Source organism: Sivoneniella epilithica UHCC 1019 (genome assembly GCF_040830845.1).
Lineage (GTDB): Bacteria > Cyanobacteriota > Cyanobacteriia > Leptolyngbyales > Leptolyngbyaceae > ULC077BIN1.
The window spans coordinates 1-57671 of record NZ_JBFPDP010000024.1 but is presented as its reverse complement, the minus strand read 5'-3'; the positions used below and the strand labels follow the sequence as shown (position 1 = coordinate 57671).

The following is a 57671-nucleotide window of genomic DNA, read 5'->3' as shown; positions in this document are numbered from 1 at the left end:
ATTTCATGATACGGAGTGCCGCCATAGGTGAAGATATTTTCGCTACAACCGAGGTATTGAATATTGGTCAACGCTGCTTGAATTTCCTCTTGAAACTCTCGCTGAAGCGCCTCCAGACTCGTCTCGCCAAACTCAATCCCGCCGCCCAGCGCCCGATGAAACGTCTTTTGTTTGTAGGGATCGTATCCTTCATAGACAAACACGCGATCGCCCCGAAAAATCAACCCCAATGCCACCGCCCGAATCGCCAAACTTCCCATTACCTCTCGCCTCTCGCCTTAGTTGTATTGATTCTCAAACATCAGATCCGAGCGATGGCTCTCACCCGTTTGCCAATCTTCGTTTTCGCCGCCAATGATCACCTGCTCAATCGTGACAAAATCCTGACTAAATTGGCGAAGTGAATTGATCAATATGTCTAGAGCGATCGCGTCACTGGTGCCCAAATCAAACCAGCAGCGCGCCCAACCGCCCTCATATTCTATATCGCCCATATTGTGCATCAACGCCAGCAAGCTAGTTTCAGCCACATCTTCGTCATACTCCATGTAGCCAACTTCTAGCCCAACTTCTTGCACCTGCATATTTTCAGCATTGAAGCCGCCCAGTTTGCCAATAAAAAACCAAGAATTCAACACTTCCTCAACATATTGCTTTTCCATCTCAGATGGAACCGTGCTGAACTCCAGCCAAATCCATACACTGAATGGATTAAATTCACGAAACCGTATCTGCATAGCGATCGCTCCAAACGTTCCTACCTCCAGCATAGGGAAGGACGACGTAAAATGGGCGAGAAATAGGGGGCAGGGAACAGGGAATAGGAAACAGGGAACATAAGCCAGAAAAAAACTCAAAACTCATAATTCAAAACTCCCTCTTCCCTCTTCCCTCTTCCCTCTTCCCTCTTCCCTCTTCCCTCTTCCCTACTTTCCTCCTGCCAATCGCTCTTTGGTCTTACGCTGTGCCCGCTCCATTTCACGGACTAAGCCAACGAGCAACTGATCTTTTTTGCTCAAAGCTTTGTCGAAATAGGCAAGGCTTTCTTGATCTTTCCCTTGTTTTACTAAGATTCTAGCTTTTAGATACTGAATCTCAGGATTGTTGGGCGTGAGGGCGATCGCCCGATCCACAGAAGCCAGCGCTTTGTCATACTGCTTCATTTCCAAATAGCCCATTGCCAAACCGCGCTCTGCCAAATAGCGGGGATTTGCATATTTCTGTAACCGCTCGACCCCTTTTTCAGAGCTACCAAATGGCAAATAAATTCCGGTGTATACATCCATATAGCCCCGCAGCATATTGAGTTCGGGGTCATTAGGCGCGATCGCCTCTGCCGCATTCAAATACTTGATGACCTGCTGCAATTCCTTCAAAACTTGAGGCGTACCTTTAATCGTGCCCTCTTTTGTAAAAGCATACACACCGTCAAGAAAGTGGCTCACTGCCAGATACATATTGCCGCGCAGCGGATCGGTAGACAATAACTTTTCGGCAGCCGTGCGGGTTTGGGTGGCATAGCTGCGAAACTGTTCTAACGAGGCAGCTTGCTTCTCTTTATTATCTCGACCTACCAAAATATCGTTGTAAGCTAAGGTCGCTTTCATCGACAGTGCCAACGGTTCAGTGGATTCCGTTTGGCTCAAATAGGTTGCGGCAGCTTTGTAATCTCCCTGCTTAAAGAACGCCTCAAACGCAGCTTCAGTTTTATCGCTGATTGCTCTCGGATTTGTACTGCGGAAGGGATCTTTAGCAATGGCGGAACTTGTCAATAACCCGATCGCAAGCATTGCAGTACTCACAATCTGAGAAATGTTTTTGAGAGACAATGTTGCGCGGTCTTGGGGTACGGTTAGGCGGTCAGTCATAATTCAGGTCTCAGTGATCGGTTTCTATCCTAGCTTTGGTGCAATTCTCTAGCAACACAACCGAGTTGGGCATAATGAGAAAGCATCCGCTATGCTAGCTTTGCTAGACGGTTTCATAGAAGCTAGGTTCCTGGTTAAATCTGCTGGCTAAATTTTTCTTATCCTGATGGATTGTCGTAAATGTTGAACCTTAGAAATCTTTCTTATCATCCTCCTGCTGCCCATGTGCCGATTTTAAAGCAGATTAATTTGCAGGTTGCACCGCAGCAACTAACGCTGATTGTGGGTCCTAGCGGCTCTGGCAAAAGTACGCTGTTGGAGATTTTATCGGGGCTATCAGAAAAAACACAGGGAACAATCCATTGGCGTGATCAGGAGCTTACCTCGTTGCATTTGCAACAGTTGAGCGGTCTGGTGTTCCAGTTTCCAGAGCGCCATTTTTGCGGCGGCACCATTTTGGAAGAACTGCGGTTGGGTCATCCAGAAATCACCAGCGATCGCATTCAACAGGCGTTAACCGAAGTGGGATTAGAGCAGTTGTCTTTAGGCGCGAAACCCCACGCTCTCAGCGGCGGACAACAGCGGCGGCTAGCCTTGGCAGTGCAACTGATTCGCCAGCCTCATCTGCTGCTATTAGACGAACCAACAGCGGGACTTGACTGGTCTATGCGGCGGCAACTGGTGGGTCTATTGGCAAAACTGAAAAAACACTGGGGTTTGCTGGTAGTCTCTCACGATGTGGGAGATCTGCTTGAAATTGCTGATCAATGTTGGACTTTACAACACGGTGAACTGCTTTCAGTGACACCGGAGCGTTTAAGAGAGCAAGCATCTAAACCTCAGCTAGTCTCGTAAAACAGGTTATGGCATTTCACACAACATCCAATAGTTATCTAGGGCGATCATTAGGTCGGCAAATGCACTGAATGTTACTGGTTTAAGCAGATAGCCAGCAATGTTAAAGTTGTAGGCTTCAATCCGATCTTGATCACGGTTGGAAGTGGTCAGCACAACGACTGGTGTTTTTTGTAAGGCTGGATCGGTGCGGAGCGCGTGCAAAAACTCAATGCCGCCCATCTTAGGCATATTGAGATCTAGCAATATTAAGCGACGGTGTTCTGGAACCGCATCCAATTGATTTGGGCTGCTGCCCCGTAACATGGCGAGTGCTTCGATTCCATTGGTGGCAATGTAAAGCGGGTTAGAGATATTGTTTTTCTTAAATGCCCGTCTTACGTTCATCACATCTACTTCATCATCCTCAACCAAAAGGACATTAATTAATCGCGTTTCCTGCATTGATTTAGTGTTATTTAATGCTGCTCTTAATTATTGCTAATCACTCTTTTACAGTGAATCTATGACTGACCGTTTTGATTAAGCGATCGCATATTTCGCGGGTCAAATGTCAGTCTCAATTATGACATTGATAGCCCTGTCTATCTTTTTCATATCATAGACGGAGATCATTTAATTAAACTGTTGACCTTTAGAGAGAGGCTCTATGTCTATTGGTGGATGTGATTTAAAGTTAAAAACTCTATCTAAATAGTAGGGATTAAATATGATTCAGATTTAAAACTTTTGTCACTTGGTAAGGAATGAGGCAATGAGCGAACTTAATGTTGTACTAATCGAAGACCACGATCTAACTCGAATTGGATTGCGGACTGCATTAAAGCAGCAGGAAGGAATTCGCATTGTGGGCGAGGCTCCCAACGCTTCTCAAGGGTTGAGAGTCTTGGAAAGTACTCAACCCGATGTGGCGATCGTCGATATTGGGTTGCCCGACATGGATGGCATTGAGTTAACCCAAAAGTTTCGGCAGTTTCAAGCTACAAATCACAACGACAAAACGAAGATTTTGATTTTGACGATGCACGATAGTGAAGATGCGGTGCTGGCTGCATTTGCGGCAGGTGCAGATTCCTATTGCATGAAGGATGTGAGTATTGACAAGCTGGTGGAAGCGCTACGGGCGACTCATTCGGGTTGCTCGTGGATTGACCCCGCGATCGCCAATGTGGTATTACACCAAGTTCGTCAAACTCCATCCAATGGTCACAACACGAACCAAGCGAAAACCGTTGCAATTGGTGCAGTTGATCCAGAGATGGAGCAGGTATTAGAAAGCTATCCGCTGACGGAGCGCGAGTTGGAAATTTTGGAACTCATTGTGTCGGGGTGTAGCAATGCAGCGATCGCAGACAAGCTTTATATTACGGTGGGCACGGTCAAAACCCACGTCCGCAATATTTTGAGCAAGCTGTGTGCGGAAGATCGGACGCAAGCTGCGGTGCGGGCGCTGCGATCGGGCTTGGTGGCATAAGCGGCAGATTCAGGGGATCAAGTCTGAGATAATGACCTCGCACATGACTATCTGCGAGGCGCATGGAAACAATCATCGATTCGCGATCGCCCAAAAATCGCTCCATTAGTTTATCCACGCTGATTTTAATAGCGCTTGGCGCGGGAATTTTGTTTGGAATTGGGCTAAATCAGTTTGCTCCAGCCAGCGTTTCAGGGATTGATCACTATGTTTTAGATCCGATTGGGCAGATATTTTTACGCTTAATTCAGTTTGTCGTTATTCCAATTGTTTTTTCTTCCCTAATTTTGGGGTTAACCCGCATTCAAGATGCTAGTCAAGTAGGGCGATACACGCTCAAACTGATGACGAGCTATGCCGTCACCAGCGCGATCGCGGTTGCTTTAGGTATGGTGACATGCACTATCTTGCAGCCTGGGTCTGGCATCACAGGATTAGCTTTACCAGTCGCCACTATTCAGGAACAAAGTCCATCGCTACTCGATTGGCTGATTAGCTTGGTGCCTGTCAATCCGTTAGAAGCACTCAGCACCGGAAATTTACTGCAAACTATTTTTTCGGCAGCCCTGATCGGCATGGGCATTCAGCTTGCGGGGGAGAAAGCAACTAGCTTTTTGGCGGTGGTGGAAAGTGTGTATGCGATTAGTGAAAAAATTTTATCGATCATTCTCTACACCGCGCCCATCGGGGTTTTTGCGTTGATCAGTTCCATTATTGCAACCCAAGGATTGGCAGTGATTGCCAAACTGCTGGTTTACGTGCTAGGTCTGTTGCTCACCAGTTTTCTCATGGCAGGAGTCTATATTTTGGCATTGGCAATTCTTCAGGCAAAGCCCCTGCATCTTTTGCAAAGCCTGTTTCCGGCGCTCTCGCTTGCTTTTGGCACCGCCAGTTCTAATGCTGCCCTGCCGATCGCCCTACAGAATGTCCAGGAGACTTACGGCTTGCGTCCTGATATTGCCAGTTTTGCCATTCCTCTGGGTACTGCCCTAAAGCGAGACGGTGCCGCAATTTTACAAAGTTTCAATGCCTTATTTATTGCCCAGATTTATCACATTCCGATCACCGCAGAGATGGTGTTAGCGATCGCCCTCAGCGCTTTTCTCGTCTCCTTTAGTACTCCCGGTGTACCCGGTGCCGCTATCATCACCATGACTACTGTATTAGCAGCGGCAGGCTTACCGTTAGAAGGAGTCGCGATCGTTGCGGGAGTCGATCGCCTTACCGATGGCTTCAAAACTGTGATTAACGTCATCGGCAATGTCTCCAATGCAGTCATATTGAGCCATTGGGAAAGACAAAAAGAGGCGAGTGGCGAGAGGTAAAGGACGAAGAACAAACTCAAAACTCAAAACTCAAAACTCAAAACTTCCCTCCCTCTTCCCTGTTCCCTCTTCTCTTGCCTTTCCTATGGCAGAATGGCGAACAGTGGCATAGCCATCTTGTTCTATTGGGTGTTGGAGAGGTTGCATGTCAGGTTTTCAAGCGGGTGGTAAGGTGCCGTTTCAATTGGTTGCGGAAGCTGTTGTGGAAGAGCTTCCTTTAGAGTGGTCAACTCGGTTAAAAATTGACTATTTAGGGAATTCCAGCGATTCATCAGAGGAGGATAGTGGCGCGGATGTGGTGCAGGGATTGAGCCGATCGCCCAAAACAGTACCGCCAAAATATTTTTATGACGATCGCGGCTCTCAACTGTTTGAGCAAATTTGTGATCTGCCAGAGTATTACCTAACCCGTACCGAGACGGAGATTTTACAGCAGTATGCAGGGGCGATCGCCCAGCACACCGGAGCCTGTGAACTGGTGGAATTGGGCAGCGGCAGTTCCACGAAAACCCGGCTGTTGCTAGAAGCCTATCAAGCGCAAGATCATCCCTTGTGCTATCGCCCGATTGATGTCAGCGCAGGAATTTTGGAAAGCAGCGCTCAAAGCTTACTGCAAACTTATGATCACCTAAAAATTCATGCGTTAGTGGGCACTTATGAACAAGCGCTGCAAACGCTGTCAGATGGCTATTTGCCCCAACGAATGATTTGCTTTTTGGGGAGCAGTTTGGGCAACCTGAGCCAGGATGAGTGCGATCGCTTTTTTAATCAGGTGAGATTGGCATTGCGATCGGGGGGCTACTTTTTGCTCGGCGTGGATTTACACAAATCTACTGCCCAACTAGAGGCAGCCTATAACGACAGTCAAGGCGTTACTGCCGCTTTCAATCTGAATATGTTGCAGCACCTCAACCAGCGGTTTGACGGCAATTTTGACGTAGCTCAGTTTGAACATTTTGCTTTTTATAATACTGAGTTACAGCAAATTGAAATGCATCTCCGCAGCCTCAAATCTCAAACGATTGATTTGAAAGCCTTGAACCTGACGATTAATATGGCAGCCGGAGAAACGATTCGCAGTGAAATTTCACGCAAGTTTGATGTGGCAACGCTGCGATCGCAGCTTGAATCTAAGGGCATTGATTCAGTGCAAGTCTGGATGGATACCCATCAATGGTTTGGGCTATTGTTAGGGGAATATCGACCATAACTACTGCGGCGATCGCGGTTATAGATCCCATTTGACATCTTTTTTAATATTGCTGAATAAGGCACCTATAACCCTCTGAATCTAGTCGCTATAGCGTATTTGAACAGTCTCGCCGACGCAGGCAGAATGGGAAATTCTTGAGCCGCTATTGCCTCAGAAGAAAAATATAAAAACATTCCAAAAAAAAATTAAAAATTACGTTACCGCATTTTAATGCGGTAACGTAATTTTTTTTAGATCTGAAAAATTCTTTGATCATGAAGTATATCTATTCATTCCTATCTGTAGCCTTGGCGATCGCTTCTGTTGGTGTTACTGCGATCGCCAAAGCAGACACCGTAAATGCCCGCTGTGATGTCTATGCCAAAGGGCAAGACCGCGCCAAGTCTTCCGGTTCCTGTACCTTTTCCCAACGACAGGGTGCAGTTGGCATTCAACTGCAAAATGGCAAACGCTATGACTTGCGCCCAGTGGGTAGTAACCCCGGCAACTACCGTGATCAGAACGGAAAAGCCGCCTATCGCCAAGCTGGATTGGGCGACAAGGGACAGATTTATCGCCTTGCGAATGAATCCATTTTTGTGTATTGGGATGCCGCTCCCTATAGCAATCAGGGTAATACGAGTGGCAATCAGGGTAACACGATGGGCGGAAGTTCTATGGCTGCTAAGTCCCAGCCTGCGGCGGGTACGACCGTCTCTCGCCTGAATGATTTAGTGGGGGCACGGGCAGGGCAAGCAGAAAACGCAATCAAACAACGGGGCTATCGTTTCGTCAAGGCTTCTCCTTCTGGCAATTCTGTTTACAGTCAATGGCTAGAGGGCAAAACCAATTACTGTGTGACCATCCTCACCGAAGAAGGTCGCTACCAGTCGATCGTCTATGCGGGTGGTTCAGCAGATTGTGCGAAATAGTCGCAATGGCTTAGATCTCTGGCTTGTCAAAAAAGTCGAAGATCTCAATTCCTGGGTGCTTTGTTTGTAAACCTTTTTGAGGAGTTGTGATCATGTTGAAACGGAGTTTTCCGTTTGTTCTTGCTGCGATCGCTTTTATATCGGCGGTATCACCTGTTTTGGCACGGGGCATTTCTACTCTGAGAGCCAGTAACCCCAATGCGCGGATTAATGTGCGATCGCAACCTACGGTTAACTCTGGTTCACCGCACTATGGCGTACCGGGTGACCAAGTGCGCGTGATTCAGTGTGTCAAAGATCAAGATCGGCGCGGCAGTGGGTTGAACTGGTGCAAGGTGCAATTCGTCCAGTCGAAAGCGATCGGCTGGATTCGTAGTGACTTCATCATCTTTGCCGATGGCGGCGAGTAATCGCCTAAGTTGGCTGATCAAATAGTGGGTTGACTAATTGAATCTAACGAGGAGTAATCAATGAAACGGAATTTGAAGCAAACAATCACGCTGTTGAGTTGTGTCGGGGTGTCGATTACGGTGAATTTTTTGCCGTTGGCGCAACCCGCTTCAGCAGAAGTGATTTCGAGAATGCACGGGCGCTGCAAACTGACCAATGGTACTTACAATGCGTTTGATGGGCATTGTGTCGTTAAACAAAAGCGGCAAGGCACCACCACCATCATGTCGGTAGAACTGGACAATGGCTCCAAATACAACTTTTTCGGTCCCAGTATGCGGGATCTCCAGGTGCAAACCTACGACGGTTTGCATAATGTGCAGTTTATTGGCAACCCGACCAGTGGGTTCTTGAACTGGCGAGAAGAGGGAACGCGGAACATCTTAGCCGTCAAGGTGGATTCGGAATATCCTGCGTCAACGTCCTATGATGCGCCTGAGCCGCCCAAAGTATCGCGGGGTGCTGCGATCGCTGGTGCTGCGATCGGCGTAGGTGCGGTTTTAGCTGGAATTTTGGGTAACAAGAATCGCTCGACGACCCCAGCGAATCCTGTAGTCGAGAACACTCAAGCCAGCAATGTGCAAGTGGGCGATCCGGTCCCTGGTCTGAATGATTTGGTAGGAGCCAGAGCCGGACAAGCCGAAAATGCTGTGAGACAGCGGGGCTATCGTTTCATCAAGACGATCCCGTCTGGCGAAGCAGTTTTTAGCAATTGGTGGGAAGCCGGAACCAATAGCTGTGTCTCGATCCGCACGGCAGAAGGACGTTACGCCTCGATCGTCTACGCTACTCCAGCAGATTGCGATCGCTAGATTGTCATTGAGTTCTCCCTTTCCTCCCAGAACAGGGGAAAGGGAGCTTTAACCAACGTTTTAATCTGAATTTATGACTTCTACTGATATTTCTAGAATTCTTTACGGTTCTCCATTAGCGAAACCTAAACCCGCTAAGTTTGCGATCGCCGTCCTGCTGGTCTTAGTCCTGATCAGTAGCTACACGTTGTTCACGTCTTTACAATCAAAAATCACCTCACCGGATGGGATGCGCGTCATGGCGATCGCTTTCTTCTGGTCAGCCCTATTTTCGTCAGGCACTGTCGCCATTCTCTGGTTCCTCGATCGACGGGAACACGAATCTCGCTGGCTCTATGCCATTGCCTTTCTGTGGGGTACCTTCATCGCCACGGGCATTGCTCTCCCGTTTAACCAGATCATCATCTCCACCATTGCGGATTGGGTTAACGCCCATCCAACTGTGAAAGACTACTTGGGAGCCAACGCCGGCTTCAAAATTGCTGCCCCGATCGCGGGTCCTCTGGTGGAAGAAATCACCAAGGGCGCTGGAGTGCTGCTGCTGTTTCTCCTGCTGCGATCAGAATTTGACAATGCCCGTGACGGCTTTATCTACGGTGCATTGATCGGGGCAGGATTCAACTTTCTCGAATCGGTGCATTACGTCGTGAGTGAATATGCCAAATGGGGCTATGCTCCTTGGCTAATTCATATTGGCGCACGGCACGCCCTATTTGGCTTTGCCGGACATGCCCTCTATACGGGCATCTTTGGGCTATTTTTGGGCTTATCTCGCCAAACCACTCGCAAATGGTGGCGCTATACGGCTCCCGTGGTGGGCTGGCTGTTGGGCTTCTCGGCGCACTTCTCACAAAATATCAGTATGTTGCTGGTGGTGATGGCTCAACGGTCATCTGGCGCGGCAGTTTCTGCTGTGGAAACTCCACCCCTCGGACTGAATATGCCAGGAGGTCTACCGTTTGTTCTGGGTTGGTTGGCGTTTAGTGGTAGTTATGTGCAGAAGTTTTTGCCGTTCTTGCTGCTGGTCGGGTTCATCCTCTGGCGCAGCGGCGTGTGGGAGCGGCGCGTGATTCGAGACGAGTTAGCCAATGAAGTCGAACCCGTGATCACGCCAGCAGAATACGAGGGAGTGAAGCGCGATCGCATTCTCAGAACCCGCCGCATTCCTGGGTACAATCGCCGCACTGCTGCTGCCTTGGTCAGAGCGCAAGACGAACTGGCATTTCGCAAATGGCGGCTGAAGCAACAGGGACAGGATATAGAAACCGATGTGCTGGTGGCATCCTGGCGCGATCAGTTGATGCGGTTGCGGGAGTCAGTTGAACCTACGGTAGCGTTGGGCGGAACGGTCTAAACCCATGACTCCCTCCACTTCCCTTCCATCCGCTGTTACTGCACTCATGACTCTCTACGGTACTCCCGGTCAGGCGGGATTTGGCAGTGCCGTGTTTTATGACGTGATCAAGCCAGGGGCAGATTTAGAACCCATTGCGGTGCGGTATTACCAACACTTTGTCGGCGATCTTTGGGAACGATTTGGTAAATCAGCCTGGATGAGAACAGGGAGAAACTATTTTGTTATTACGCAAGGGCGGCATTCGAGAAACGGGCGGCAAGTTTAGGGTGGAACATGAAACGGTGTGGCTCTATCCGACCTATGAACATCAGCAGCTAGAGTTGCTCAAGCCAAATTATATGGCTCAGGTGCAGCCTGTGGAGTCGGGCTGGCATCCCAGTCAGGTGAGAATTGGGTCATGGGCGAAGATTACGGACAGTGTTCAGATTATGCAAGCAGATGCGATCGCCCGTTTGTTACCTTTTCACATTTGGAATATGCAGTTTGTTACAGAGCGGCTGAAGTGGAAGCCAACCCAACCGCTACAGGGGCTTTTTCTTCGCGTATACACGCTGCCTGAGCCACAGATCATTCCTTATATTGAGTCCTATGGTAGCTGTAAATCCTGGATTGACCTACAAGCCGCGATCGCGTTGGATGAAGCTTATCCGGTGTTGGGTGAAACGGAGTATCAGCAGCAGGTGAACGCGATTCGAGGAGCAGCGGATGAATCGGTTAGGACGTAGAGATCTTTGAGAACTCAGGAATAACAGATGGTGGTTTTGACCTTTTCGCGTACTGTAGCAGGAATCAGGATGAACTTTCTGCAATCTAGAACCTGAAACCTAACTGTAAACTTTTTTAAAGCTTGCGCTGCATTTAGCAGGAACTAGCGTAAATAGTATCCATCTAGCTCTATATCTGGTGATATACCGTTTGGGCTGGATGAAGGTGCGATCGCTAGTTTTGCTGCATTTTTCTAGCGCCAAGACTCGTGCTAAGACTAGCGCCATTTTCAGAAACCCTCTGCTTACTCCTCAACACCATGCAAAACCCAAAATTTGAGCCTAAAGAGCAGTTTTTGCCTGCCGAAGATTTTTCGGTGGATGTACCGCAACTATTGAGAGTGGGGCTGGTCGGGATGCTGACTGCTGGAACGCTAGCGATCGCGGCGATGCGGGTGCAGGCTGCGGCTTTAACAAATTGGCGTTATGATCCGGCGGCTCGACAGTTGGAAGTGACAGTTAAAGAAGGAGTGACACCCCGCTACTTTTTGATGGCACAACCTGCCCGAATTGTCTTGGATCTGCCGGATACTGAGGTGGGCGAAGTCAGCGTGAAAGAAACCTACTCTGGAGCAATTCGCCAAGTGCGAGTTTCTCAGTTTCAGCCCGGTCTGACACGAATTGTGATGGAACTTTCTACGGACGCGGTTTTTGCTCCAGGGCAAGTAAAGCTAGAGAAGACCAACCAATCCACCTGGGTATTGCGCCCATTAATCGCGAATGCGTCAACGGCTAAAACAGTGGCGGAAACGGTAGGAATGCCTCCCAGCCAAGCTTCAAGTCAGGCGGTGGCAGTCAGCGAAAATGCTAACAAGCCCACCCCAAACCCCGTCTCGGCTCTGCCGCCGCCGCCCTCTTCAGAACTTGATTTGCCAGCTAGTTTTCCTCCGGTGCCGCCAAAATCATCCGCGACTGTGGTAACGGTTCCTCCAACAGCCCCCTCTGCTCAGAAAGACGCGCTTCAGCCAGCTAGCGCTCAGCCAGCGCCGCCTGAAGGGTCGGATGTCAGCCCGATGAACAATACCTTGATGGAGGGCGATGTTTCTTTGCCGCCTGTTGCTTCACGGTCTGTTCAGTCCAACACTCCAAGGTTAACGACCGCTCCGCCTCCCCAAGTGATTCCCGTAGGGATGCCTGTGGAAAGCTTCGCTAACGTTTCACGAATCGCGCAAGTATCTCCCACGGAGAAAACCACGCCACTGCCCCCTAGCGCCGCGCAGTCACCGTCTGATCTATCAGTTGATGTCACGAATGCAGTCAAACTAGAGGTTCCGCCGCCTGTTTTGCTACCCGCCGCTAGTGTGGTCATGCCAACGCCAGCAGCCCCGCGATCGCTTGCCATTCCTGCAACCATAACGGGGCTGTCAATACAAACCCAACCGCTAGCAGTACCGACGATCGCGCCTTTGACTGCTCCGACGGCAATTGAAGCCAGCAAACTGGGCGACGCGATCGAAATTCCATCGACGATACGCATTGCCAGCAATCGTCCGGCACAGGTGACGGTTCCGGCGATCGCAGTCTCGACTCCAACGCAAAATCCAACGCCACAGGCAGCAGTTCCCTCGTCGATCACCTTTGCTGCGCCCCCTGCAACTGCCATGCCGCCGCTTGACTTACCTGTGCTTCCTGCCCCGGTTTCCCCTGTTGTCGTGCAGCCACCCGTTCCCAGCGTGATGCAGCCCACCCTCCCTACAATGCAACCGCAGTTACCGACGCTTCAACCTGCCGCTCTACCAGTTCTACAGCCGCCGATTTCTAGCGTAATGCAGTCAGCCGAACCAATCCAATCGCCACAGATACAATCGTCCCAATTGCAGCCAACTCAACTGCAACCCGTGCGTCCCATTCAGCCACCGATTTCTAGCGTGATGCAGTCGGGTCCGCCCATGATGCCGCTGCCCTCTACGGTGGCTCAACCGCCTGTTTCCAGCGTGATCCAAATGCCAGCGATGCAGTCGCCCATGCCGTCATCTGGGTATAACCCTCCTGCGATCGCGGCAACCGTGTTTCCGTCAACCATGGTTCAGCCTACTAGTTTGCCTCAACCCACCTTTTTAGAGGGAGGCAGCAGCCAAACAGCCATGGTTTCGGTGCTGCCTCTACAAACCCCAGCACTCACACCCCAAGCTCCAGCCGTGTCTGTGCCGCCCTTACAGCCTATGGATCTCCCGACTGCAACTGTGACACCCATTCAGATGTCTCCAACAGTGCCTTCTGGAGATGCGTTTCCCCCTCCCTCTACCATTGAGTTTGGTAAATCCTTGCCCGTTGGCGGGGCAAATGGGTTAAACACGGCTCCCGCGACACTGCCCAATTATTCAGCTACAACTTCAGCCACAGCAATCCCCATGATGCCATCGGTGACATCACCCCTCACCAGACCAATGATGTATCAATCAACGGTGCCAGGGTTGATTTTGCCTGCGGGAGCAATGCTGATGTTGAGCTATCCCGGCACTGTTGATCTTAGCCTGACTGCGGGAATGCCCCGGCAGGAGGTGCTAATTTTGCAAACCGAGGTGCGCGATTCTGTGGGGAATATCGTGTTTCCACGAGGCAGTTTTGTCACCGGACAATTTGATACCAACCGCGAGGGCAGTCGATTTATCGCGATGGCAATTACCCAAAGCGATCGCGCAATTCCCTTTGCTGCCGAATCCGACGCGATCACTGGCAATCGAGAAATATCTGGATCATCCCTAGCGCTCTTTTCAGGAGCCGGCGCATTGGCAGGTGGATTAGTCAGCAACTTCTCAGGCTTGGGGGTTTTATTAGGTGGGGCTGCTGGGGCTGCGACCAACCTCTTCACCTCACCCAAACCTGCCACCATCCAGCCAGGGCAAATCATTCAGGTTCGCATGACCCGTGAAGTGCGCTAACTAGACTTGGAGTTAAAACTGCTTGTTATCCGGTTCAGCTACGGGCTTACCATCAGGACCGTTTTGATCTAAAAACAAATTTTTGGCAAGATCATTCTGATAAATACAGCTAATATCCGGAGAGCTTTCTAGCGCTCCTGTAAAGCCAAAAGTGTTCATGCGTCGCTTACATTCACGCACCTGCTCGGCATCAACCAAGTTCCGCTGTTCTAAAATTGACCAGTTGTTGGTTCGTAAAACGCATCCTGGACGGGATGTTGGCTGAGACACATAAAAATTCAGCGGGTTTAGCGTCACAAAAACTCTTAAATCGGTGACGATCGCGCTTGCCCCAAACTGAACACATATTTCCGGATTCGGCGCTTTGTTATCTAAATCGCTTTGGGTGACAATTTTGGTGCCCGTACTGCTGTTATTGCCACCCACAGAGCTAAAGCCCATGCCGATCCCAATTCCTAGAATCAAAACCCCCGCCAATATTGCCAGAGATGTGGCATTGAGAATAATGGATTTTTCGGGCTTGCGGGGTGGCTTATTGCTCGGTTCTGGAGTGGAGTAATCATCATACTCCCGCTCAAATTCGCGATCGCGTTCGTAGTTATCTATAGAGGAACGGGGACGACGCTTTGCCATGGGTTTGTCTATACACTATGCAGCATGTTTCTGTTTGAGTTTAGCAGTTGGGGCAAGAGATGACAGGCGTTGCTCTATCGATCGAGGCGAAGTTTGGGATTGATTTAGCCTAAAAGGTAAGCACATGTTGAACTTGCCCTAAGATGAGGAAGACCAGTAGCAGGTGATAACGTCAAGCATCGTGGCACAAGTCGTTTTAGAAACTATTTACAAAAGCTTTCAGCCTGGAACGCGGCAAGCGGACATAGCACTTCCAGAACAGACCTCGCTTCGCCATCCGGCTGCGGTTCTGCGAAACATTAATCTCACGGTCAACGATCGCGAGTTTATGGTGTTAGTCGGTCCATCGGGCTGTGGTAAAAGTACGCTGCTGCGGCTGATTGCCGGACTAGAAGATCTCACAGGCGGCAACATTTACGTCGGCGATCGCCTAGTCAATCACCTGCCTCCCAAAGAGCGCGATATTGCCATGGTGTTCCAAAATTACGCCCTCTATCCGCACATGACCGTATACGACAACCTCGCGTTTGGGCTACGAAGAGCAGGGAGAGGGAACAGGGAACAGGGAACAGGGAACAGGGAACAGGGAATAGAGCATGAAATTCAAAACTCAAAACTCAAAACTCAAAACTCCTCCTCCATCCCTCTTTGGCTAGAAAATTTGCTGATTGAAACGACTCGCAAGTTGCCTAAGGGGTTGCGCTATCAGCCCCAGCGTGAAAAGGATATTGATCAACAGGTGCAGCGGATTGCTCAAATTTTGCAAATTGATGGATTGTTGAATCGGTTGCCCAAGCAGCTATCGGGTGGACAAAAGCAACGAGTGGCGTTGGGCAGAGCGATGGCGCGAGATCCACAAGTATTTTTGATGGATGAGCCGCTATCCAACCTGGATGCAAAATTGCGGGCAGAAACGCGATCGCAAATTGTTAAGCTTCAGCGCCAACTGGGTACAACCACCATTTATGTGACCCATGACCAAACTGAAGCAATGACCATGGGCGATCGCATTGCGGTCATGAATGCCGGACAAATCCAGCAAATTGCTTCTCCCTTAGAACTTTATAATTATCCAGCAAATCGATTTGTGGCGGAATTCATCGGTTCACCGCCCATGAACTTCCTGCCCATTCAGGTAAAAGCGCCGCTGTTAACTAGTCAAGATCCGTTTCGACTCACGCTTCCAGCCCTATGGGAATCGGCGCTCAAGCCTTACGACGGACAAGAAGTTTTGCTAGGAATTCGCCCAGAGCATTTGAGCGTGGGGATGCCAGCGCCCAAAAACTTGCAGGTGCGGGTGGAATTGGTGGAAGCCTTGGGCAGCGAAACCTATCTGACTGTGCGCTGGCTGGATGCACCAACCACGCGCCCGATGCTGTTACAAGCCCGGATTGAACCCGATCACTCGGTGCGGGTGGGAGATGATGTGTGGTTGGCGATCGCTCAAGATAAAATTCACCTGTTTGATCCCAATACTGGCTTGGCGATCGCTCCTTAACTTAACTTAACTTTAGTTGGTTTGTCCTGTGACGTTAACCTGAACGCCTGTGACCGTTTCCGTGCGATCGTTATAGTTAAACGCAACCCGGTAAGACTTGACAAGGTAAGCAACCTGCATCCGACGATCTTCCGAAGGGCGATATCCCTGATGGCTCATTGCCTGTTTGACCGTTTGAATGTTCCAATTCATATATCGAGAATATTGGCGCTGGAGTTGCAATCGTTGCGCTTCAATGTCAGAGATGGGAGCTTTTGCGGCTGACACATTCACAAAATCGCCGCGAATCCAGCCTTCTGCACCCGATTGATTAAATTTCACATAGCGCCAAGTGTAGTTATCGCGTCCTTGGGTTGACCACAGCACTTGTACGCGATCGCCCGCGAACCCATAGTGAGGCGCACTGGCTTGAGTAGTTGGCTCAGACCGAACCCGAATCCGTGAACCAGCGGTGTTAGAGGTGAGTACGGCAGCTTGGGCAAAAGCCGCTACTGCTGTGCCTAAAGAAAGAGAGACTGTGGCGATCGCGGTCAAAAGGGCAAATTTGGGTTTCATGATAGCGTCCTTTGAAAGTACAGGAATGATGGGGAACTTAATTCAAGCATCAAGTCTCCCCCAATCCATTTCGGCTAGGATGCAATAAATCACTCACAGGGGTTAGTTGCTGAGCGGCTGGATAACTTTAGCGATCGCCCAAAAACCATAGCGCATTTCGCGAAACCTCATCCACCCCTCCACCCATCACCGTTCAATCGGCACCAAAGTAGGCTGCTCTGTGCTTACCAATCCACCCAAGCTCAGACAATCATTTCTCTTTGTTGGGTGAAATGAGTGATTTGTTCCATCGAGTCAACGAAGCCAAACAAAAATATAGATTTTTTGTTGAACTTTTTTAGGTAAATTTGCTAGCAATAGGTGGGCAAATGAATTACGCATCGTGTACAAATGGCAGTAGGTAGAGTTCTCTTAGAAATCAGAAATCTCTTAATCATTGCCGCTATACCGTATCATTTGCACAGTGTTTTAATTAATTTACGGTTTGCTACAAAGCTGCTATGACTGCAACTATCGCCCTGATCGCTCACGACTCTAGAAAAGACGATATCGTCAGTTTTGCTACAACTTATGCTCCTGTATTGGCGCGCCATCGCCTGATTGCGACGGGTGCTACAGGTCAGCGGATTCAAGCTGCAACAGGGTTACCCATCGAACTCAAACTAGCAGGACCTTCAGGAGGTGACACTCAGATTGCCGCTGAAATCTGCGATGGAGATGTGATCGCCGTTATTTTTCTGGTCGATCCGCTGTATGCTCAGCCCCACGAGCCAGACATTCAAGCATTGCTGCGCGTTTGCAATGTTCATAATGTGCCGCTTGCAACCAATCTCAGTACGGCTGAGGTCATTATTCACCGTTTGGCAAAACAACAAGTTGCCCATCTGATTTACAATCCCGTTGCAGGACAGGGAACCGGTGAACAAGATTTAGAGTTAATTCGGCAACTGCTGCAACCTCACATGAGTTTGCATATTCACCTAACGACGGCAGAAATAGATCCCGAAGAATTGGTGAATGAGGCGATCGCAGCCAATGCCGATATAGTGATTGCGTCAGGTGGCGATGGCACCGTTTCCGCTGTTGCTGGAGCCTTAATTGGCACTGGTATTTCATTGGGTGTGATTCCCCGTGGGACTGCCAATGCGTTTGCGGCTGCCTTAGGTATCCCTCGCCTTTTACCCATTCGGGCGGCTTGCCAGGTGATTTTAGCAGGGAATACTCTCACGATTGATGCGGCTCGCTGTAATGGATTGCCGATGATCTTGCTAGCAGGCGTAGGCTACGAAGCAGAAGCCGTGGACTTGGCTAGCCGCGAATTAAAAAACCAATGGGGCGCGATGGCATATTTGATGGCAGGTTGGCAAATGTTAGGCGTTCAGGAACCCTTTGAAGCAGAAATTGAAGCGGAGGGAGAAACCTATCACATTCAAGCCTCTGCAATTACGGTTGCGAATGCTGCGCCGCCGACCTCTGTTTTGGCACAGGGAGCCGGACAGGTAATTTATGATGATGGACTGCTAGACATTACTATTGCCACCAGCGAAACAAAGATGCAAGCGGTCACCACGATGGTGAAAATGCTGGGATCGGCACTGGTGGGAGCCGATGCTCAACAGCAAAATGTTTTACATGGGCGCGCTAAGGACATTAAAATCACAACGACCCCACCGCAAAAAGTGGTGGTGGATGGCGAGGTGATTGGCATGACCCCGATTTATCTGGAGTGCATTCCCAACGGATTAAGCGTGTTAGCACCGATCGCTGGAGGACTTTTAAGCTAGTGATTTGCTAATCCGTATCCTGCTACTCGCCATTCTCCTAAGATAAATAGCCTAAATAGCCATGCCGCAGATTGTCACCCCTGTTTGGAGTTTCTGTGCCGCGATCGCGTCTCTGATTATCCCTCTGATTGCGCCTTCAGCCAGTGCCCAAGTCATTCCCGATCTCACCCTTCCAGTGAACTCGCAAGTGATCCCTGGATGCACAGTTTGCACGATTGACGGCGGCACTGTGCGGGGTGTGAATCTGTTTCATAGCTTTCGTGAGTTTTCCATTCCCACAGGCGGTTCTGCCAGGTTCAATAATTCAGCGCAAATCCAAAATATTTTGACGCGGGTCACTGGGAATTCTATTTCCACTATTGATGGATTACTTCACGCCAATGGCACTGCTAATTTATTCCTGCTGAATCCCAATGGCATTGTATTTGGGCAAAATGCTCGTCTACAAATAGGCGGTTCTTTTTTTGCCAGTACTGCCAGTAGCTTCAAGTTTCCGGACGGTAGCGAGTTTAGTGCGATCAATCCCCAAGCACCGCCATTGCTCACGGTTAATGTGCCGCTGGGATTGCAATCCGGTAGTCTTGCCTCCGGTACGATTATTAACCGAGCAACCTTGAGCGCGGGGCAAGACTTGATCTTGGAAGCGACCCAATTGGATTTACAAGGGCAGCTAATCGCAGGCAGAGATTTGACGTTGAGCGCACAGGATACGGTGCAAGTTCGAGATACGATCGCAACTCCCTTTTTGGCACAGGCTGGCAGAGATTTGACCATTCGGGGCGATCGCGGCATAAATATTCTGGCGCTCAGTCATCCGGGTCACGTGCCGTTTCAAAGTGGTGGCACTCTTAGCTTAATGAGTGACGGGATCGTTTCTGGCGATGCCAAGTTTGCCACAGGAGGGCGGTTTCAGGTCAACAGTGTATCGGGTCAACCCGCGCAATTCGTTAGTCTTTATGATCCGATTATTAGTGCCGTTGGGGATGTGGAGATTGGTGGCAATTACAATGGTGTAGCGTTGTTGGTCGAGTCTTTGGGCAGCGTCCGCTTTAACGGCTCCGTGACGATTAATGGCAATGATATCACCTTTAATCCGGCTGATCCTGATCCCGATTTAGCCGCGCTGGGCGGCTCGAATGCGTTCATTGTCCGAGCCGGACGACCCGCATTAGCCTATGCACCTACGGGGTTGCCCTTAATCAGCGGTGGCGCAACTTTTCAAGCCGCAGCAGGGCTTCCGGCAAGCATTACTATCGCTGGCGACGTGCTAACCAATGGTGGACCGATCATCTTGGATACGCCCAACGGCACCATTAATACTCAAACATTATTGTCGGCTCAGTTCCCCACGGGCAATGCGGGGGCAATCAGCGTTTCTACGGGCAATGGAGACATCACCATCGGCGGTCCCGTTATTCCGTTTTCCTTAGGTGCTGGGAATGCGGGGGCGGTCAACATTATTTCAGGCAATGGCAATATTCGCTTGGCAGGAACGTTGTTAGCATTTTCTCTAGACGGCAATGGCGGCGGCGTGAATATTCGCACTCAAAATGGAGATATTCAGGTTGCCGATGAATTGAATACTTTTTCAACGGCGGGTGGCGTGGCAGGGGCGATCGCGCTTTCTACTCCCAACGGCTCAATTACTACTAATAAACTCAATGCTTTTACTATCGCCCCTGGCAATGGGGGCACGATTCAGATTATCGCAGGTGACACTCGCAACGCTCCTCTCAGCGGCAATATTGCGATCGGGGAAGTGAACACATTTGCAGTGAATGGCTCTGCTGGTGCAGTCACTTTTGCCAGCAGCAACGGCACTATTGAGGCAAATAAGATTATTGCCAACTCCTTCGGCGGCGGTGCAGGCGGGACGGTCACCCTGGCGACGACTAACGGTAACATTGCGATCTCGCCCAATAACGATATTCAAACGATTGGCTTTGGCGGCAATGGCGGCAATATCAATGTTTCCACAACGAACGGCACGATCGCTACGGGGAAGCTCTTTTCTTACTCCGTTCCTGGAAACGGCGGCACCGTAGCAATTAGCAATAATGGCGGTGACATCAACCTCAACGGGATTTTGTCTGACTCGCAGGGGGCAGGGCGGGGCGGCAACATCAAGATCGCCAATCAAGATGGCAACGTTACAACCACATTTGTAGTCGCAAAATCGCAGTCGGGGCAAGGCGGGGAGATTACCATTACCGCCGATCGCGGTGGTTTGAACCGGGCAAGCACCATTAGTTCTAATGGCGCGATCGCTTTTTCCGAAGAAGGGCAAGGCGGCACGATTTTCCTGAGGGCAGCGGATGACATTGACTTTAACAACATCAATACCAGCGGTAAATTAGGCTCTGGCACCATTACTGCGATCGCGGGCGGCACCTTTTTTTCGCGGATTCGCAATACGGATCTGCTGACTCAACCAGTTAGCCCGATTATTGCCACTGATACCTTCGGGGCGGGGCGGGGCGGGGATATTCGGATTGATGCGCGATCGGTGCGGATTCAAGATGGCGCTCAAATCTCGGCATCCACCCATGGCAGCGGCGATGGCGGCAATATCACGATTCGCACCACCGACAGCGTTGAGGTGAGCGGAGTTTTGCCCCTAGGCGTGAATCCTGGCGTAGAAGAGAACCCGGCAGGGGTTGTCAGCATTCCTCCGGGGGGAGATGTGGGCAGCTATTTACCTACGGGCATCACCAAGAATGGGGTCAATTTGAATGATATTTTCCCCACCGGAATTTTTACTCAAACGGATGATGCTTCAACGGGAAACGCTGGCACCATTTCCATTGAAACCCCCCGGTTGACTGTGCAAGATGGAGCCGCGATCGCTGCCACCACCTTTGGGCAGGGCAATGGTGGCACGATTCGTTTGAATACCGGCAGCACTTCAGTGACCAATGGAGCCTCCATTCTCAGCGGAGTTGCCACCGGTTCCGCAGGCATCAGCGGCGCAATTGAAATCCAGACCGAAACCCTCACGCTGACTGAGGGATTAATCCAAAGCAAAACCCTAGGACGCGGCAATGCCGGCGCTATTCAAATTACGGCAACTAATGCCGTGACGCTGGCTGGGGCTGGCAGCGCTATCCGGTCGGGCAGCGGTGATGCTCAAACAACTAGCGGCATAATTGGCGAAGGCGGCAGTCTACGGATCACGGCTCCCACTGTGGAAATTCGCGATCGCGCTGTTCTTAGTGCCGAAACCTACACGGGATCGAGAGGTGGCAGCATTTTCGTGACTGTAGATCAGTTTGATGCAGCCACAGGCGGACAACTGCGAACCACCGCTTTTAATAGTGGGCAAGCGGGCAATATTTTTGTCACGGCTGCCAACCAATTCACCCTAGCCAACCCAGAAACGGGTTTATTTGCTAACACGGCGGCAGGCTCCACTGGCAGCGGCGGTAGTATTTTCGTCAATACTGAAGCGGCGTTGATTCAACAAAATTCAGGCATTGCTGTGGATAGCCTGGGCACGGGGCAAGGGGGTAACATCCAAATCCAAGCAAACCGGTTGACGTTCCGCGATCGCGGCTTCCTTACTGCCGAAACCGCTAGCGCTCAAGGCGGCAACATTAACCTAGATATTCAAGAGATTTTACTATTACGCCAAAATAGCCTAATCTCAGCGACCGCAGGCACCGCCCAAGGCAGCGGTGACGGGGGCAACATTAACATCAAAGCCCTTTTCATTGTCGGGGTTTTAGGCGAAAACAGTGACATCCGCGCCAATGCTTTCACAGGCAATGGTGGCAAAATCAACATTACCGCCCAAGGCATTTTTGGGCTGAAATTTCAGTCTAAACTCACCCCCTTCAGCGACATCACCGCAAGTTCTCAGTTTGGCATCAACGGTACCGTTATCCTTAACCTACCCAACATTGATCCGAATCGTGGTTTGATTGCTTTGCCTTTCAGCCTAGCCGACCCCTCTAACCAAATAGTTGTAGGATGCTCTGCTGGAGGGCAAGCACGCAAAGAGAATCGCTTTATTGCAGTGGGGCGCGGCGGCGTACCAACCAGTCCAGAGGATAGTTTTGGGGGGAGTCAAGTGTTAGTCAATTTAGTTGAAACACGGGAACTCATTGGGCAGCAAGCAGCAACCGACAAACAAACTCTGAAGGTTGACCCCTGGCATCTGGCACCTAACGCTTCAATGGTTGAAGCTCAAGGCTGGGCGATCGCCCCTAATGGAATTGTCTCTCTGATCGCTCAAGCCCAAACAGTCGTGCCTCATTCCAACTGGCAACCCCCGGTAGAGTGCTTAGAAAGTACACCCTAACTCTATCTATTACGCCCCTGTCCAATTCTCTATAATTTAGTAAAACAAAACCCCTGAAAATCAATGCTTTCAGGGGTTTATTCTTAAAGCGGGTGGGGGGAATCGAATCCCCATCATTAGCTTGGAAGGCTAAGGTTTTACCACTAAACTACACCCGCAAAACTGATTGTCAGAAAATAAAGGGATTTGACTGACTTACCAGGCATTTACCAAGGTAACATACTACAAGTCATTCAGGCTATTGGGTTAAAGTGATTTGGATATCTAAATTGCTTGACACCGGACGTTTGAGATCGCCTTCTAGCGTGTAGGCAGGAATAAAGCGGGAGAGTTTCGTGACACAGGTTGCCAATTCATCGTACTGAATGTTGCCACTTGATTGTTTAACAGTAACCAGCTTTTGAGGATTCAAAATCCCTGTTTCATCAAGAGGAAGCTGAAGTTTCACGGGTTGACCAAAACTGTGGAGGGCTTCAGGCGTAAGTGTGCAGGTCGATGGATCTGAGGAAAAAAGTTTAGTGGGTTCACCCAGAAGCTGAGCCGAAGTTGTTGATTCAATAGAGCTACTTTCAGAATTAGACGTTAAGTTTATCGCTCGAAACTGCGCCGTAAATTGAGCAGGAGTAGGACTCGAAGGAATTGGAATAGACGCGATCGCCCTATTTGAATCGTCCTTCACCTCTGTCGGATTTGGCACTATGGGCACATCTGGCAGGCGCGTGTTAGAGGTAGCAGGCACAGATTTTTTGAGGGTGGAATCATCAGGAATAGGCGCAGTCGTTAGAGTAGAGCGCTTGGGTTGGGAGGTGAATGGAGATGTGTCCACAGGAGAAGGAAACGTCTTTTTAGAGGGGATCGATTGAATAGGTGCGCTACGAGTTGGAGTAGTTACCAATGGTTCTGTAATGGGCTGAGTTGGGGCAGTTTGTGAGGAAGTCGCTGGAGTAGAAATTGCTGGAGTGGAGTGCATCGTTTGCGTAGTGTCCTCTTCAACAGGTTGATTGGGTTGAAAACTTTTTGACGGAGGAAGCGTTGCTTGACTTAGAGATGTGCTGCTATCCTCTCCAATCGGTTCCAAAAATTCTACTGCGATCGCGGTAGGGGTTTGCTGCACAACTGAGTTCGCCAAAAAATTCTGAACGGTCGCCCCTGCAATGAGATGAAACAAGAAAGAACCTGTTAGCACATATAGCCACAGTTTGGGCGGATCGGAATGTCGGCGGCAGGGGTGGGTAGTGGGCGCAATCAAACGGGTCATTGTCGAGCGATCGAGTGCAAAATGGTCGGGCGATCGAGACAATGGTAGCGAAGGATGCTGCTTTTTGACATGAATTCGTCTCTTCAGGTGAATCTACTCCAAAATTTTGCCTGTATTAATGGAGCAAATTGCTTTGTTGTTTTAGATCCTTTATTTTAAGTCCGTCGTTTTAAGTTGTTGCAAGACCTAATTATGACTGCACCGCTTCGCTCTTTAGGAATTCCGCCCAATGCTTGGATGGTGGATGCAACGATCGCCGATATTACGCGATCGCCCTTGGAATCCCGTCCGATTATTTTACCGACCGAGACTAAAACGCTGCGGCTAGATTTGGCAAAAACCGCTATTTTGATCATTGATATGCAAAATGATTTCTGCCATAGTGACGGCTGGCTGGCACACATTGGCGTAGATGTGACTCCCACTCAAACCGCGATCGCGCCCTTACAAAAATTATTACCGATGCTGCGACAAGTCCACGTTCCAATTGTTTGGGTCAACTGGGGTAACCGTCCTGATTTGTTAAATATTAGTGCAGCAGCATTGCATGTTTACAATCCGACGGGTGAGGGAGTGGGGCTGGGCGATCCACTGCCAAGCAATGGGGCACCTGTGTTGATGAAGGATAGTTGGGCAGCCGCGATCGTGGATGAGCTAGAGCCACAGCCCGAAGATATTGGTGTGGATAAGTACCGTATGAGCGGATTTTGGGATACGCCGCTCGATAGTATTCTGAAGAACTTGGGTCGAACTACACTGCTATTTGCGGGGGTGAATGTCGATCAATGTGTGATGGCAACTTTGCAAGACGCAAATTTTCTAGGATATGACTGCATTTTGTTAAAAGACTGCTCTGCAACGACATCCCCTGATTATTGCTGGTTAGCAACGCTTTATAACGTGAAACAATGCTTTGGCTTTGTGACAAACTCAACGGAACTTGTGCAGGCAATAGATCAATAGTTTTAAGTTTTGAATTTTGAGTTAGAGCATTCAAAACTCACAATTAGAACTTTTAGTTCTTTCAGATTTTTTCAGGAGAAATTCCATGGATTCTACAAGTTGTGTAATTCCGGTGGTGAAGTCGCCTGCGGATTATCAAGCGTTTCGGATTAGTCCACAGGATACAAACCGATTGGCGATCGTGTTTGATCCACAAATTGCTAATATGTCGCTGACTTTTTGTGTTGAGATTTTTGATGTGGGAGGCAAAACGCCACCAAACCGTCATCAACTTGCGGTAGAAATGTTTTTTGTGCTGAAGGGTGAAGGTACGGCATCCTGTGATGGGAAGCTGATTCCGCTGCGATCGGGGGATAGTATTTTGGTGCCACCTACAGGGATTCATGAAATCTGCAATACGGGCATTGGACGGCTGTATGCGCTCTGTATCATGATCCCCAATGAGGATTTTGCGGAACTAATTCGTAGTGGCATTCCAGCCGAACTGGATGAGGAGGATATGGCGGTGTTGCAGCGTTCACAAAGTGACTCTGAAAGGGTATCGCCGACTCCAGCACTCTTGGGAAGTTGATTCGCAGCGAATGAATGTTCGACCTTACCAGCTAGCTGATACCGCCGCGATCTCAACCCTGTTTTATGACACGGTGCATCACATCAATAGTCGCGACTACAGCTTAGAGCAGGTGAACACTTGGGCACCCAAAGATCTCACCCTTGACTTTTGGATAGAACGGCTGAGCCAGTCAATCACCTATGTTGCTGAACAGACTATTGTTGAACAAACAAAGCAAATTATCGGGTTTGGAAATCTGCAAGCGAACGGTTATCTGGACTGTTTTTATTGCCACAAAGACTTTCAGAGAATGGGAGTGGGCAGCCAACTACTCGCAACCCTTGAAGCCACGGCGCGATCGCAGAAAATTCATACCTTAACGACAGCAGCCAGCATCACGGCGCGATCGTTTTTTGAAGCAAAAGGATTTCATGTCGTTAGCCCACAAACCGTTGAACGACGGGGGCAGTCTTTCCTAAATTTTATTATGGAAAAAAGTTTACTCAGTTCATAACGTAAACCGCTGGATCATCGAAAAAATTTAAGGCTTTGTACGATCGCCAAGGTAGAAAGCGATCTCAATTAAACAGTTGTCTCAACCCACAGCCTCAAATCACGCAGAGCTTTTGGCAATCCTTCCACATCGCTTTGATCAATAAACTGTAAAATTCTGCCTGCCGAAAGAAACGGAAAGGCTAGTCCGTGATCTTCTTCCACATAGCGATCGCCTGCTAAATAGTGAATAAACAACTTTCCTTTCAAAAAGGTTTCGCCCGGTTTACTGATATAGCGCCATACTTCCGGAATGCCCAACTGAGCGTAAATGGCAAACTTGTTGAACGAACTGCGGGAAAGCTCTACTTCTAAGATCAAATCGGGCGGTGGATCAACGGCTAAATCAATGGTGCGTTTGCCGTCCATGCGATCGCAATTTTGCATGTAGTACCCTGCATCTGGTTCAGCGCCAATTTGCAAATCTTCTCGCTTCAACGTTGGTGTTTTGTAGCTAGTAAGCGGCTGATCGAGTTCATCAGTAACCACTAATAGCAAAGACTCGATCAGTTTATAGCAGCGATCGTGTTCTTCAAGCGGATTCATCATTTCCAACCGACCGCGATCGAAGGCAAATCGGGCAGTGCGATTCGTAAAACGATCCCTGCGGGAATCGCCTGCCATTTCTGCTAGCAACTCTTCATATTTTCGCCAATCAACCTTGGACAACACAGTTCGATATTCACTAGGAGCCGGAGTTTTCATGCACACATTCCTTAGATCACAGGGGATCGCTGTCCAGTAAACTTGCAGACTGTCCAATGACAGGCAGTGTTTTTTGCAAGCTGACTCCAGCGTAGGTCTGGGAGATGTCACAAGTCAATTTATATAAATCAATTGATGGGGGCATTGATCTGTTCACCACCCACTTTTTGCTGCTGATAAAGCTGTTTGAATCGTCGCTGCTGTTGGTTGTGATCAACGATGGGGGCTGGATAGTTAGCGCGATCGCGATCGCTAGGGTTTAGGTTGCCGCTAATCAAATCTGCGGTATCCACGCTCTTCAGTTCTGGCAGCCAATGACGAATATATTCTGCATCAGGATCAAACTTTTTCGCTTGACTCGCCGGATTGAAAATTCGCAGCGGTTTTGGGTCCATGCCGCTCGAAGCACTCCACTGCCAACCGCCATTATTCGCAGACAGATCGCCATCAACCAACCGTTGCATAAAATATTTTTCACCCAGTTGCCAATTGATGATCAGGTCTTTTGTTAAAAAACTCGCGACAATCATCCGACAGCGATTATGCATCCAACCCGCTTCATTCATCTGACGCATGGCAGCATCCACAATGGGGTAGCCTGTTCTGCCGTCACACCACGCCTGAAACTGCTCCTGATTATTTTTCCAAGGAAATTCTTTAAATGGAGTGCGGTAGGGTCCCTTTGCCAGTTTAGGAAACGCATAGAGCGCATGTTGATAAAATTCGCGCCATGCTAGCTCCTGCCGCCAGACTTGAATACTATGACGGGCTTCATCGCTCTGGGCGTATTGATCTACTTCAAGCGTGGCTGCCCATACGGTCCGAATGCCGATCGCACCAAATTTGAGGGCAGCACTCAATTGAGAAGTGCCCTGGTTGGCTGGCAGATCACGCTGTTCGCTGTAGTCTGAGATGGCGCGATCGCAGAAGCTCTCTAGTTTTTTCTGGGCAGGAGCTTCACCCGGTTCGAGAACGAGTGGATTAGTCCAGATAAAACCCAAATCTTTAGCGGTCGGTAACGCGATCGCCCCGGCTTGTTTCGCCTTTTCTTGCTCTGTTTCCGATAACCCAATGGCATCTTGTAACGGCAATGCAGGCTCACTTTTTTGCCGACTGCTCCAATTTCGCCAAAATGGACCATATACAGTGTAGGGGTTGCCTGCTCCAGTGATCACATCTTTGGGTTCATGCAGAATTTGATCCCAATAGGCGGTAACTTCAATACCCTGTTCTCGTAGGGCTGAAGCAACGGCGCGATCTCGCTCCCTAGAATAGGGTTCTACATCTTTATTGAAAAAAACAGCTTTTGGATTTAGGGCGATCGCTAACTCAACAACTCCCCTCACTGGGTTCGCCTGCAAAATCAGCAGTTGGCTTCCTGCCTTAGCATATTGCTCTTGCAACGCCTCCAAGCAACCCATCATATAGGTTACTCGCACTGGAGCCACGTCATCTCTCTGCAAAATACCTGGATCAAGACAAAATACACCCACAACCTGCCGACTGCGTTCACGAGCCGCTGCCAAACCTACATTATCTGCATGGCGTAAATCGCGACGATGCCAAAATAAAATTAAATTATTCATATTTTTATTAAAAATTGGCGCAGCAGGAGTAGAAACTGTCAAAAGATAGAAGTCGCATGAACTCGTTTGCAATCACCGAAAATCAGTAGCAATACCAATCTAAAGAAGACTCACCTGTTTTTCTAATTGAGAAAAGGACGCGCTAGAAAAAAGCTGGAAATGGATTTAGCGTCAACAATATCTCCGTCGTAAATTGCTTTTTCAACTTCATCAGCACTCATCAAAACAGTAACCAAATCTTCATCACTATCTTTCTCAGGCGGAAGATCCAGTAACTCTAACTCCTGAGCTAGAAAAGCATAAAGCACTTCATCCGAATAGCCAGGGGCAACAAAAAAACTGCCAATTGACTGCCATTGCTGGGCACGATAGCCTGTTTCTTCCTCAATTTCACGCTGAATCGTTGCTTCTGGCGTTTCGTTTGGTTCAACCGTTCCCGCTGGAAACTCTAGCAACCGCCCTTTTGCAGTAAATCGATATTGCCGTACAAGCACAAATTTTCCGTCGGAGGTAACCGGAACCGCTAAGGCTCCTCCAGGATGACGAATGCATTCCAGGTCGCTTTCGGCTTGGTTTGGCAATCTAAAACGGTTGACTTCAAATGAAAATTTGCGCCCTTTGTAGAGCATTCGCTGTTTTAGCAGTTGGGGAGGCTCGTGACCAAAGAGCATAAGAAATACAACAATAAGAGGGATAAAGAAAAATACTAGCTGAGCTTTTTGACTCCTGACCAGTCTACTGCTTTGGCTAATTCTGCGATCGCTTTTCCTGAAATTGGTTCAATCCAATCTGGGGCAATTTCTGCCAGCGGCACCAAGACAAACGCCCGCTCTACCATTCGGGGATGAGGGATTTGAAGCTCAGGTTTATTCAGGACAACATCATCAAACAACAACACATCTAGATCTAAAGTTCTAGGATCATTACGTCCCCGCCGAACTCTGCCAAACTGTTGCTCAATTTCGAGCAGCGTATTTAATAGGACAAGCGGCGGCTGAGTGGTTTGAAGGATGGCACAGCCGTTTAGATAATCAGGTTGGGGCGGACCTACTGCCTTAGTTTGATACCACTGCGATCGCGCCTTTACTAAAACTCTTGGCGTTTTTGCCAATACAGCAAGAGCCGCTTCCAGAATTTCTAAGGAGTTTCCCAAATTGCTGCCTAGGGCGATCGCGCTCACACTATCAACCATCATTCTGCTCACTGCGTTATTATTCCGGCAGCCCTAAACGTTTTCTTAAAGCAATCCATTGATTTCTTAATTGCCAAAACTTACTACTTTCCATCGCTGCAATTTGATTCTTTTGAGCTTCTAATACCGCTTGAATCTGGTTTTTAACTTCTTTATTTTGTTGTAATTCAGCTTGAAGCCCAGCCTTAGTTTCCTCAAACCTATCCTTAGTAGACTGCAACTCATTTTGCAACGTATCTCGAAGCTCACACATTTGGCTTTGCAATTGCACAATTTCCTGCTGAGATACCTGCAATTTATCTTTTGTTTGTTCTAAGATTGCCTGTGCTTTTTCAAGTTCTGCTTGCAGCAAGCGAACCTGATCTGCATTGTTAACCAGATTCCAAAATCTACTAGGATGAGCCGCAACTAAATTGCCATCGGGAAGACTTTCTTGCGTTGTTTTAATAGGCAGCCCTGTAAATTCACCCCAACCAAAAATCTCGTAGCCTAAACCTCGTAAATAACTGAGCAAGTCATGGGTGGAACTGCCCTGCTTTTGTAATGCTTGGTCAACTAGCTCAAATAAAATTAGGGGGCGATCGCGTTCTAATGTTTTTTTAGCCCCTTCAAACACCAAAAACTCCGCCCCTTCCACATCGATTTTAATTACGTCAACACACTGAACTGCTAGTTCTTCAAGCACATCATCTAATCGACGAACTGTAACAGTCTCGGTACTCAAGCAAGTAATTCCCTCATAGGCGAAATCGCCTAATGTGTTTTGACCAGAATGAGCATCATCTGCTACTTTTAGCAATTGAGTATCTGAAATGTTAGATAACGCAATTTGAAGGAGTTTAACATTAGTAATTTCTTCATTAAGTGCCAAATTATCTTGTAAACGTTGAAACTCTCGTAAACTAGGTTCAAAAGATAAGACAACACCTGAATCACCAACATGTTTCGCCGCAAACAATGTGTACAAACCCTCATTTGCGCCTAAATCAACAACCGTCATACCCGATGAAAGGAGTTTATCCAAAAAGTAAAATTCATTGGGATCATAACGTCCTTCAACAAACAGTTGGCTACTCAGGTCATTGCCTAAATATAGAAAAACCTTTAAGTTGTCATACCAAGTAAACGAAATGCGCGGCTCTAGGCTCCGTTGTTTAATCTCATCCCATATGATTCTTCGCAGTCGAACAGGCGTTTTCTGGCTTTCCCAACCACTATCAAAGTGCCACCCAGGAACTAACTCAAGCGGCTCATAATCTTCAACTTTTTCTGCTAAATCTATTAATAGTTCAGGCTCTAATGTATGCAGGTTTTCAGCCAAATCAGACATTATGTAAAGCTGATCTCTGCGAACAAAAGTAAAATTTTCTTCCTGTTCATGACTCTGCTTATCGATACGAATTAAAACAAAATCATGTTGAGTAAAATAATTAATTACTTCTGTCTTAGTTGCTGCTCCAGAGTAGAGTTGAATCGGAGTAATTGCGACTTCCAATTTAACTTTGCGACAATCTCGCAGGCGATCGCCTAATGAAAGAACAACATCGAAATCAGAACCCTGAGCATCAATCTTCAAATAATCAATTTCATCAATCTGCATTTGATTTAAGAATGTATCTAGACGAATAGTCGGTACGGTAGTAGTTGCTTCAACTTGTATATCTTCCCCACCAATCCATTTCTGCAAAGTTTGCGGATGTACTCCTACATCTATCTATATTAACTACATCACCCTAAATTCCATTCGATAATAGGATGTACGATCTCTTGACCAAACCACTCATTAGGTTCGTTTTCTGTTAACTCTACATCAAACCTCAACACCTTTTTCCTTAAGCAGTAGTGATGTCCAAACCCTTGCTCGTAAATACCAATACCACAAACATAGTAATGACCGGGCACCAGTAGAGGAGCCGGAACTTTAGCATAAATGCAATGATCACCCAGTTCGCAAATCTCGCCTGTAAGTGGAAGCCAATTATGAGAAGCTGGCTCTAAAATTATTCGGTCTTGATGATCCGTTATGTAAAAACCAATTTGCAACTTTTCGATTGGAGCAGTAACGGTATAGTCAATGCCGACATAAAAGGGAGAGCGAAACGGCACTATATTAATAAGCTGTTTGGCAGAGTTTGTTAGCCTGATACGAGAAACGAATGCTCCTCCAACAACTTCTGGTTGAGGTAAAATGATTTCGCCGTCAGACGAGAAAATTTCAGAAGGCTCTTGAGAAATGACTTCTTCACCGTTGTCAAAATCAGTACTCTCTTGAATGGGAGTGGGGCTAATTTCGGAAGTAAGTGGTTTAGCCAAGTTGACACTTTCTAGATAGGCTTGGATGATTTCTTCTGCGTCGCCAATCTGCTTGACTCTTCCTTTTTCTAGCCAAATAATGCGTTCACAGGATTTTTGCAAGAAGTTGAGGTCATGGGAAACAAGGAGGATGGTGGCGTGATCTTGCCAAAATTTTTCAATCCGCTGCTTGGATTTATTCTTGAAGCTTTCATCACCAACAGAAAGAACTTCGTCCAAGATCAAAATATCGGGTTGAATGTCGGTGGCGATCGCAAATCCTAATCGAGCCACCATGCCAGAAGACAACGCTTTGACTGGAACTGAAGTGTAGTCTTCCAACTCTGCAAACTCCAATATTTCGGGAATTCTACGCCGCATTTCCTGTTCAGTAAAACCCAGCATCACCCCATATAAAATGATGTTTTCCATCACCGACATATCGCTATCAAACCCAGCGCCTAGCTCAATTAGAGGTGCAATAGTTCCCTTCACCCGCACTTTTCCACTGGTAGGCTCTAAAATCTTGCAAATGACTTTAAGCAGGGTCGATTTGCCTGATCCATTTGAGCCGATGATTCCTACCTTTTCGCCTGCCTCGACTACCAATGAAATATTATCCAACACACATCTTCTAGAAGGTTTGCGGTATTTTCCTTCCAAAAAAGACAAAAGCGTTTTCTTCAGGTCATAAGAAAATTCTTCCTGAGTCCGTCGAATGAGCGACACGTTGTCTAAGCGAATGGCTTCCATCTACAGTAAATCCATGAATTGCGATCGCCACCACCGAAAGCAGCCCAACCCAATCCCTAGCATAATTACTCCGCTTAAAAGCGATCCCATTAGCAAATGAAAATCAGGCAGTTGACCTAACACAGCAATTTGGCGAATACTTGCAATAATTGGGAAAAGAGGATTAAGGGCTAAAAACGGCTTGAGTTCTACTGGAACAATGTCCTCAGGATAAAAAATAGGACTGCTTAACCAAAGGACAAAGACCAATAACTCATAAAAGTAGGGCAAATCTCGAAAAAAAACATATAGCGCACTGGTCAGAAACCCAATGCCCGTACAGACCAGAACCAGCGAAAAAATAGGAACCAACAGCAACAGCATTAACAGCGGATTGCCAGAAGTGATGAGTGTAACTAACATCAATAAAGGTAGGGAACTGATGGCAAACTGAACAACATTGGCAGTTAAAACTGAAACTGGAAAAATACTAGCGGGTAATTGTACTTTGTTGAGCAGCGAGCCATTAGCAACAACACTAGACAGCGCTTGCGTAGTAGAAGCAGAAAAAAAGTTGACTACAATTAAGCCAGTAAAAGCTGCCAGAATATACCTCAGCAGAGAATTATCGTAATGAGATGCAAATGCTCTGCCAAAAATCGCGGCGTATAGACCAGTCATCATTAGGGGATTAAGCAATGACCAATAGGCACCCAAGAATGAGCCACGGTAGCGCACTTTCAAGTTACGCCTAACTAAAACGCGCAGTAGGTCTCTATATCGCTGAACCTCACGAAAAAAATCTTTGGGATGACGTAAAACTGACATTTTTAAAGGATGAAGACTAGATTCTTCCGCAATTGCTAATATAGAATCCCTGGTATTAATGCTCGTGTCAACTCTGCTTAATAAATAGACTGCTCAGTCATCTGATAGATTGGTAAAATTCTGTAGAGATTTGGGTCGTTTCCTTTCATCCTATCTGATTAGAACAACTTTCTAAGAAATTGACTGACTTAGAGTAAGGGATTTATCGCTGCAATGGTGATTCTGTTATAGTACCTCTTGTCATAAAATAGTTTGCGAAATAAACGCAGCTTTTACATAGTGCAAAAGTGAGAATTGTGGTGCAGGCAAATGTTTGAAGAATCCGATATTCGTCAGTTTCAAGAAGATGGTTTTTTGATTGTCCACAATTTCTTTAGTATTCACCAGACTGACCTGCTGCACCAGTATTGGAAGGAGGTTTCTTCAACAATTAAGTTTGGTGATGGCTCTCTTCAACGACTAGACCGTTTCTTATTTGGCGTTTTGAGCGGTAACCTTGGCAGACTATACAGTAATGAACGTTTGGTTTCTGCTGCTCAATCCCTTCTGGCAGACAATGACATTGCGCTTTACGGGAACCGCATGTTGTTGAAAGATGAACGATGGAATGGAGGGGTGGAAACTCATCAGGATATTACTTCCTTTCATGGAGGACTGCGAAAGCTATCTGCTTTTGTTCCACTCCAATCCCATACTCTTGAAACCGGTGGTTTGAAAATCATTAAAGGATCTCATTGGTATGGAAACCTTGGCATTCAAGGTACTATTTTTCCAGAGGAATTTCCAGAAATGGAGGTAGTCGTGCCTTCGCTTGAGGTGGGAGACGTTCTGTTCATGGACTTTTTAACGTGGCATTACTCAGAAGCAGCTTTAGTTGAAAGCGATCGCCCATTGATGCAGATAATTTACCAGTCAGCTAATGATGGTTCTTACTATCAGTTAGCTGAACCAACCCTAGTTGCTGGTAACTGGAGAACCAACTACTTTATTCCCCACGGCTATGGCATTGCCCGTAATAATTTGAGTCCTGGCGAAAGCATACTTAAGGAGAAGGAGGCAGAAATTGTCCAGTTGCAAGCACATCTGGAGAAAGTAAAACTAGACTACCAGGAAGGTTTGCAGACAATTCAACAGGATCAAGCTAAAATTTTTCAGATACAAGAATCCTTAGAGGCTTGCCAGAATAAAGTAGACGCAATGGAAAGTAGTAAGTTTTGGAAACTGCGAGAAGCCTGGATTCGCCTAAAAGAGCTTGTAAAGTGATTGTTCTTTTATCTAAACGCTCACGTTTTTTGAGGTGGGGCGAGAAATGATGGTTTCTATCATGCGACGGCGATCGCGAGATGAAATTCCAACAAGGCGGACATAGTGACGAGGCTGTTCGGCAAGGCAGCTTTCTAATGCTGAGATCGCTGTTGCTCCATCCCCTTCATAGGTGCCATAGCAGTTCCAGGAACCTGTACGAAAGCGGCGTTCATCCACGGTTTCGATCGCCAATCGATAGCCCTGCCCTAAAATGAGGTTAATTTCGGATATCATTTCTGGGGCAAGATTGGTACTGGAGGCTTGTCCGGCGTAGCTGGTGGAATTGGGCGGGGTCAGTGGGGGCGTACTGCCATTATCTGAGTTGGGATCTAAGTTAGGATCGTAGGCGCGAAAAAAGTCGCGATCGTGGACGGTTTCGCTCTTAGGAATGCTGCTATCCCCTGTATTACCTAGTTTCCGGTTGAAGTAAAGGGATTTATTATATTCTTCTGCCAAGCGCATATCCTGAACCCGCTTTTGCTCTTGCACCAATTCATTCCCTACTTCAATCAGGTGAGGCAGACTAAAATCGGGTGGGTGGAACTCCGGTGGGCGCTCTACGCTATTGACAACCCGCTGGGAGATCCGGTCTAGCCCAATCTCTTGGATTAACTGGCGAATTTGTTCATCGTAGAGGCGCGATCTCACGGCACCAAAAAAGTCGATCGACTGGGTCGGAAACGTATCAATCAAGGCTTCAATATCGTGTTTAGCCAGTTGGTCTGCCCGAAAAATACCGCCAACAATGCCAACGCGATCGTCTCGGTTTGGCTCCCAGAAAAACTTTTCCATCCGCCCATCCCGCACCAACGGAGCATAGAGCGTAGCAAAATCGTTGCCCGTCACAATAATCGGAATTCGTTGAATCTGTTCAGCATCATAGCTGCCTGGAAGTTGAACATTGGTCGGATTGTCGGCAATATTCATCAACGTGCCGTTGACCAGTTGAGTGTTTACCGTGTACTGCGTATATTGATCCACCCGTCCGGCTCCGGCATCAATATCATTAATCATCAGCACTGCCATCTTGCCCCGCACCTTCACCATTTCAGCGGCTTCTCGGTAGCGCAACCGGACTAATCGAGCCGGATCACCCGCATCTGGGCTTTCCAACTCCCCAGCAGACATGTGAACCACATTAATTCCCATGCGCTCAAACACTAAATCGCACTGGAAGGATTTTCCTTCACCCTTGCGCCCATGAACGCCTAAAATCAAAGGCACTTTCACATTGGGTAAATTTAAGTAATTCTTGGTGATGTGAACCGACAGCTTATCAATGAAGCGAGGAGAAATATAAAAACTCATGGCACTGAGAAAAAGGAAAGGTTAGCTAGATAGACTCGTCTAGTGGCAAGCGGGTGAGAACGAGATGTTCTAGATGCTCTTCAGGGCAACATTCAATCACCGTTTCAAACGCTTCTAGTAGTTTAGCGGCACTGTCGCCCAATAGTGGACTTAAACCCCAGACATCTTCTACCCAATCGTGAGGATCGGTTTCTTCAAAAATCAGGCGTTCAAACAGGTGTTTTACTTCAGCTTTAGAAAGAGTCATGGGTTAGTAATTTTTAGGAGAAAGGGAATCAAGGGATACGAGGGAACAGAGAATATGGCACGGCTATCCAGCCTTTTCGTTGAGCGGGTGAAAGTACTAAAGTTTCAAGGGTTAGCAACATCGACGACAAGTACCTGTCGGGGACTGCCAAGTCGGGCGTTTTGTCGGCTTGAATCCCCAATCCTTGGACTCAATCAAGAGCTAGCACTCCATCATGGGCTGGTCTAAAGATTGAACCTTGATAAATAGCTTGACAACATGCATAGATCAGCGCATCTTATTCATCCAACCACTTCAAAATAGCTGTTTTACTGTCCTCTAATCCTTTATAGACAAGCGAGTCTAGCGTCATAGATTGTATAGCTGTCACCAGTTTAGAACGAAGCACTGGGTCTTGTTTAAGCATTCGGCAATCTCGAAAATAGGTGCGGATGGTAAACAGCGCAGCATCCACGTTTGGAAAACCCCAAATGACTTGGCGCTCAATCCGTAGATAGAGACTAGGATTGTGAGCCTCAAAATGCCTCCCTTGCCAAACGTTGCTAGGAACGCTGGATGGGGAAACCGGATGATGATTTAGACGAGTATCGGTACTTAAACCCCACGCGAAGCGAACCATTGGCTTGTGGTTGATCATGGTGTGGACGATCGCGTCTCCCCGTCGGTTTAGCTTCTCCATGCCTGCAACTGGTGCATGAATTGCCGCAAAACTCTTGCCAATTTTTTCCTCAGCAGACCAATGATTGGGAAAGCACAGGTGAATGGCGCTAATCCAGTGGTGCTTGCTGGTGCGGCTCACGATAGTAAAATCTTCTTGTACTTGAGCCGCCACAGCATCCAGGGTGGAAGCATAGGGTGGAGAAGGGCAGCCTTGAACCGATCGCAACTGGTAGTTTGCATTCAGAGTGAGGGTGTCACCAGTCAACCCATTGTGAAGGTTAACCTCATTTGCATGGAGTTCCACTTGATAGTGTTGCGCTTGATCCTGCACGAGCCGATGGATGATAAATTGAGCGATCGCGGTTGCAACCTCATCGGACAGGTTGCAGGTTTGAGAATATTTACTCAACCGTTCTAACCGTGCCAATCGTTTTATCTGTCGATAGTGAGCAAAATTGCGATCGCACTGAAACACCTGTTGATCGGCGGCACCATTCCTAAAGTCAGTTCCAAAGGGAAACAAACCGGGCTTCACGTCGTACCGTCCATGGGCGATCGGAAAATAGCAGGGTGCATCCTCCACCCCTTCAATTGGCTCTGTCTGTTGCAGCAAACCCAGCAAACTTTCTGACCTCATAAAAGCAATTTGTCTACTTCCTCCAAAGTAAACCAAATGCATGAAGCTAGCCTAGTTCATGTTTACCATTTCTGTCCGTGAATGAGAGCCAGCATTCAACAGCAAATTTTGTTTATTCACCCCGAATGCTCCAGTGGAAACCGTAGAAACGACGCTAACCGGGCGGCACTTCGGGCAATAATCACTGAGCCTTTTTGGAGATTACTTTGTTTGTATAGTCTAGGCTAATCGGAGCAATATAGCGGCGGTTGGCACGCACTAGACAGGCAGGTAGTTTCCCTGCACCGAGTGGATCTGTCGCAATGACCCTCAGCCAAGGACCACTTTGTCCCATCACAATTGCATCACCATCTTTGTTAGCCGGAAATGCCGCTGTTACAATCCACCCGCTGGATAGGCGAGTAGTAACGGCACCGTTGGGCGTGGCGCGGCAGTTAAGTGAACCATTGGGATCAACCACTAACCAATGAGTATTGCGATAGTATCCGCGATTTCCCAGGACTCTTGCGGTAGTGAAGTCTCCGGCTTTGTTTGCCACAGGTATCTCTGCAACTTGGGCGTGGGTTGGAGCCGCAAACGGAATTGCCAGAGCGATCGCGACTGAAATTAGTGTAAAAACTTTGTCCATGACATGGGTTCCTAAAAGATAAATGGCTGTTGGACTGGCGCAATGGTTACATTCTAGATCTTGCTGTTTTCAACTCTCTACCCAGCGGGAGAAGCATCTCTTAGTTTCATTCTTCGCTCTAGAAGTTGCAAAATCAGGATAGATAATCCCACAGTGGCAGCCAATCCTAGCCAAAAGGTATGGGCGATAAAGGGGGATTGATCCAGTGCCCAGCCGCCAATTGGGGGACCAATAAAATAGCCGATCGCCCAACATTGGGAGTTGACTGCCAAATATACGCCCCGGAGTGATTCCGTTGCCAAATCCACCACAATCGACGACGCAGCGGGCATATAAGTGACTGTTGCTAAGGACAAAATGCCCAATGCCAACACCGCCCAAACGATGCTGCCTGAAGAAGCTATCCCTGTTAGCCAAACGATCGCAAAGCCCAACCCCCACAGTATTGCAGACAGCATCAATCCACGGGTGCGGTGAAATCGGTTGAGGAATCGGGCGGCTGGAATCTGGCAAATAACCGCCGCCACAAGATGCCAGGTAAAAAGCGCACTAATCACTACAGGCGTAAATCCTGTTTCAGTGGATGTTCCCGATACAAAATTGGTGAAGTAGAGCGGTAGCGTACTGCTAATTTGCACAATATAAGTGGTGAACAGCACATTCACGACGCAGTAGATTAGCAAGGTGCGATCGCGCAGTGCCAGTTTCCAACCTTGTAAGCCTTGATGTTCGCCTGTGGTTTGAAAAGTTTCTCGGACTGCCCATAGCACCACAGCAAACAGCCCTAAAAAGGAAACGCCATCAATGATAAACAGCGATCGATAGGCTCCTGTAGTGCTAATGACTAGCCCTCCCAGCACCACTCCAATACCTAAGCCTAAGCTGTCACACAATCGATTAAGTGCAAAGGCTTCGTTGCGATCTTTGGGAGCAGACAAATCGGCAACGAGTGCCTCAGCCGATGGCCAAAACAGTCCAATTCCTAAACCTATCAACAGATTGCCTACTACAAACAGAGGAAAGTTAGTCGCAAAAGCCATCACAAACGCCGCGATCGCCGATATCACCGCCGACAACAACACCGTGCGTTTGCGCCCAAACTGCCCATCCGAAAGCGACCCACCCAAAAAGCGACCCAGCACCCCCGAAATCGATTGACTCCCTAAGCCAAGCCCTACCAAAGTGGCTGATAGACCTACCTGATTCACAAAAAAATGGGTGCATAAAATAACGTGAAGCCTGACCCCATTTGCGAGAGCAGCCGCCCGATTGCCAAAATCCAAATCTGATAGTTTAACTGGGGCAGCCAAGCCGTCAATTTCGATCGCCGTAATTTCATAGCACAGGAGGCACATTACCCCGCAATAAACCAGCAAGCTATCATTCTCAAGCACTTCTGACCTCCTACCATCGTTCTAGAGGAAACAATTTAATCGCACATTGAGCGACTGAACTAAAACATCAGCCGAGTTTCCACTATCCACGCTCTTATGATGACTCAGAGTAAAATCCCTTAAGTCAGCAAACGCTAACCTATTTCAATGACGAAACTCTTCCTCTGCTTCACTGGCTGATCGCTCAGTCTTAATCCAACGTTGAACAAGACATGATAGAAATAGTTGCAATCGAGATCACCCAAGGCATCGCTATGACTGCATTTTTGTTTGTGACCGATTTGGATCATACGCTGGTGGGAGATGACGCAGCGATGGTGGAACTGAATCGTATTCTTGGCGATCATCGTCAGCAGCATGGCACAAAGATTGTGTATTCCACCGGGCGATCGCTAAGCAGCTATCGTCAACTTAAAGCCGAAAAGCCTTTACTTGATCCCGATGGGTTGATTGTGTCGGTCGGCACTGAGATTTACTCGGCAGGCAGCGATTCGCCCGATCCGATTTGGGCAGAAGTGCTGTCCACTCATTGGGATCGCGATCAGGTAGTGGCGATCGCGAATCAGTTCGACTTGACTCCTCAGCCCACAGCCGAACAACGCCCGTTTAAGGTGAGCTATTTTCTGGCGGAAGCGATCGCGGTAAACCTCTTACCCAAACTCCAAGCCTTATTGGATGCTAAAGGTTTAGAGACTCAACTGGTCTACAGCGGCGGCAAAGATTTAGATATTTTGCCGCGTCGGGCGAATAAGGGCAAAGCCATGATTTTTTTACGGGAACAGTTAGCTATCTCGCCCGATCGCACCGTTGCCTGTGGCGATTCGGGGAATGATTTGTCGATGTTTTGCGATCGCCCTGAGCGAGGCATCATTGTAGGTAACGCCATGCCAGAACTGCTCACCTGGCATTATGCCAATCCCAGTTGCGATCGCTACCTGGCAAAAAAATCTTGTGCAGGCGGCATCTTAGAAGGACTTCACCATTTTGGCTTCCTGCCATAAACCGTGAAATTATGGCAACACAAATCATCTCTCTAGATTGCCTGGTAGAGTAGCAATGAACTCCTTTCTAGGATTTTATGCCGCTCCTGACAGTGGGTGATCCCGCTCCTGCTTTTTCCGTTCCTTCATCTGCCAACCCTAGAGCCGCACTGGATGAAATGGGCGGTTGCTACAGCCTGCTGTTCTTCTTCGGCAGTTCTCAAATTGAGCATGTGCGCGAAATCCTAGAAACTGTTTTTTCCCTCCAGCCTGACTTTGAGCAGCGTCATCTCCGCTTTTTTGGCATCAGCATTGACGCGAATGATATCTATCTCAAAGAACCGATCGAAAAAACAACTCACTGCTGTATGTTGTGGGACTTTCAACGCCTAGTCAGCAGCCAATATGGAGTGAGCGAGTCTTTAGCAGCGGAAGGCATCAGTGGTCATCTGCGCTACAAGCTGACTACGTTTGTTGTGGATGAAAACCTGCGGATTCGAGCCGTGCTTCCCTTTGAAGAACCTATGGGGTATGTGGAGCGGCTGCTAGAAACGGTAGAAATCCTAACGGCACCTGCCGCAACTTCTTCTAATCTTGCCACTCGACAAGCTCCTGTTTTATTTGTGCCCAATGTCTTCGATCGCGCTTTCTGTCAATCGTTGATCCACCAATACGAACGCAACGGTGGACGAGAATCGGGCTTTATGCAAACCGTTGGCGATAAGCTTACCGAGGTGACCAATCCTCAAATCAAGCGCCGCAAAGATTGGGTGCTGACCGATGCAGAGGTGCTGAAATCGGTGAATGACTTGATTTGGCGACGGGTAAAACCAGAAATTGAAAAAGCATTTCAATTCAGCATCACCAACTTTGAACGCTATGTTGTGGGCTGCTATGACGATCGCGATCGCGGATTTTTCAAAGCCCACCGCGACAACACCCTGCCGGGGACGGAGCATCGCCGTTTTGCCATGACCCTCAACCTCAATACAGAAGCCTATGACGGTGGACATCTGCGCTTTCCAGAATATGGCTCAACGCTTTACCGTCCTGAGACTGGGGAAGCCGTCATTTTTTCATGTTCCCTACTGCATGAAGCTCTGCCCGTCACCCAAGGACAACGCTTTGCCTTATTAACTTTCTTCTACGGCGATGCAGAAGCCAAAATTCGTGCCCAAGACCAGCAGCAGGTTTTATTTAGCGGTGCGTCCATGGGGCAACTTTCCAAACAAGGGCGATCGCTTTCTGGTAGTGCCGCTTTTGGGTTCCAGGGCGATCTCGCTAAAAAGAAAAAACGCTAAGAAGAAAAGAAAGAGTCTCAGCGGCTCTCGCAGTGGGCGCAAAAATATCTCCTAGGTCAACGCTACCTGTTAGCAAAGCCAGCCCGAAGAACTTACAAAACTTAATCACAGCCCATTGCCAATTAAAATAAACGGTGCCCAGTGGTAGGGATGGGCAAAACTGCCGCCCTCGCGGATGAGCGAGAGTTGAGCTTGGCGCAAGGCTTCAGCTTTGGTCATCGGTTTTTGGGCAGTGCTGGTTGCCAGAGTGCGATAAAACTCATACATCAACTCACTGGTACTCTTATCATCCACGCTCCAGAGGGAAGCTATTACCGCTTTGGCACCATTGCTCAAAAAATAAGAACTTAGCCCAGAGATTTCTATTCCATCTTGATCCCCGCCCAATGCCGTTTCACAGGCAGACAGCACCACCAGATGGATATTGCTCAAATCTTGCAGGGTTTTGATTTCGGGGATAGTAAGTTTCTCGCCACTGCCCAACACGAGAAAAGAATCTTCTGGGCGACCAGAGACAAACTTGCCGTGAGTGGCGATATGCAAGATTTTGTGACCCACCAAATTGTCTCGCAGCGCCCGAAAGTTAAACGCTTGGTTGAGAAATTTTGTGCCAGAAAAACCATTGTTTGACTGAGCGTTTGATGGAGGCTGGGATTTTTGTTGAATAATTGCGTTGAGTTCCCCCGGCACATTGGGCAACGGAGGGTCATCTTTAAACTCCGATGCACCCAAAGCCAAAATAGAGGTTTGGCTATTGGCGGGCAACCTGTCGCGTAGATCGGTCAACTCAGCAGAAAGAATCGTGGAAACCGCGTAGTTTTCAATCAGAAATTTTTCGCCATCAAACAGCGCACTCATGGGAATGTAGCGGGTGACGCGATCGAGCGAAAACACCAGATTTTGAATCTTGTTTGCTTTCAGTTCCGGTTCCAGTGGTTTGATCAGCCAGTCGTACAGTTGCTTGCCAGTGGTAACAATCGCTTGGCGCGCAGTCGGACTTTGGTCTTGCACCGCTCGGCGAAACTGTACCACGGTTTCCCCCAACTGCTTCCGGGAAACGGGCACCGCCACACTCTTGACAATTCCCCCTTTTGCCGCCCACAGCAGCCAGATTTTGTCCTCCAGCACAAAGGGATAAATCAACACCGTGCCCGGTTGCGATTCCACAATTTTCTTCGCTTTGGCTGACAGATTGCGCGGATCAAGCAGGGCATCATCCACCGATTTGCGCCGACGGATTTCTTTCTCAAAGCTGGAAACAGTCTGGTTATATTGCTGAGTCAGCGCTTGCTGCTGGTCGTTAAGTTGGCTGAGTTGGGCACAGCGATTTTGTTTGCAAGCATCGACGGTTTGCCCAAAGGCGATCAGGGTGCCGTGTTCTTTGAGAATTTTGGCTTCACTTACAGTTGTGGCAATCCCGGCTGAGGTCGTCGTTTTTGCCTCACGGGTAAATTCGCGAATCTCCTGGATTTTCAGCAGTTCCAACACCTGTTGCGCTTCCAGAATTCGCCCCTGCGCCAACAGTAAATCGGCTAAAGCACGATAGGTGCCAGAAACCGATTGGGCGTAGGATTCTTGCTGCGATCGCGCCAAACTCTTCAGTCCGCTTTTAATCTCTTCTCGCACGTTGACGGATTGTTTGTAAAACGCGATCGCCAACTCTGGTTGCTTCTGCTTGGCAAATAAATCTCCCAAATGGCTAAGGGACTGAGCCTGCGTGGGGCGATCGCCTGCCTCCTGCGCCACGAACAAAGATTCTTGCAAAGCGGATTGGGCTTGAGTTGCTTTGCCTAGTTGAGTTTGAGCTTGCCCTAAAAAGCTTAGGGTAGCGGCAGCATCAGCGCGAACTCCCATTTGCTGTTGAGCAATCAGGGCTTGCTGAAAAATACTGCTGGCTTTTGCAGGTTGGGCTTGCTGGAGATAAAGCCGACCCAACCCCTGGAGAGTTGAGGCTTCGGTATAACGATTACCAATGGCTTGGGCGATCGCCAGAGCTTGTTGATAATGCTTCAGCGCCCCATCTAAGTCACCCTGTTCACGATAGTTAGATGCCAACGCGAGTAAGGCTGCGGCTTCCTGCGGTTTTGTGCCGATTTTTTGGGCTGTTGCCAGGGCTTGTTGATGGGTGGCGATCGCTAGCGGATAGTCCCCTAGCTGACGGTGCAGGGTTCCCAAATGCAGCAACACCAACACCATGCCCGTAGGCTGACCAATTTCCTGATGAATTTTCAGTGCTTGCTGATAGTGGGTTAAAGCCTTAGCATAGTCGCCTTTATAACGATGCACCTCGGCGATTTTATCCAGGATTTTTGCTTCGGCGGCGCGTTGCCCAATCTTCTGGGCTTTAGCTAGAACAGTCTGATAGGTGTCCAAAGCAGCGGCATAGTTCCCTTGGTCGCTGGCAATTTGCCCCAAGTTTGTGCGGTAGGCGATTTCATCGCTGCGGTTATCTTGCTCCACGCCAATTTTCAACGCTTGCCGGATCAATTGGGTCGCTTTGGCATAGTTTCCCTGATGGAGTGCAACTATTCCCAAGTTATTGAGATTGTTTGCCTCGTCTGCTCGATCGCGCTGCTGCTGGTTAATCGCTAGAGATTGTTGGTAGAGTTCCTGGGCTTTCGGGTAGTTGCCCTGGTCGTCATACACAGATCCCAAGTTGTTAAAATTTATCGCGACGGCATGTAGTACGCTTCCTCGCCAGGTGGCAATCATGGATTTGAAGTGGTCAAAAACTGCGCCAGTGGGCAAGGTGTCAGGCGTGTCACACACCTTTGGAAAAGATCCGGGCTTGGCTTGAGGATCTTTTCCACTGCGAAAATTATTTCGCTCTTGACAGAGCCAACGAATGTTTTGAGGGGTAACTCCTGCGGACAGTTGCTCCACAGTTTTTTGATTCCTCGCTAATTGATCTTGATAAATGGCTAATGCCTTGGCATAGTTACCTTGAATACCGTAAACATTGGCAATGTTAATTAGGGCAATGTTTTCTTTCGTGGGGTAGCCTCGGCTGCGTTGGAGGGCTTGTTCATAATGGGCAAGTGCTTCAGCATAGTTTGCCTGATCTTTATAAATGATGCCGATGGAGAGCAGAGCGAAAATTTCTTGTTCACGATCTTGCACCTGCCGAGATCGCGCTAACACCCGCTGATTCCTCGCTAAGGCTTGGGCATACTGTCCCCGAAACCGATGCACACGAGCAATTCCTGTCCAATGTTGCAGTTCTTTACCAGGGGGCTGGAGTTGTTCAGCAAGGGCGATCGCTTTTTGGGAATAGTCTAAAAATTGGTCGTACTGTTCTGGGGTGTCGTGGAGATTGACTAAGCCAGAGTAAATCGTGTGCTCTAAAAAGATTAGCGTTTGTTCGTTACCAGGTTTTCCGGTCGCTTGGAGCAGATCGCGCATTTGGCGGGTTTGCACTAACGCTTCAGGGTACTGCTCTAGCGCATTATAGGCATTGACAATTGCCACCCGCTTCTGAAAAATTTCCTGCGTGATTTTCTGGCTTGCCTCTGCATCTTTGAGGTCTGTGGCGAATGTTTGTGCCTGCTGCCAGATCTGAAGAGATTGCTCATAGGGTTTCACGGCTCCCGCGTAGTTTCCACTGGCATGAATCGCCTGCCCAATGTTGCCGTAAGCCTGAGCAATTCCTCGCAGTGCCCAGAGTTCTTGAGGGCGATCGCGAGTACTGCGCGCTACTTCTAATTGTTGCTGAAAAGTTGCTAAGCCTTGCTCAGACAATGTTTTTGCCTGAGTATAATCCCCTTGATGGCGGCGAGTATTGCTATCAAATAAGTGCGTATAGCCAATGCTGCTCAAAACCTGAATTTCTTGCGGCGAATTTTTTAGCTGTCGGTATAGGGTCAACGCTTGCTGATAGTGTTCTTGGGCTTGAGGATATTGATTTTGTTGTTTATACGTATCGCCTAAATTAGTCCAAACTTGGGCAATATCTGCTTTGGGGCGATCGCCTGCTTGGTGTATTCGTAAAGCGTGCTGAAACTGGGTCAGCGCTGCGGGATATTGCTTCAGCCGATAGTGGGCAATGCCGATGTAATTATGCAAGTAACCCGCAGAGGAGCGATCATCCGTGGATTGAAACACCGCCAAGGACTGCTGATAAAAACCGATCGCAGGTTCCAGTTTTTTCTGCTCAACGTGGTTCAGCCCTAGAAAAAATAGCGTCGTGGCTTCCATTTTGCGATCGCCCGTTGCCCGATTGATCGCCAATGCCTGCTGCATCGTCTGCAAACCCTGATCCGGCTGTTTAGTCAGCGATTGCGCTCGACCCATCCACGCTAAAATCCGTCCTTCCCAAACCCGCGACTTCGGGTTATCCGTGGCTTGTTTTAGTGCGTCTAATCCGTGTTGAAGTGGCTTAATGGCTTGGTCACTGTTGCCTTTACCCACCAACGCCGCCCCCCAAATCAGGTAACTTTTGCCCAACCCCACAGTGTCTTTCAAAGGGGTTTGAATTGCGATCGCTTGTTGAGTTAATTCAATTGCTTTGGCATAGTCGCCCTTTGCCCGATGGACATCGCCGAGATTGGTGAGAGTTCCGGCAGCTTGATGATCATTAGTTTGGCTACGCGCTTGAGTGAGAGCCGTTTGCAAGGTTTCTAAAGCGCGATCGTACTGCCCCATGCTGAGATATGCCTCGCCAATCTGATCTAGAGCGACTGGATTGTTTTTTTCGAGTTTTAAGATCTGCTCAAAAGTTTGAATGGCGGCTTTCGATTTGCCTTGCAACAATTGCTGTTCACCTTGCTCAAATAGGCGATTTACTTCCTGCAAGGCTTTGTTAACATCCTCAACTTTGCGATCGCGAAGCCTCTCCGTGGAAGAATCGCCCACCGTTTGAGCAACAGCGGAGAGTAAAGAATTAGGAGCGGGAAGTAGAGGCAATCCAGCGGTCAGCAGGAGCGTCACAGATGCGAGGCGAAGAGTCTGGATAGATTGCATGGGCGGTTCGCAGTGAAGGCATCGACTGCAAATCTATCACTCTCTCACCCGCAAATTATGCAGCATTTTACGAAGATCTCCGACTTCTATGGCACCGCACAGCGTAAGTACAGCAGCAACTTAAACATGGTCAAGACAGCGAATACCTTATTGTTAGCGAGTGGTGCTGCCACCCCTGATCAGATCAGATCTATTCTGTACTGCTTTTTGCCAATCGCGCGGTTCCATAGGCAGCTTCCGTATGGCGCGAAACCAAGACGGGAACTTGCAACTGACGGTTCCGAATGGCAGTCCAGGCAGGGTTTGCTGCACCACCGCCAGCCGTATAAACTCGAACTAGAGGCGCTGCGCCTAACTTTTGCAGCAATTGATACCCTCGCGCTTCAATTCGTGCCATGCTTTCGAGCAATCCATGCAAAAAATCGACGGGATTCTTAGGGCGCGGTTCTACACAGGGCAGTAACGATGCATCGTTCACCGGAAAGCGATCGCCCGGTTGAGTGAGCGGGTAGTACTGGAGTGGACTTTCTTGCTGCACTGCAATTTGAGGACTCAACTCTAACAATTCTTGGGGGGTAAAAAACTGCTGAAGCACTGCGCCGCCCGTATTGGAAGCGCCCCCCACGAGCCAAAGATCGCCCAAACGATGGCTATAAATTCCATAGGTTCGATTCGTAATCGGAGTGGCGCTTAATAGCTTAAGAACCAACGTGGAGCCGAGAGAAGTAACGGCTTCCCCGATCGCGGTCACGCCACTCGCCAGAAAAGCCGCAATACTATCGGTCGTGCCGGTGCAAATTTGACAATCAGTCGGTAGCCCAAGCTGATTGGCGATCGCGCTAACAATTTTGCCGACCACCGTTCCAGGCGATCGCACTTGTGGCAAAAGTGGCATCACTTCCAACTCTGCCATCCACGACGGATACTCCAACTGCGCCACATCGTAGCCCAGTTTCAGGCAGTTGTGATAATCACTAATCCCCAGTTGACCATGCAGCAGAAATCCTAGCCAGTCTGCTTGATGCAATAAATAACGAGCTTGAGCATAAACAGATTGCTGCTTCCACCACAGCAACTTTACGAGGCTAGAGGTCGCGCTTAGTACCACATCTTGCTCAGGGGTATCCTGCACATTTGCTTGAGTAAAAAAGGCTTGGAGGTCAGTCAGCGCTGCACCAGCACGGGCATCGTTATAGAGCAGCGGCGCATCCAGCGGCACTCCTGCCCCATCGCAAAGCAACACAGTAGAGGAGGTGCCATCAATGGCGATCGCTTGGATTTTGGCGCGGATGTCTTCAGGAATTTGTTGAATTAAGCGAAACATTACGTCTTGCCAGTGGGGCGCCTGTTGGCGCGGTTCAACAGATGCAAATCGGCGACTCACTTGAACACACAACTGCATATCTTGATCAATCACGGCTGCCCGTGCGCCGGAGGTGCCAAAGTCGATCCCTAAGTAAAGGCTCATAGGCGCAAGAAATAGTCTAGTCTACTGGTTTGACGGTTTCGGTAATCGTAAATTTGGCGTTTCTAGCGGCGATAAATCTGGTTGCAATTGAATACTTGAATCAATAATGAGAACGTCGGTATCAAATCGCGATCGCGGTTGATTGATAGTTTCAACATCTCGCTCTAGCTTCATGCGACCCACCTTAAAAAAGTCTTGCCTATCCGAGCGCATCAAATCGGCAGAAAGCCGTCGCAACTGAGCTACAGGCACCAGCCGAGGGTGAGCGTTTGCGGCATCAGCCGCTACTAAGCCCATCATCACCAATCCACTCGCTGTCAAACGTTTCCACATTTTTATTGCCATAAGCCTGCCTTTTCTCTGCTTAGGTCTGTTTCTAGAGTAGCGTTCCACTAATTTTTTAACTAAAAAACGCATATGCAGGGTCTATATCCTCAAGATTAAGGCATGGGGATGTAGTCGCCATCCGGAAGAAAGTCTTTGACAACCATAAAGTCTTTGGTCATCTAAGCATCTCTCCTGCTCTCTGGGAATACTTATGAAAGTTCAGTGAGTTTCGTGGGTGGTGTTGGCGCATGTGGCATTTGCTCAAAAACTTTTTTTATAGTCTTAGAACGTATCCTGATCTCAGCCCTGACCTGCGGATGAGGCAGCGTGTGAATCAGATACTCAGCGATCGCCCTCCGCTTAATCCAGAAGATTGGCATCAAAAATTTTGGCAATCTCTCAACATTACGCAATCAGTCTCTTACTTTGTTTATCAGCACTTACCCAACTATTCAGGTTTGGACTGCGGCAGAATTCGCCCTAGCGATCGCCTTCAAGAAGATCTACACCTCTCGCTAGTTTGCTGGTTTGATTGGCAGCAGTCCCTCCGACAAGATTTTTTCACCCAATTTAAGATTGATTTAGGGGAAGAAACTGACCTAGAAACGCTATCAACGATTGAAGACTTTATCGTTTTTCTCGATCGCCAACTTACGCCAATCAACCATCTTTAGCTAGCTAAATGATTGTTCAAATATTTACAAAAGCGTTGTGATTTCTTTCAAATAAACTCGGCTAAAAGATTCTTCCTCGCCAAGTGAATATTGTTCAATCAATCCATTCTGGTGAATTGAAATAGCGTCTCCATAACGACTGACAACAATTGAGTCATCAAAAATATCACGAGATAGCATCAGTTCAGTTTCAGTAGGATTGTCCAAAACAACAATATTGCTACCGTAGTAAAACATGCCATCGCGATCGAGGATCTCTTCGCAATACTCAGCGATTAAAAGATCAAGCTTAGGATTACGGAGTAGATTTTGAACATTGGTATTGTAATCCGCATTCAAGTGTTTCTCAGAACGGTTGATAAACATACCCTCTCGACAAATACTGCCAATAGTCCAGTTGGGATGCTTCAGCAGGACGTGATCAACAATCTCTTGAATTTCAGTTGTAGAAATCTGATTAAAGCTAATAGTTGGAATCCGGGCATCCTTCCCCGTTTCAAAAAAACTCTTCAATATGTAAGCAGGGACATTCACACTTTCGCCTATAGCAGGCTTGAGATGCATGTTGATACCCGGAGCCGAATTGATTTCAATAATGCCAAAGTTTCCTTCTCGCCAAGATTCTGAAAGATCACGGGCAATCACATCAATTCCTAGACAAGTCAGGCGAAAATATTGGGCAATATCTTGTACCAAGATCACGTTATCAGGATGAATGTGTCGAGTGGCATCAATGCTCAAACCTCCAGCAGAGAGGTTCGCAACCTTTCGTAAGAGGACTTTATGATCCTCTTCTAATACGCTATTAAGCGATAAATTTTGATCCTCTAAATAGCGTTCCATCGCTACATCGTATTTTATTTTACCAAGGGGCGAAGTTGGGGTGTCTATTCGAGCGATAGTGCGGTTTTCTCGCTCGATCAGTTCACCAATTGTTGAAACCCCATCGCCAATCACAAAGGCAGGGCACCGTTCGGTTGCCGCGACAAACTTGCCATTGACGCACAGTAAACGGAAATCTTTGCCTGCAATACTTTTTTCGACAATGATGCGAATAGATTGATCCTCTGGAATCGCAGCGATCGCGTCATCAAAGGCTCGCTCCAATCCATCAAAATTTTTCACATCAGCCGTTACTCCGATTCCCTTATGCCCCACAACAGGCTTAACGGCAACAGGATAGCCAATCTGTTTAGCAACTGCCAATGCCTCACCAAGTGTATAGACAATGCTGCCTGTAGGAACCGGAAAACCGAGGGTGTGAAGAAATTTTTTGCAATCATCTTTGCCAGTTGTGAAGTCTGAATCAATATGGCTATCGTGGTCAAAGGTCGTAGCGATGCCTCTAACTTGCTTGCGCCCATACCCATACTGCATCAGCCCTTCTTCCCACAGATAAAAAGTAGGAATATTTAACTCGTAAGCCGTTTTGAGTAAAGCATAGACCGTCGGACCGCCATAAACCGAATCTCGAAAAATGCTTTGCAGCAGTTCGATTTGTTCGTCAATCCGAAAGGGTTGATTGCGGGTAATGGCTTCAAACCAATCCCAGACACAGTAAACGATCGCGCGACTGGTGCGCCGATGCAATGACTGAATCGCAATCCTGGTTCGCTTGTCGCTGGGTTGCAAACTCCAGTGCGTTAAATGAAGATCCATCTCAAGCGGATTGATTTCAGCGATAGTCCGCCCAAATAGATGAGCATAGGAGTCATAGGATTCAGTTCCTAAAAGAGGATAGCGATCGCCAATCGCAGTTTTATAGACCTCCAGTGGAAGGGGTAAATTGTTTTCGATCAGGGCAAAGTCAAAGGCGATCGCCGCAGTTTTTAAGTATGGATTTGAACCAACATAGTGACGAATATTAAAAACATCAAATGCATCAGATGCACGCGCGTTCACACGAACCATTTCAATACTTTGATCCAAAACCATAACGTAATGCCATATTTACTCACTGTTGACATTAGCTTTAGGCTGCTGGATTTTCCTCTACCGTAAGATGTAACTCTTTTTAAACTGGCTTAATTTAGTTGGCTTAATTTAATTGGCTTAACTAGAATGACTGCACCTCTATCTAAAGAAATGATTCTTTTGAAAGGGGGGAATTGAATAACGTAATTGTTAGACTTGGAGCTATATCTTGTTAGCAGGTCATAACCTTATGAACAAGCATGATACCAATGCAACAACCCTTGATCTAAGAGAAGCCGTCCACCAGTTAGCTGAAATTGCTTTTCATCAGCATCTCATTTCTGGGTATGGTGATGGTGAATATGAGGATGAATATCAAATTGTGCATGAGGGCAAGCCAAGACATATCCCTCTTATAGAGGCGCACGCTTTTCTGATCAATTTACTGAAACAGACTCCCTGATGTTTCTTTAGAATCTATCAAATGGCTGTACTAATTTCCTGGATAAACCTGTTTTATTAGGAAACTATCACAATCATTGGAGATTATTATGACCATGCCAGAGGTTCAAGAAGCAGTTATGACCTCTCAAAAGAACGAACTAGAGAACGAACTAGGAAAACCAGATAGTGTGGCACTTCCTGAAACCCATGGACAGTTGGTGATTATTGGGGGTGCCGAAGATAAAGAGGGCGACTGTAAGATTTTGCGCGAGTTTGTGCGTCGGGCAGGCGGACTACAGGCTCGGATTGTAGTCATGACTGTGGCGACGGGGTTGCCTGGAGAAGTTGGCGAAACTTACATGAATGTATTTGAGCGCCTAGGAGTTGAATCCGTCAAGGTTCTCGATACTGCCAAACGCGAGAATGCTGATGATTCTAAGGGTTTAGATGTAATTCAGGATGCGACGGGGGTCTTTTTTACGGGTGGCAACCAAGCTCGGATTACTGAATGCTTGAAGGATACTGAACTGGATAGTTTATTGCATCAGCGTTTTTCTGAAGGCATTATTATTGCAGGAACTAGCGCTGGAGCGGCGATGATGCCTGACATGATGATTGTAGAAGGGGAAGGAGAAACCAATCCCCGGATGGAAGTTGCTGCAATGGATCGAGGCATGGGTTTTTTACCCGGTGTTGTGATTGATCAACATTTTGCTCAACGGGGGCGGCTTGGACGGTTGCTATCCGCGATCGCTCAACAGCCCGTTAACTTGGGGTTTGGCATTGATGAAAATACGGCGATCGTCATTAATGGCAAAGAACTAGAAGTGATTGGTGAAGGAGCAATCACGGTTGTTGATGTGGCAAAACTAACTCATACCAATATCGATGAACTTTTAAAAGATGAGCCACTGGCGCTGTGCGATGCAACTTTACATATTCTTCCTCAAGGCTATGGATTTGACTTAGAAAAACGTGTCCCCATTACCAAAGCTTAAGTTACGCACCGTGCAACTTTCCTGAAGCAGCACCAAGACAGCCCCACCCTAGCCCTCTTCCAGCAAAAGAAGGAACAGGGAAATCTCCAAAAGCCCTTCTCCGTAGAAAGAAGGGTTAGGATGAGGTCAATTTAGTGGAACATCAGGTTCAGTGTAGATTCAATACTCTAAAACTGGATGCATCAGGTGATCTTAGAAAACTGCTCATAGCTCTAGAATGGAGCAAATAGCTTTGGCACCAAAGTTTTTCTCACGCCTATGCGTTTGCCCCGTCTGGTTACCTTAATTATTGGTCTGCTTGTCATCTTTGGGATGGTGATCTGGCTGATTGAATCGCTGCAACGCTTGTTTTGGCAAGTGGGATACTATCCTTTGCTGGGACAGTTGTTAATTTTTGTGGTGATAGCTCTCATTGGGACGCTCGTCGCTGCGTTGATCTACTACTTGTTTTATCTGCCTAGTACGCAGCAGAAAAAAAGACGGCGGGTTGATCCCAAAGTGCCCGCAGCAAAGGCAGAAGCGGCAGAAGAAAACTTGAAAGCGGTGCGGAAACAGGTATCGCAAATTCAAGATGAGGTGGCGCGTCAAGAATTATTAACGCGATCGCGAGAAATTGAACATAGCCTTTCCCAAGGAAATTTACAGGTTGTAGTGTTTGGCACGGGGTCAGCGGGCAAAACCTCTCTGGTCAATGCGCTGATTGGACGAATGGTGGGGCAAGTAGGCGCACCGATGGGCACCACAGAAGTTGGCGAAACCTACGTGCTGGAACTGAAAGGGATGAATCGGGAAATTGTGATCACTGACACCCCCGGAATTTTGGAGGCAGGCGTAGCGGGTACAGAACGGGAGAAACTAGCGCGGCAATTGGCAACGGAAGCAGATCTACTGCTGTTTGTGTTGGATAATGACCTGCGCCAGTCGGAATACGACCCATTAAAGATGCTGGCGGAAATCGGCAAGCGATCGCTGGTGATTTTGAATAAATCGGATTTGTATTTAGACAGCGATCGCGAATTGATTTTGGCGCGATTGCGTGAACGAGTCCGGGGTATTATTTCCCCGACCGATGTGATCGCGGTTGCCGCCAATCCCCAATCGGTGCGGTTAGAAGACGGCACAACGCTCACTCCTGATCCGGATATCATGCCGCTGATTCGGCGAATGGTTGCTGTGCTGCGGGCTGAAGGGGAAGACTTGCTAGCAGACAACATCTTGTTGCAATCCCAACGACTCGCCGATAAAGCCCGTCAGTTGATTGATGGTCAACGCCGCCGCCAAGCCGATAAAATCGTCGATCGCTTTCAGTGGATTGGCGCTGGAGTGGTTGCCGCCACGCCACTACCTGTTGTTGATATGCTGGCAACTGCTGCCGTCAATGCTCAAATGGTGGTCGAAATCGGGCGTGTCTATGGCTGCGATATCAACATGGAGCGGGGACGAGAGTTGGCGCTGTCGCTAGCGAAAACTTTAACAGGATTGGGCATCGTTAAAGGTGCGATTACCCTAGTGACCACAGCCTTGCAACTCAGCATTGGTGGCATTATCGTCGGAAGAGCCATTCAAGCAGTCACGGCTGCCTACCTAACCCGGATCGCTGGTAAAAGCTTTATCGAATACTTTCGCCATGATCAAGATTGGGGCGACGGCGGCATTACCGAAGTGGTGCAACGCCAATTTCAACTGAATCGCAAAGATGAATTTATCAAATCATTTGTGCAGGAAGCCATTACTCGCGTTGTCAAGCCCTTGCACTTAGATGAACTGCTGCTATCAATAGAGGATGAGGCTGCTAACGAACTGGAAGAACCTGCCTATCCCAAAGAAGTGAAGCAGGTGCGGCTTGTCCCCTTAAATCAACAAAATACTCGCCGCGATCGCGCTAATAGCCGTGAACTCGACTGGGTTGAACTTGCCCCCCCCGAAGCGCCGCTAAAACCCTTAAAACTCTATGCTGAACTAGACGATGACTGGGAACCCCGTCCGCTTAAATCCGATAGTTGGGAAGATTACGAAGAAGACTATGACTAGCCAAAATCCCTAGCTAAAACCCTAGCCAGCCCATGGGTGCAGGTGCGGTCATACCGCGAAAGTCCAAAAGTTGCACCAGCAGCAGGTAGCCCACACTTAACGCGATCGCGATCGCTCCTGTGGTAATTGCAACAAACTTTGATCGATCCATCTTTCATTCCTTCATGCCACTATACCTCTAAAGCTTATCAGAACGAAGGGTTAGGGAACCCTTAGAGCTTCTGTAGGGATGTGCTTTGCCACTCCCTTGAATACTTGCGACAACAATTAACGCCAGCACTGCGAACTGGTTAGGAATCTCAAGGTGAGAGGTTAGCCGTATGATCGGGCAGGCTGTGTTCGACGTTGCGGAGAGCGGGAAAGGCATAGCCACCTACACCGATAAGCACCATACAGATAGCACAGAGAACGTAGAGGAGCGCAATACCCGCACCCTTACCCGTTCCGAGGAAGCCTCCGAAGATTGGAGCTAGATGACCAGCGGGCTGCATGGCAGGTTCAAAGACATAATCAGCTAGAGGTCCAGCAACTAAAAAGGCGATCGCCAGTGACATTTTTTGCACCATTTGATTTGTTGCAAAGACCCGTCCTTGCAGGTCTGGGGTGACCTTGCTTAACCAGATGGGCTGCTCCGATCCGCCAAAGATTGGGAAACAGAAGGACGCACACACCTGGGCTGGAATCCAAAGCCAGACGGTTTGACCCGATCCAAAGATGATTTTATTCAGACCAACCCCAATCATGCCCCCTAAAACTCCATGAATGCGGCGCGATGAACCGCCCCAAATACTCATGAAAGAGGCACCAATCACACCACCAACACCAGCAGCAGCCATTAAGCTTCCCAGGACGATCGCATTATTTTCAGTACGGGACAGAATCATCGGGTAATAGATGGCATCGCTTAAGTAGAGTGCCAAGTTAAACCAGGCAATGGCGGTTAATAAAGCCAATAAGCCAGGACGGGCTGTGACATAACGAAATCCAAATTGGAGTTGACTGAAAATCGTTGCTGTTTGAACCTGGGGTGACTGTGTTACAGCAGGTTGGGGAATGTGGACGCAGATAACCGTGAGAATTGCCAGAAAGAAGGTGACGACATCAATCAGGACAATGCCGGGGAAACCAATGATGGCATAGAGGGAGCCTGCTAAAGGCGGGGCAATCATCAGGGCACCATATAACGAGAGAAACTCCATGCTGCTGGCGCGGGTATAGTGTTGTTTGGAAACCAGCAGGGTGATCGAGGCGGAGTAGGCTAATTCCTGAAACTGAGAAAATGTTCCTTCAATGATGCTAGCTACATATAAATGCCAAATCTGCAAGTTGTCGGTTAAGTAAAGCAGCAGGATCATTAGCGTGACTAAGATCGCAGCGATGTCACCCACAATCATCATTTGTTTACGACTGTAGCGATCGACCATCATTCCAGCGATCGGGGCGATCAAGATACCCGGAAGCAAGCTGAAAAACGCGATTAGGGTGAGAGCGGTTACCTGTCCTGTTTGCTCCCATGCCCAAATGCTAATTGCAAAACCGCTCATCCGACTGCCATTGGCTGAAATAAATTGACTGAGCCAGATAATGATGAAGGCACGCATAATACTGCTATGGACTGTAAATAAAGAACTTGGAGCCTACAAATTTCTATTTTCAGGTTTTGAATGCTGGCACGATGGCAGTAGTAGATCGGGAAGTTGTTGCATGACGATTTCATCGGCGATCGGTCCTCGGATTGTGCCACCCCACAGCACACCATCAACAAAATACATACATCCCTCTTGGGTAGCTTTTAATCTTTTCAGAAGCGGTATTCGGTTCCATTCCCGCTCGAAATTGTCTAGAGGGACATCGTAAGAATTATTTTTCCATACTGATTTTGAATCAAATTGATATCTTGAAACGATGATGATGTCAGTTTCAAGCTGGGGTAGAACTTCAATTGAAATGTTCGTTCGTGTCTTTTTTTCCATGCCGTCGGGTCTTACAAGCTGAAAACCAAGAGTATCCAAGAGAGTAGCAGGGGGATCTTTATAAAAAAGATGCACAGGAGTACCCAAGTTCCTCAGGTTCAATAGTAGTAGGCGTGAACGTTCTGTCAGCACAGGAGCTAACTTCTTCCGGGTTTCGCTCAACTGCTGCTCGTGATCTGCTAGTACCTGTTGTACCTGTGATTCTCGATCTAGCGCCTTCGCAATTGTATAAATATCGCGCTTCCAACCTCCTTTGTTGTATTCAACATACACAGTGGGGGCAATTCTGGAGAGTAGCTCATACTGATCCCGATCCTCAGTGAGAATCAGATCCGGCTTCAGGACGGTTAGTGCTTCAAGAGAAGGATTACCTGCACGTCCAAGGTTAATGGGTTGGGTTGTGATGAGATCGCCCAAGTAAGGGATTTGTTGACTTGGATCATCGAATTGAGGTAAATTACGCGACCAATACTCAGCAAAGCCTGCTGGCTGCGCGCCAAGCGATAACATCATATCCAACACATATTGACTCAGTGCGACTATCTTCTGTGGCTGGTTGCAAATCTGGGTTTCTCGGCAGTGCGTCAATCTGATGTGGGATTGATAGAGTAGAGAGACTCATTCATTAGAAATCAAGCGATGGAATGCCCACTGTGTGGATATAGCAAAGCTCACAAACACGGCAAGATGCCCAACGGTCATCAACGTTATCTTTGTCCTGCTTGTCAGCAGACCTTTTCTGAATCCTTTGATAGTCTTTACTACCGTCGTCATATCAGTCCTGAACAAATCCGCCAAGTGCTGCAAGCGCATGGTGAAGGTAGTAGTCTACGTGGAATTAGCCGCACGACTAAACTGGCTTACAACACAGTCGTCAGCATTGTTCGTGCTGCCAGTCAAAAAGCGCAATTGGTACACAACCAGGAGGTTAAAGTAGTCGAAACTGAGGAAGTCAGTGCCGATGAGATGTGGTCATTTGTTTCAAAAAACAGAAGCAATGCACACCCGAGGAACTGAACAGGGGAGATTGTTGGATTGGCTTGAGTCTCGCCTGCTCTAGTGGTTTGATTCTCGCTGCCTG

51 protein-coding genes, 1 tRNA gene and 2 pseudogenes (1 of these 54 running past the window's edge) are annotated in these 57671 nt (G+C 48.1%); 27 read left to right on the top strand and 27 right to left on the bottom strand.

The window, feature by feature from the left end; genetic code table 11:
• From AB3R30_RS15490 to AB3R30_RS15480, 3 genes are all read right to left on the bottom strand, one after another.
• A protein-coding gene (locus AB3R30_RS15490) for an NUDIX hydrolase (protein ID WP_458650105.1) crosses the window boundary here: on the bottom strand, nucleotides 1–260 show its 5' portion. The gene continues 169 nt to the left of window position 1, outside the view; 260 of the gene's 429 nt are visible here — the first part of the coding sequence; it begins with the start codon at nucleotides 258–260; its stop codon lies off the left edge, out of view.
• An 18-nt stretch (nucleotides 261–278) separates the two neighbouring features.
• Nucleotides 279–770 (bottom strand): DUF3531 family protein, encoded by a 492-nt coding sequence (locus AB3R30_RS15485; RefSeq protein WP_458650104.1) that lies wholly within the window; start codon nucleotides 768–770, stop codon nucleotides 279–281.
• A 156-nt stretch (nucleotides 771–926) separates the two neighbouring features.
• Nucleotides 927–1868: a Sll0314/Alr1548 family TPR repeat-containing protein gene (locus AB3R30_RS15480; protein WP_458650103.1), complete on the bottom strand. Its 942-nt coding sequence runs from the start codon at nucleotides 1866–1868 to the stop codon at nucleotides 927–929.
• 180 nt (nucleotides 1869–2048) lie between these two features.
• Here AB3R30_RS15480 and AB3R30_RS15475 point away from each other — a divergent pair, with 180 nt between their 5' ends.
• Complete coding sequence (locus AB3R30_RS15475) at nucleotides 2049–2723, top strand: ABC transporter ATP-binding protein (protein WP_458650102.1); 675 nt, start codon at nucleotides 2049–2051, stop codon at nucleotides 2721–2723.
• A gap of 6 nt (nucleotides 2724–2729) precedes the next feature.
• On the opposite strand, the gene AB3R30_RS15470 is transcribed toward AB3R30_RS15475, so the two are convergent.
• Nucleotides 2730–3167: a response regulator gene (locus AB3R30_RS15470; RefSeq protein WP_458650101.1), complete on the bottom strand. Its 438-nt coding sequence runs from the start codon at nucleotides 3165–3167 to the stop codon at nucleotides 2730–2732.
• A gap of 310 nt (nucleotides 3168–3477) precedes the next feature.
• Here AB3R30_RS15470 and AB3R30_RS15465 point away from each other — a divergent pair, with 310 nt between their 5' ends.
• The 10 genes from AB3R30_RS15465 (at nucleotide 3478) to AB3R30_RS15420 (ending at nucleotide 13911) form a co-directional block, all read left to right on the top strand.
• A complete protein-coding gene (locus AB3R30_RS15465) occupies nucleotides 3478–4197 on the top strand; it encodes a response regulator (protein ID WP_458650100.1) in 720 nt (239 codons plus the stop codon).
• Between the two features lie 62 nt (nucleotides 4198–4259).
• Nucleotides 4260–5522, top strand: coding sequence for a dicarboxylate/amino acid:cation symporter (locus tag AB3R30_RS15460; RefSeq protein ID WP_458650099.1), 1263 nt, complete (start codon nucleotides 4260–4262; stop codon nucleotides 5520–5522).
• 145 nt (nucleotides 5523–5667) lie between these two features.
• A complete protein-coding gene (gene egtD / locus AB3R30_RS15455) occupies nucleotides 5668–6732 on the top strand; it encodes an L-histidine N(alpha)-methyltransferase (RefSeq protein WP_458650098.1) in 1065 nt (354 codons plus the stop codon).
• 257 nt (nucleotides 6733–6989) lie between these two features.
• Nucleotides 6990–7646: a hypothetical protein gene (locus AB3R30_RS15450; RefSeq protein ID WP_458650097.1), complete on the top strand. Its 657-nt coding sequence runs from the start codon at nucleotides 6990–6992 to the stop codon at nucleotides 7644–7646.
• A gap of 92 nt (nucleotides 7647–7738) precedes the next feature.
• On the top strand, nucleotides 7739–8056 hold the full coding sequence (locus AB3R30_RS15445; RefSeq protein ID WP_458650096.1) for an SH3 domain-containing protein: 318 nt from the start codon (nucleotides 7739–7741) through the stop codon (nucleotides 8054–8056).
• A gap of 60 nt (nucleotides 8057–8116) precedes the next feature.
• Nucleotides 8117–8908, top strand: a complete 792-nt coding sequence (locus AB3R30_RS15440; RefSeq protein WP_458650095.1) for a hypothetical protein — start codon at nucleotides 8117–8119, stop codon at nucleotides 8906–8908.
• Between the two features lie 73 nt (nucleotides 8909–8981).
• Nucleotides 8982–10262 carry a PrsW family intramembrane metalloprotease gene (locus AB3R30_RS15435; protein WP_458650094.1) on the top strand — a complete coding sequence of 427 codons (1281 nt, stop codon included), beginning with the start codon at nucleotides 8982–8984 and terminating at the stop codon, nucleotides 10260–10262.
• 4 nt (nucleotides 10263–10266) lie between these two features.
• On the top strand, nucleotides 10267–10530 hold the full coding sequence (locus AB3R30_RS15430; protein ID WP_458650093.1) for a hypothetical protein: 264 nt from the start codon (nucleotides 10267–10269) through the stop codon (nucleotides 10528–10530).
• Nucleotides 10484–10990 carry a DUF1802 family protein gene (locus tag AB3R30_RS15425; protein ID WP_458650092.1) on the top strand — a complete coding sequence of 169 codons (507 nt, stop codon included), beginning with the start codon at nucleotides 10484–10486 and terminating at the stop codon, nucleotides 10988–10990. The genes AB3R30_RS15430 and AB3R30_RS15425 overlap by 47 nt, the downstream gene beginning before the upstream one ends.
• Nucleotides 10991–11289: 299 nt before the next feature.
• Entirely contained in the window at nucleotides 11290–13911 is a 2622-nt protein-coding gene (locus AB3R30_RS15420; protein WP_458650091.1) for an AMIN domain-containing protein, read from the top strand.
• Between the two features lie 12 nt (nucleotides 13912–13923).
• Here the strand turns inward: AB3R30_RS15420 and AB3R30_RS15415 are convergent, their stop codons facing one another.
• Entirely contained in the window at nucleotides 13924–14544 is a 621-nt protein-coding gene (locus tag AB3R30_RS15415) for a DUF3172 domain-containing protein (protein WP_458650090.1), read from the bottom strand.
• Nucleotides 14545–14707: 163 nt separating this feature from the next.
• Between AB3R30_RS15415 and AB3R30_RS15410 the strand changes: the two are divergent.
• Both AB3R30_RS15410 and AB3R30_RS15405 read left to right on the top strand, forming a co-directional pair.
• Nucleotides 14708–15514 (top strand): annotated as a pseudogene (locus AB3R30_RS15410) (ABC transporter ATP-binding protein); the annotation flags it as partial.
• A gap of 21 nt (nucleotides 15515–15535) precedes the next feature.
• Nucleotides 15536–16042 (top strand): TOBE domain-containing protein, encoded by a 507-nt coding sequence (locus AB3R30_RS15405; RefSeq protein WP_458650117.1) that lies wholly within the window; start codon nucleotides 15536–15538, stop codon nucleotides 16040–16042.
• A 12-nt stretch (nucleotides 16043–16054) separates the two neighbouring features.
• Here AB3R30_RS15405 and AB3R30_RS15400 read toward each other — a convergent pair whose 3' ends face one another.
• Nucleotides 16055–16597 (bottom strand): SH3 domain-containing protein, encoded by a 543-nt coding sequence (locus AB3R30_RS15400; protein ID WP_458650089.1) that lies wholly within the window; start codon nucleotides 16595–16597, stop codon nucleotides 16055–16057.
• A gap of 500 nt (nucleotides 16598–17097) precedes the next feature.
• Here AB3R30_RS15400 and mgsA point away from each other — a divergent pair, with 500 nt between their 5' ends.
• Both mgsA and AB3R30_RS15390 read left to right on the top strand, forming a co-directional pair.
• On the top strand, nucleotides 17098–18381 hold the full coding sequence (gene mgsA / locus AB3R30_RS15395) for a methylglyoxal synthase (protein ID WP_458650088.1): 1284 nt from the start codon (nucleotides 17098–17100) through the stop codon (nucleotides 18379–18381).
• 61 nt (nucleotides 18382–18442) lie between these two features.
• Nucleotides 18443–22681, top strand: a complete 4239-nt coding sequence (locus AB3R30_RS15390; RefSeq protein ID WP_458650087.1) for a two-partner secretion domain-containing protein — start codon at nucleotides 18443–18445, stop codon at nucleotides 22679–22681.
• 87 nt (nucleotides 22682–22768) lie between these two features.
• Here AB3R30_RS15390 and AB3R30_RS15385 read toward each other — a convergent pair.
• A tRNA-Gly gene (locus tag AB3R30_RS15385) sits at nucleotides 22769–22839 on the bottom strand.
• 80 nt (nucleotides 22840–22919) lie between these two features.
• Nucleotides 22920–23981, bottom strand: coding sequence for a hypothetical protein (locus tag AB3R30_RS15380; RefSeq protein ID WP_458650086.1), 1062 nt, complete (start codon nucleotides 23979–23981; stop codon nucleotides 22920–22922).
• Between the two features lie 150 nt (nucleotides 23982–24131).
• Here AB3R30_RS15380 and AB3R30_RS15375 point away from each other — a divergent pair, with 150 nt between their 5' ends.
• From AB3R30_RS15375 to AB3R30_RS15365, 3 genes are all read left to right on the top strand, one after another.
• Nucleotides 24132–24902: a cysteine hydrolase family protein gene (locus tag AB3R30_RS15375; protein ID WP_458650085.1), complete on the top strand. Its 771-nt coding sequence runs from the start codon at nucleotides 24132–24134 to the stop codon at nucleotides 24900–24902.
• 85 nt (nucleotides 24903–24987) lie between these two features.
• On the top strand, nucleotides 24988–25473 hold the full coding sequence (locus AB3R30_RS15370) for a cupin domain-containing protein (protein ID WP_458650084.1): 486 nt from the start codon (nucleotides 24988–24990) through the stop codon (nucleotides 25471–25473).
• A 10-nt stretch (nucleotides 25474–25483) separates the two neighbouring features.
• Complete coding sequence (locus tag AB3R30_RS15365) at nucleotides 25484–25969, top strand: GNAT family N-acetyltransferase (RefSeq protein ID WP_458650083.1); 486 nt, start codon at nucleotides 25484–25486, stop codon at nucleotides 25967–25969.
• Between the two features lie 68 nt (nucleotides 25970–26037).
• On the opposite strand, the gene AB3R30_RS15360 is transcribed toward AB3R30_RS15365, so the two are convergent.
• The 7 genes from AB3R30_RS15360 to AB3R30_RS15330 all read right to left on the bottom strand — a co-directional run bounded on the left by AB3R30_RS15360 (nucleotide 26038) and on the right by AB3R30_RS15330 (nucleotide 33342).
• Nucleotides 26038–26712, bottom strand: coding sequence for a Uma2 family endonuclease (locus AB3R30_RS15360; protein ID WP_458650082.1), 675 nt, complete (start codon nucleotides 26710–26712; stop codon nucleotides 26038–26040).
• Nucleotides 26713–26840: 128 nt separating this feature from the next.
• Entirely contained in the window at nucleotides 26841–28298 is a 1458-nt protein-coding gene (locus tag AB3R30_RS15355) for an FAD-binding domain-containing protein (RefSeq protein ID WP_458650081.1), read from the bottom strand.
• A 122-nt stretch (nucleotides 28299–28420) separates the two neighbouring features.
• The gene (locus AB3R30_RS15350) at nucleotides 28421–28969 is read right to left on the bottom strand and encodes an NUDIX hydrolase (protein WP_458650080.1); all 549 of its coding nucleotides are present in this window, start codon (nucleotides 28967–28969) and stop codon (nucleotides 28421–28423) included.
• A 35-nt stretch (nucleotides 28970–29004) separates the two neighbouring features.
• A complete protein-coding gene (gene folK, locus AB3R30_RS15345) occupies nucleotides 29005–29493 on the bottom strand; it encodes a 2-amino-4-hydroxy-6-hydroxymethyldihydropteridine diphosphokinase (protein WP_458650079.1) in 489 nt (162 codons plus the stop codon).
• A gap of 16 nt (nucleotides 29494–29509) precedes the next feature.
• Nucleotides 29510–31177: an FkbM family methyltransferase gene (locus AB3R30_RS15340; protein WP_458650078.1), complete on the bottom strand. Its 1668-nt coding sequence runs from the start codon at nucleotides 31175–31177 to the stop codon at nucleotides 29510–29512.
• Between the two features lie 41 nt (nucleotides 31178–31218).
• Nucleotides 31219–32535, bottom strand: a complete 1317-nt coding sequence (locus AB3R30_RS15335; protein ID WP_458650077.1) for an ABC transporter ATP-binding protein — start codon at nucleotides 32533–32535, stop codon at nucleotides 31219–31221.
• Entirely contained in the window at nucleotides 32536–33342 is an 807-nt protein-coding gene (locus AB3R30_RS15330) for an ABC transporter permease (RefSeq protein ID WP_458650076.1), read from the bottom strand.
• A 309-nt stretch (nucleotides 33343–33651) separates the two neighbouring features.
• On the opposite strand from AB3R30_RS15330, the gene AB3R30_RS15325 reads away from it, so the two are divergent.
• Nucleotides 33652–34605: a phytanoyl-CoA dioxygenase family protein gene (locus tag AB3R30_RS15325; protein ID WP_458650075.1), complete on the top strand. Its 954-nt coding sequence runs from the start codon at nucleotides 33652–33654 to the stop codon at nucleotides 34603–34605.
• A gap of 12 nt (nucleotides 34606–34617) precedes the next feature.
• Here AB3R30_RS15325 and AB3R30_RS15320 read toward each other — a convergent pair whose 3' ends face one another.
• Together AB3R30_RS15320 and AB3R30_RS15315 are read right to left on the bottom strand one after the other, a co-directional pair.
• Nucleotides 34618–35955, bottom strand: a complete 1338-nt coding sequence (locus AB3R30_RS15320; RefSeq protein WP_458650074.1) for an AAA family ATPase — start codon at nucleotides 35953–35955, stop codon at nucleotides 34618–34620.
• A gap of 25 nt (nucleotides 35956–35980) precedes the next feature.
• Nucleotides 35981–36202 carry a hypothetical protein gene (locus tag AB3R30_RS15315; RefSeq protein ID WP_458650073.1) on the bottom strand — a complete coding sequence of 74 codons (222 nt, stop codon included), beginning with the start codon at nucleotides 36200–36202 and terminating at the stop codon, nucleotides 35981–35983.
• Between the two features lie 54 nt (nucleotides 36203–36256).
• Between AB3R30_RS15315 and AB3R30_RS15310 the strand changes: the two genes are divergently transcribed.
• Nucleotides 36257–36430, top strand: a complete 174-nt coding sequence (locus AB3R30_RS15310; RefSeq protein ID WP_458650072.1) for a hypothetical protein — start codon at nucleotides 36257–36259, stop codon at nucleotides 36428–36430.
• Between the two features lie 49 nt (nucleotides 36431–36479).
• On the opposite strand, the gene AB3R30_RS15305 is transcribed toward AB3R30_RS15310, so the two are convergent.
• The 3 genes from AB3R30_RS15305 to AB3R30_RS15295 all read right to left on the bottom strand — a co-directional run bounded on the left by AB3R30_RS15305 (nucleotide 36480) and on the right by AB3R30_RS15295 (nucleotide 39521).
• Nucleotides 36480–37499 carry a heme-dependent oxidative N-demethylase family protein gene (locus AB3R30_RS15305; RefSeq protein WP_458650071.1) on the bottom strand — a complete coding sequence of 340 codons (1020 nt, stop codon included), beginning with the start codon at nucleotides 37497–37499 and terminating at the stop codon, nucleotides 36480–36482.
• Nucleotides 37500–37680: 181 nt separating this feature from the next.
• Complete coding sequence (locus AB3R30_RS15300) at nucleotides 37681–38127, bottom strand: hypothetical protein (RefSeq protein ID WP_458650070.1); 447 nt, start codon at nucleotides 38125–38127, stop codon at nucleotides 37681–37683.
• A 77-nt stretch (nucleotides 38128–38204) separates the two neighbouring features.
• A complete protein-coding gene (locus AB3R30_RS15295) occupies nucleotides 38205–39521 on the bottom strand; it encodes an MFS transporter (protein ID WP_458650069.1) in 1317 nt (438 codons plus the stop codon).
• A 254-nt stretch (nucleotides 39522–39775) separates the two neighbouring features.
• On the opposite strand from AB3R30_RS15295, the gene AB3R30_RS15290 reads away from it, so the two are divergent.
• Together AB3R30_RS15290 and AB3R30_RS15285 are read left to right on the top strand one after the other, a co-directional pair.
• Entirely contained in the window at nucleotides 39776–40522 is a 747-nt protein-coding gene (locus AB3R30_RS15290) for a sucrose-phosphate phosphatase (protein ID WP_458650068.1), read from the top strand.
• A gap of 77 nt (nucleotides 40523–40599) precedes the next feature.
• Complete coding sequence (locus AB3R30_RS15285) at nucleotides 40600–41802, top strand: 2OG-Fe(II) oxygenase (protein ID WP_458650067.1); 1203 nt, start codon at nucleotides 40600–40602, stop codon at nucleotides 41800–41802.
• Between the two features lie 105 nt (nucleotides 41803–41907).
• On the opposite strand, the gene AB3R30_RS15280 is transcribed toward AB3R30_RS15285, so the two are convergent.
• From AB3R30_RS15280 to AB3R30_RS15270, 3 genes are all read right to left on the bottom strand, one after another.
• A complete protein-coding gene (locus AB3R30_RS15280; protein WP_458650066.1) occupies nucleotides 41908–46761 on the bottom strand; it encodes a tetratricopeptide repeat protein in 4854 nt (1617 codons plus the stop codon).
• Between the two features lie 190 nt (nucleotides 46762–46951).
• Nucleotides 46952–48229: an FGGY-family carbohydrate kinase gene (locus AB3R30_RS15275; protein ID WP_458650065.1), complete on the bottom strand. Its 1278-nt coding sequence runs from the start codon at nucleotides 48227–48229 to the stop codon at nucleotides 46952–46954.
• Between the two features lie 21 nt (nucleotides 48230–48250).
• Nucleotides 48251–48574 (bottom strand): hypothetical protein, encoded by a 324-nt coding sequence (locus AB3R30_RS15270; protein WP_458650064.1) that lies wholly within the window; start codon nucleotides 48572–48574, stop codon nucleotides 48251–48253.
• Nucleotides 48575–48885: 311 nt separating this feature from the next.
• On the opposite strand from AB3R30_RS15270, the gene AB3R30_RS15265 reads away from it, so the two are divergent.
• Nucleotides 48886–49230, top strand: coding sequence for a hypothetical protein (locus tag AB3R30_RS15265; protein ID WP_458650063.1), 345 nt, complete (start codon nucleotides 48886–48888; stop codon nucleotides 49228–49230).
• A 24-nt stretch (nucleotides 49231–49254) separates the two neighbouring features.
• Here AB3R30_RS15265 and AB3R30_RS15260 read toward each other — a convergent pair whose 3' ends face one another.
• Nucleotides 49255–51141 carry an ATP-binding protein gene (locus AB3R30_RS15260; RefSeq protein ID WP_458650062.1) on the bottom strand — a complete coding sequence of 629 codons (1887 nt, stop codon included), beginning with the start codon at nucleotides 51139–51141 and terminating at the stop codon, nucleotides 49255–49257.
• 253 nt (nucleotides 51142–51394) lie between these two features.
• Here AB3R30_RS15260 and AB3R30_RS15255 point away from each other — a divergent pair, with 253 nt between their 5' ends.
• The 3 genes from AB3R30_RS15255 (at nucleotide 51395) to AB3R30_RS15245 (ending at nucleotide 54617) form a co-directional block, all read left to right on the top strand.
• Nucleotides 51395–51607, top strand: a complete 213-nt coding sequence (locus tag AB3R30_RS15255) for a hypothetical protein (RefSeq protein ID WP_458650061.1) — start codon at nucleotides 51395–51397, stop codon at nucleotides 51605–51607.
• Between the two features lie 88 nt (nucleotides 51608–51695).
• Nucleotides 51696–52586, top strand: coding sequence for a cyanophycinase (locus AB3R30_RS15250; protein WP_458650060.1), 891 nt, complete (start codon nucleotides 51696–51698; stop codon nucleotides 52584–52586).
• 258 nt (nucleotides 52587–52844) lie between these two features.
• Nucleotides 52845–54617 carry a YcjF family protein gene (locus AB3R30_RS15245; RefSeq protein ID WP_458650059.1) on the top strand — a complete coding sequence of 591 codons (1773 nt, stop codon included), beginning with the start codon at nucleotides 52845–52847 and terminating at the stop codon, nucleotides 54615–54617.
• 13 nt (nucleotides 54618–54630) lie between these two features.
• Here the strand turns inward: AB3R30_RS15245 and AB3R30_RS15240 are convergent, their stop codons facing one another.
• The 3 genes from AB3R30_RS15240 to AB3R30_RS15230 all read right to left on the bottom strand — a co-directional run bounded on the left by AB3R30_RS15240 (nucleotide 54631) and on the right by AB3R30_RS15230 (nucleotide 57178).
• On the bottom strand, nucleotides 54631–54768 hold the full coding sequence (locus AB3R30_RS15240) for a hypothetical protein (protein ID WP_458650058.1): 138 nt from the start codon (nucleotides 54766–54768) through the stop codon (nucleotides 54631–54633).
• 148 nt (nucleotides 54769–54916) lie between these two features.
• Nucleotides 54917–56218: an MFS transporter gene (locus AB3R30_RS15235; RefSeq protein ID WP_458650057.1), complete on the bottom strand. Its 1302-nt coding sequence runs from the start codon at nucleotides 56216–56218 to the stop codon at nucleotides 54917–54919.
• 36 nt (nucleotides 56219–56254) lie between these two features.
• On the bottom strand, nucleotides 56255–57178 hold the full coding sequence (locus AB3R30_RS15230; RefSeq protein ID WP_458650056.1) for an ABC transporter substrate-binding protein: 924 nt from the start codon (nucleotides 57176–57178) through the stop codon (nucleotides 56255–56257).
• A gap of 51 nt (nucleotides 57179–57229) precedes the next feature.
• Between AB3R30_RS15230 and AB3R30_RS15225 the strand changes: the two are divergent.
• Nucleotides 57230–57671, top strand: a pseudogene (locus tag AB3R30_RS15225) (IS1/IS1595 family N-terminal zinc-binding domain-containing protein); the annotation flags it as partial.

Excerpts from the sequence above, each read along its gene's own strand:
- AB3R30_RS15250 (WP_458650060.1), top strand. The coding sequence starts at position 51,696 with ATGACCATGCCAGAGGTTCAAGAAGCAGTTATGACCTCTCAAAAGAAC.
- egtD (WP_458650098.1), top strand. The coding sequence starts at position 5,668 with ATGTCAGGTTTTCAAGCGGGTGGTAAGGTGCCGTTTCAATTGGTTGCG.
- AB3R30_RS15420 (WP_458650091.1), top strand. The coding sequence starts at position 11,290 with ATGCAAAACCCAAAATTTGAGCCTAAAGAGCAGTTTTTGCCTGCCGAA.
- AB3R30_RS15275 (WP_458650065.1), bottom strand. The coding sequence starts at position 48,229 with ATGAGCCTTTACTTAGGGATCGACTTTGGCACCTCCGGCGCACGGGCA.
- AB3R30_RS15330 (WP_458650076.1), bottom strand. The coding sequence starts at position 33,342 with ATGTCAGTTTTACGTCATCCCAAAGATTTTTTTCGTGAGGTTCAGCGA.
- AB3R30_RS15310 (WP_458650072.1), top strand. The coding sequence starts at position 36,257 with ATGGCACGGCTATCCAGCCTTTTCGTTGAGCGGGTGAAAGTACTAAAG.
- AB3R30_RS15350 (WP_458650080.1), bottom strand. The coding sequence starts at position 28,969 with ATGCTCTTTGGTCACGAGCCTCCCCAACTGCTAAAACAGCGAATGCTC.
- AB3R30_RS15465 (WP_458650100.1), top strand. The coding sequence starts at position 3,478 with ATGAGCGAACTTAATGTTGTACTAATCGAAGACCACGATCTAACTCGA.
- AB3R30_RS15360 (WP_458650082.1), bottom strand. The coding sequence starts at position 26,712 with ATGAAAACTCCGGCTCCTAGTGAATATCGAACTGTGTTGTCCAAGGTT.
- AB3R30_RS15375 (WP_458650085.1), top strand. The coding sequence starts at position 24,132 with ATGACTGCACCGCTTCGCTCTTTAGGAATTCCGCCCAATGCTTGGATG.
- mgsA (WP_458650088.1), top strand. The coding sequence starts at position 17,098 with ATGACTGCAACTATCGCCCTGATCGCTCACGACTCTAGAAAAGACGAT.
- AB3R30_RS15325 (WP_458650075.1), top strand. The coding sequence starts at position 33,652 with ATGTTTGAAGAATCCGATATTCGTCAGTTTCAAGAAGATGGTTTTTTG.
- AB3R30_RS15235 (WP_458650057.1), bottom strand. The coding sequence starts at position 56,218 with ATGCGTGCCTTCATCATTATCTGGCTCAGTCAATTTATTTCAGCCAAT.
- AB3R30_RS15315 (WP_458650073.1), bottom strand. The coding sequence starts at position 36,202 with ATGACTCTTTCTAAAGCTGAAGTAAAACACCTGTTTGAACGCCTGATT.
- AB3R30_RS15365 (WP_458650083.1), top strand. The coding sequence starts at position 25,484 with ATGAATGTTCGACCTTACCAGCTAGCTGATACCGCCGCGATCTCAACC.
- AB3R30_RS15285 (WP_458650067.1), top strand. The coding sequence starts at position 40,600 with ATGCCGCTCCTGACAGTGGGTGATCCCGCTCCTGCTTTTTCCGTTCCT.
- AB3R30_RS15255 (WP_458650061.1), top strand. The coding sequence starts at position 51,395 with ATGAACAAGCATGATACCAATGCAACAACCCTTGATCTAAGAGAAGCC.
- AB3R30_RS15320 (WP_458650074.1), bottom strand. The coding sequence starts at position 35,955 with ATGAGTTTTTATATTTCTCCTCGCTTCATTGATAAGCTGTCGGTTCAC.
- AB3R30_RS15370 (WP_458650084.1), top strand. The coding sequence starts at position 24,988 with ATGGATTCTACAAGTTGTGTAATTCCGGTGGTGAAGTCGCCTGCGGAT.
- AB3R30_RS15240 (WP_458650058.1), bottom strand. The coding sequence starts at position 54,768 with ATGGATCGATCAAAGTTTGTTGCAATTACCACAGGAGCGATCGCGATC.
- AB3R30_RS15460 (WP_458650099.1), top strand. The coding sequence starts at position 4,260 with ATGGAAACAATCATCGATTCGCGATCGCCCAAAAATCGCTCCATTAGT.
- AB3R30_RS15475 (WP_458650102.1), top strand. The coding sequence starts at position 2,049 with ATGTTGAACCTTAGAAATCTTTCTTATCATCCTCCTGCTGCCCATGTG.
- AB3R30_RS15440 (WP_458650095.1), top strand. The coding sequence starts at position 8,117 with ATGAAACGGAATTTGAAGCAAACAATCACGCTGTTGAGTTGTGTCGGG.
- AB3R30_RS15470 (WP_458650101.1), bottom strand. The coding sequence starts at position 3,167 with ATGCAGGAAACGCGATTAATTAATGTCCTTTTGGTTGAGGATGATGAA.
- AB3R30_RS15305 (WP_458650071.1), bottom strand. The coding sequence starts at position 37,499 with ATGAGGTCAGAAAGTTTGCTGGGTTTGCTGCAACAGACAGAGCCAATT.
- AB3R30_RS15280 (WP_458650066.1), bottom strand. The coding sequence starts at position 46,761 with ATGCAATCTATCCAGACTCTTCGCCTCGCATCTGTGACGCTCCTGCTG.
- AB3R30_RS15450 (WP_458650097.1), top strand. The coding sequence starts at position 6,990 with ATGAAGTATATCTATTCATTCCTATCTGTAGCCTTGGCGATCGCTTCT.
- AB3R30_RS15335 (WP_458650077.1), bottom strand. The coding sequence starts at position 32,535 with ATGGAAGCCATTCGCTTAGACAACGTGTCGCTCATTCGACGGACTCAG.
- AB3R30_RS15260 (WP_458650062.1), bottom strand. The coding sequence starts at position 51,141 with ATGGTTCGTGTGAACGCGCGTGCATCTGATGCATTTGATGTTTTTAAT.
- AB3R30_RS15435 (WP_458650094.1), top strand. The coding sequence starts at position 8,982 with ATGACTTCTACTGATATTTCTAGAATTCTTTACGGTTCTCCATTAGCG.
- AB3R30_RS15445 (WP_458650096.1), top strand. The coding sequence starts at position 7,739 with ATGTTGAAACGGAGTTTTCCGTTTGTTCTTGCTGCGATCGCTTTTATA.
- AB3R30_RS15430 (WP_458650093.1), top strand. The coding sequence starts at position 10,267 with ATGACTCCCTCCACTTCCCTTCCATCCGCTGTTACTGCACTCATGACT.
- AB3R30_RS15270 (WP_458650064.1), bottom strand. The coding sequence starts at position 48,574 with ATGGCAATAAAAATGTGGAAACGTTTGACAGCGAGTGGATTGGTGATG.
- folK (WP_458650079.1), bottom strand. The coding sequence starts at position 29,493 with ATGATGGTTGATAGTGTGAGCGCGATCGCCCTAGGCAGCAATTTGGGA.
- AB3R30_RS15405 (WP_458650117.1), top strand. The coding sequence starts at position 15,536 with ATGACCATGGGCGATCGCATTGCGGTCATGAATGCCGGACAAATCCAG.
- AB3R30_RS15355 (WP_458650081.1), bottom strand. The coding sequence starts at position 28,298 with ATGAATAATTTAATTTTATTTTGGCATCGTCGCGATTTACGCCATGCA.
- AB3R30_RS15300 (WP_458650070.1), bottom strand. The coding sequence starts at position 38,127 with ATGGACAAAGTTTTTACACTAATTTCAGTCGCGATCGCTCTGGCAATT.
- AB3R30_RS15480 (WP_458650103.1), bottom strand. The coding sequence starts at position 1,868 with ATGACTGACCGCCTAACCGTACCCCAAGACCGCGCAACATTGTCTCTC.
- AB3R30_RS15485 (WP_458650104.1), bottom strand. The coding sequence starts at position 770 with ATGCTGGAGGTAGGAACGTTTGGAGCGATCGCTATGCAGATACGGTTT.
- AB3R30_RS15390 (WP_458650087.1), top strand. The coding sequence starts at position 18,443 with ATGCCGCAGATTGTCACCCCTGTTTGGAGTTTCTGTGCCGCGATCGCG.
- AB3R30_RS15290 (WP_458650068.1), top strand. The coding sequence starts at position 39,776 with ATGACTGCATTTTTGTTTGTGACCGATTTGGATCATACGCTGGTGGGA.
- AB3R30_RS15245 (WP_458650059.1), top strand. The coding sequence starts at position 52,845 with ATGCGTTTGCCCCGTCTGGTTACCTTAATTATTGGTCTGCTTGTCATC.
- AB3R30_RS15400 (WP_458650089.1), bottom strand. The coding sequence starts at position 16,597 with ATGAAACCCAAATTTGCCCTTTTGACCGCGATCGCCACAGTCTCTCTT.
- AB3R30_RS15415 (WP_458650090.1), bottom strand. The coding sequence starts at position 14,544 with ATGGCAAAGCGTCGTCCCCGTTCCTCTATAGATAACTACGAACGCGAT.